The 40,412-nt window shown below is 61.4% G+C and carries 34 protein-coding genes (1 of these 34 cut by a window edge); 7 read left to right on the forward strand and 27 right to left on the reverse strand.

Annotated elements, in window-relative coordinates:
- Positions 1-36: the 5' portion of an IMP dehydrogenase gene (guaB, locus tag WM40_RS13200; protein ID WP_024903070.1), read on the reverse strand. It extends 1,425 nt beyond the left edge of the window; 36 of the gene's 1,461 nt are visible here — the first part of the coding sequence; it begins with the start codon at positions 34-36; the stop codon falls past the left edge of the window.
- Between the two features lie 152 nt (positions 37-188).
- Here guaB and WM40_RS13205 point away from each other — a divergent pair, with 152 nt between their 5' ends.
- Positions 189-1,250: a DMT family transporter gene (locus WM40_RS13205; protein WP_024903071.1), complete on the forward strand. Its 1,062-nt coding sequence runs from the start codon at positions 189-191 to the stop codon at positions 1,248-1,250.
- A 53-nt stretch (positions 1,251-1,303) separates the two neighbouring features.
- Here the strand turns inward: WM40_RS13205 and WM40_RS13210 are convergent, their stop codons facing one another.
- Both WM40_RS13210 and WM40_RS13215 read right to left on the reverse strand, forming a co-directional pair.
- Positions 1,304-1,666, reverse strand: a complete 363-nt coding sequence (locus WM40_RS13210; protein ID WP_046153055.1) for an RnfH family protein — start codon at positions 1,664-1,666, stop codon at positions 1,304-1,306.
- Positions 1,653-2,090: a type II toxin-antitoxin system RatA family toxin gene (locus WM40_RS13215; protein WP_024903073.1), complete on the reverse strand. Its 438-nt coding sequence runs from the start codon at positions 2,088-2,090 to the stop codon at positions 1,653-1,655. Before WM40_RS13215 ends, WM40_RS13210 begins: the two co-directional genes overlap by 14 nt.
- A gap of 107 nt (positions 2,091-2,197) precedes the next feature.
- Here WM40_RS13215 and smpB point away from each other — a divergent pair, with 107 nt between their 5' ends.
- Positions 2,198-2,644 (forward strand): SsrA-binding protein SmpB, encoded by a 447-nt coding sequence (smpB, locus tag WM40_RS13220; protein WP_024903074.1) that lies wholly within the window; start codon positions 2,198-2,200, stop codon positions 2,642-2,644.
- Between the two features lie 29 nt (positions 2,645-2,673).
- Here smpB and WM40_RS13225 read toward each other — a convergent pair whose 3' ends face one another.
- The 3 genes from WM40_RS13225 to ppsA form a co-directional block, all read right to left on the reverse strand.
- Positions 2,674-3,642 carry an SPFH domain-containing protein gene (locus WM40_RS13225; RefSeq protein ID WP_024903075.1) on the reverse strand — a complete coding sequence of 323 codons (969 nt, stop codon included), beginning with the start codon at positions 3,640-3,642 and terminating at the stop codon, positions 2,674-2,676.
- Between the two features lie 116 nt (positions 3,643-3,758).
- Positions 3,759-4,448 carry an NfeD family protein gene (locus tag WM40_RS13230; protein WP_176025969.1) on the reverse strand — a complete coding sequence of 230 codons (690 nt, stop codon included), beginning with the start codon at positions 4,446-4,448 and terminating at the stop codon, positions 3,759-3,761.
- Between the two features lie 308 nt (positions 4,449-4,756).
- A complete protein-coding gene (gene ppsA, locus WM40_RS13235) occupies positions 4,757-7,153 on the reverse strand; it encodes a phosphoenolpyruvate synthase (protein WP_024903077.1) in 2,397 nt (798 codons plus the stop codon).
- 392 nt (positions 7,154-7,545) lie between these two features.
- Here ppsA and ppsR point away from each other — a divergent pair, with 392 nt between their 5' ends.
- Entirely contained in the window at positions 7,546-8,367 is an 822-nt protein-coding gene (ppsR, locus tag WM40_RS13240) for a posphoenolpyruvate synthetase regulatory kinase/phosphorylase PpsR (RefSeq protein ID WP_036009366.1), read from the forward strand.
- Positions 8,368-8,467: 100 nt separating this feature from the next.
- On the opposite strand, the gene WM40_RS13245 is transcribed toward ppsR, so the two are convergent.
- The 17 genes from WM40_RS13245 to rpsB all read right to left on the reverse strand — a co-directional run bounded on the left by WM40_RS13245 (position 8,468) and on the right by rpsB (position 25,331).
- On the reverse strand, positions 8,468-9,367 hold the full coding sequence (locus WM40_RS13245; protein WP_046153085.1) for a TrmH family RNA methyltransferase: 900 nt from the start codon (positions 9,365-9,367) through the stop codon (positions 8,468-8,470).
- A gap of 71 nt (positions 9,368-9,438) precedes the next feature.
- Positions 9,439-10,098 carry a ribonuclease HII gene (gene rnhB, locus WM40_RS13250; protein WP_046153056.1) on the reverse strand — a complete coding sequence of 220 codons (660 nt, stop codon included), beginning with the start codon at positions 10,096-10,098 and terminating at the stop codon, positions 9,439-9,441.
- The gene (gene lpxB, locus WM40_RS13255) at positions 10,095-11,300 is read right to left on the reverse strand and encodes a lipid-A-disaccharide synthase (RefSeq protein WP_036009275.1); all 1,206 of its coding nucleotides are present in this window, start codon (positions 11,298-11,300) and stop codon (positions 10,095-10,097) included. Before lpxB ends, rnhB begins: the two co-directional genes overlap by 4 nt.
- Positions 11,300-12,085, reverse strand: a complete 786-nt coding sequence (gene lpxA / locus WM40_RS29555; protein ID WP_024903082.1) for an acyl-ACP--UDP-N-acetylglucosamine O-acyltransferase — start codon at positions 12,083-12,085, stop codon at positions 11,300-11,302. The genes lpxB and lpxA overlap by 1 nt, the downstream gene beginning before the upstream one ends.
- Before the next feature lie 18 nt (positions 12,086-12,103).
- Complete coding sequence (gene fabZ / locus WM40_RS29560; protein ID WP_046153057.1) at positions 12,104-12,628, reverse strand: 3-hydroxyacyl-ACP dehydratase FabZ; 525 nt, start codon at positions 12,626-12,628, stop codon at positions 12,104-12,106.
- 5 nt (positions 12,629-12,633) lie between these two features.
- The gene (lpxD, locus tag WM40_RS13270) at positions 12,634-13,722 is read right to left on the reverse strand and encodes a UDP-3-O-(3-hydroxymyristoyl)glucosamine N-acyltransferase (protein ID WP_046153058.1); all 1,089 of its coding nucleotides are present in this window, start codon (positions 13,720-13,722) and stop codon (positions 12,634-12,636) included.
- 8 nt (positions 13,723-13,730) lie between these two features.
- Entirely contained in the window at positions 13,731-14,366 is a 636-nt protein-coding gene (locus tag WM40_RS13275) for an OmpH/Skp family outer membrane protein (protein ID WP_082102681.1), read from the reverse strand.
- A 100-nt stretch (positions 14,367-14,466) separates the two neighbouring features.
- Positions 14,467-16,764, reverse strand: coding sequence for an outer membrane protein assembly factor BamA (gene bamA, locus WM40_RS13280; RefSeq protein WP_046153059.1), 2,298 nt, complete (start codon positions 16,762-16,764; stop codon positions 14,467-14,469).
- A 129-nt stretch (positions 16,765-16,893) separates the two neighbouring features.
- The gene (rseP, locus tag WM40_RS13285) at positions 16,894-18,429 is read right to left on the reverse strand and encodes an RIP metalloprotease RseP (RefSeq protein WP_046153060.1); all 1,536 of its coding nucleotides are present in this window, start codon (positions 18,427-18,429) and stop codon (positions 16,894-16,896) included.
- Between the two features lie 15 nt (positions 18,430-18,444).
- A complete protein-coding gene (ispC, locus tag WM40_RS13290) occupies positions 18,445-19,650 on the reverse strand; it encodes a 1-deoxy-D-xylulose-5-phosphate reductoisomerase (protein WP_024903088.1) in 1,206 nt (401 codons plus the stop codon).
- A 40-nt stretch (positions 19,651-19,690) separates the two neighbouring features.
- Complete coding sequence (locus tag WM40_RS13295) at positions 19,691-20,533, reverse strand: phosphatidate cytidylyltransferase (RefSeq protein WP_024903089.1); 843 nt, start codon at positions 20,531-20,533, stop codon at positions 19,691-19,693.
- Positions 20,527-21,342 carry a polyprenyl diphosphate synthase gene (uppS, locus tag WM40_RS13300; protein ID WP_024903090.1) on the reverse strand — a complete coding sequence of 272 codons (816 nt, stop codon included), beginning with the start codon at positions 21,340-21,342 and terminating at the stop codon, positions 20,527-20,529. The genes WM40_RS13295 and uppS overlap by 7 nt, the downstream gene beginning before the upstream one ends.
- 37 nt (positions 21,343-21,379) lie before the next feature.
- On the reverse strand, positions 21,380-21,514 hold the full coding sequence (locus tag WM40_RS32095; protein WP_269083092.1) for a hypothetical protein: 135 nt from the start codon (positions 21,512-21,514) through the stop codon (positions 21,380-21,382).
- A gap of 99 nt (positions 21,515-21,613) precedes the next feature.
- On the reverse strand, positions 21,614-22,174 hold the full coding sequence (frr, locus tag WM40_RS13305; protein ID WP_024903092.1) for a ribosome recycling factor: 561 nt from the start codon (positions 22,172-22,174) through the stop codon (positions 21,614-21,616).
- A gap of 173 nt (positions 22,175-22,347) precedes the next feature.
- On the reverse strand, positions 22,348-23,061 hold the full coding sequence (pyrH, locus tag WM40_RS13310) for a UMP kinase (protein ID WP_024903093.1): 714 nt from the start codon (positions 23,059-23,061) through the stop codon (positions 22,348-22,350).
- A 280-nt stretch (positions 23,062-23,341) separates the two neighbouring features.
- Positions 23,342-24,229 carry a translation elongation factor Ts gene (gene tsf / locus WM40_RS13315; RefSeq protein WP_024903094.1) on the reverse strand — a complete coding sequence of 296 codons (888 nt, stop codon included), beginning with the start codon at positions 24,227-24,229 and terminating at the stop codon, positions 23,342-23,344.
- 349 nt (positions 24,230-24,578) lie between these two features.
- The gene (gene rpsB / locus WM40_RS13320; RefSeq protein WP_036009279.1) at positions 24,579-25,331 is read right to left on the reverse strand and encodes a 30S ribosomal protein S2; all 753 of its coding nucleotides are present in this window, start codon (positions 25,329-25,331) and stop codon (positions 24,579-24,581) included.
- A 292-nt stretch (positions 25,332-25,623) separates the two neighbouring features.
- Between rpsB and map the strand changes: the two genes are divergently transcribed.
- The 3 genes from map to WM40_RS28760 all read left to right on the forward strand — a co-directional run bounded on the left by map (position 25,624) and on the right by WM40_RS28760 (position 31,529).
- Positions 25,624-26,427: a type I methionyl aminopeptidase gene (map, locus tag WM40_RS13325; RefSeq protein ID WP_024903096.1), complete on the forward strand. Its 804-nt coding sequence runs from the start codon at positions 25,624-25,626 to the stop codon at positions 26,425-26,427.
- Positions 26,428-26,762: 335 nt separating this feature from the next.
- On the forward strand, positions 26,763-29,324 hold the full coding sequence (locus tag WM40_RS13330; RefSeq protein WP_390174004.1) for a [protein-PII] uridylyltransferase: 2,562 nt from the start codon (positions 26,763-26,765) through the stop codon (positions 29,322-29,324).
- A 261-nt stretch (positions 29,325-29,585) separates the two neighbouring features.
- Positions 29,586-31,529 (forward strand): pseudouridine synthase, encoded by a 1,944-nt coding sequence (locus WM40_RS28760; protein WP_082102684.1) that lies wholly within the window; start codon positions 29,586-29,588, stop codon positions 31,527-31,529.
- Between the two features lie 125 nt (positions 31,530-31,654).
- Here WM40_RS28760 and def read toward each other — a convergent pair whose 3' ends face one another.
- The 4 genes from def to smc all read right to left on the reverse strand — a co-directional run bounded on the left by def (position 31,655) and on the right by smc (position 39,557).
- Positions 31,655-32,200 carry a peptide deformylase gene (gene def / locus WM40_RS13340; protein ID WP_046153061.1) on the reverse strand — a complete coding sequence of 182 codons (546 nt, stop codon included), beginning with the start codon at positions 32,198-32,200 and terminating at the stop codon, positions 31,655-31,657.
- Positions 32,201-32,254: 54 nt separating this feature from the next.
- Entirely contained in the window at positions 32,255-34,423 is a 2,169-nt protein-coding gene (ligA, locus tag WM40_RS13345; protein WP_024903100.1) for an NAD-dependent DNA ligase LigA, read from the reverse strand.
- 82 nt (positions 34,424-34,505) lie between these two features.
- The gene (locus WM40_RS13350) at positions 34,506-35,978 is read right to left on the reverse strand and encodes a cell division protein ZipA C-terminal FtsZ-binding domain-containing protein (RefSeq protein WP_024903101.1); all 1,473 of its coding nucleotides are present in this window, start codon (positions 35,976-35,978) and stop codon (positions 34,506-34,508) included.
- Positions 35,979-36,041: 63 nt separating this feature from the next.
- On the reverse strand, positions 36,042-39,557 hold the full coding sequence (gene smc / locus WM40_RS13355; protein ID WP_046153087.1) for a chromosome segregation protein SMC: 3,516 nt from the start codon (positions 39,555-39,557) through the stop codon (positions 36,042-36,044).
- A gap of 285 nt (positions 39,558-39,842) precedes the next feature.
- Here smc and WM40_RS13360 point away from each other — a divergent pair.
- Positions 39,843-40,412 (forward strand): aminotransferase class I/II-fold pyridoxal phosphate-dependent enzyme (locus WM40_RS13360; protein ID WP_046153088.1); only part of this gene is annotated, 570 nt, incomplete at its 3' end.

A 40,412-nucleotide genomic window follows, 5' to 3' on the forward strand; every position in this document is an offset into this window, starting at 1 on the left:
ATCATCGAACGTGAGTGCGGTTTGGATCAGACGCATGGCAAATCCTATAGGCGCAAAAGCAGATTATACGCGCTTCCGAGGCGTCGGGAAATGGGGGCGGGATCGGGAAGCCCGGGCGGCCATGCTATTCTCGCGGTATTTTGTAGCCGTTTGTTGACACGTTGGAGCAGTATCGGATGGAGAAGTCGATGCGAGGCGGTCTGGCCTGTGGCGTGGGTTCCGGGGCACTATGGGGCCTGGTTTTCCTCGCGCCTGCCATTGTCCCGGACTTCACGACCATCGAACTGAGCGCCGGACGGTACCTTTGCTATGGTGTCGTGTCGCTCCTGGCGATGCTGCTGTCCGGTCGTACATCGGCGCTGGCCCTGCTTCGCAAGACACGTCCCGAGCATTGGTGGCTGGCCACCCGTCTAGCCCTGATCGGCAACCTCGTCTACTACGTGCTCCTCAGTGCCGCCGTCCAGAACGTCGGCGTGGCAGCCGCGTCATTGATCATCGGCACCCTGCCGGTGACCATTACGCTGCTCGGCGCGCGCGGACGCGACATCGCCGCGCCCGGCGACAGCCATGGACTACAGGATGCGGGGCCGGGGCTCCACGGGCCGCGATTACGCGATCTAGCGCCGGCATTGTTGCTGATCCTGGTGGGCATCGCCTGCATCAACGCGGACGTTTTCTCGGGCCACGCCGCCGCGACATCCGAGGGCAGCAGTGGCGACTGGCACGAAGCGGTACTCGGCATCAGCGCGGCGGTCGGCGCGCTGGCCGCATGGACCTGGTATGCGGTGGGTAACGCGCGTGGCCTGGACGCCCATCCCACGTTCACGAACGCCGAATGGGCCGGCTTGCAAGGCCTGGTAAGCGGCGTGATGGCACTCATGATCTGGGCCGTCCTGGCAGTCTTGCTTTACCTACCATTGCCTTACGGCAATGTGTTGGGCATCCACCACGCGCCATTCGACCGGCAGATCGTCTTCTGGTCCGTCAATATCGCATTGGCCGTGGGCGCTTCATGGATGGGCAATACGCTATGGAATGCCGCGGCGCGCCGCCTACCGCTGACGCTGTCGGGACAGATGATCGTATTCGAGACGCTGTTCGCGCTGCTCTATGGCTTCATCCACGCGCAGCGATTGCCACGACTCCTGGAGATCGCGGCCATCGTATTACTGGTCATTGGCGTGATGTGGTCAGTACGGTTGCACGCGCCCGGCCAACGACAATCGCCCACGCCAACCCAGGCGGATTGACCCCGGGCACGCTTACCGCGAACCCGCGCGCCGGCGACCACCGGCGCGCAGTTTCAGCGATGTTCCTTCGTCACCCACTTACGGCCCTCGCGGCTACCGGCGCGACGTGTCTTGGCGACACGCCGCGCCCGCGCCACTTTCGGATCGACGGTCAACGGCCGATAAATCTCGATACGATCCCCCGCCTGGACGACCTCGTCCAATGCACGCACCTTGCCGTAAATGCCGACCTTCTGCGTACTGATGTCGATTTCCGGATGGGCATCCAGCACCCCACTTTGCGTCACCGCATCGCGTACAGTCGCGCATGCGGGCACCACGACCGGCAGTAAAACCTGCACGCCCGGCGCCAGATAGCAAATCTGCACGCGAAGATGTCCGTCCGCGACAACGTCGGTCGGCTCAGCGCTTACCATAACGGGTCTCGGCGCGTTTGACGAAGGAGTCGACAAACGTGTTTGCGATCATATTGAAGACTGGCCCGATAATCTTCTCCACGATGAAATTCGAAAATTCGTAGTGCAGTGCGAATTCGATCTTGCAGGCATCCTCTCGAAGCGGCGTGAAGCGCCAACTCCCAGTAAAATTCTTGAAAGGGCCCTCGCGAAACACCATATCGATCCGGGTGGGCCGCTGATGCTCGTTGTGCGTGGCAAACTGCTGCTTGACCCCTTTGAAGTTGATCAGGATGCGCGCATCCATCGACGTATCGTCGGAATGCAGCACTTCCGAGCCGCCACACCATGGGAGGAAGTTGGGATAGTCGGCGACGTCCGTGACGAGATCGAACATCTGGGCGGCGGAGTACCGGATAAGAAGCGTTTTCTGTACGTCGGCCATAGGAGGTGATACGAAAGATGCCGCGGCAATCGGGCGATGGCGCGCAAGCGTTTTGCTAGAATGTCATTTTATCCGACTTGGCCGGATCAAACGGTGACGCGCCCATAATGAGCATTGCAGAAAACAAACGCGCGCATTTCGATTACTTTATCGAAGAGCGCTATGAGGCCGGGATCGTACTGGAGGGCTGGGAAGTCAAAGCCATTCGCGCGGGCCGGGCGCAAATCAAGGAAGGCTACGTGGTGATTCGCGACGAGGAGCTGTGGCTACTCGGCGCGCACATCAGCCCGCTGGGCTCCGCGTCCACCCACGTCAATCCTGACCAGACGCGCTTACGCAAGCTATTGCTACACGGTACGGAGATCAGGAAGCTGATCGGCAAGGTCCAGCAGCGCGGCTACACGCTGGTGCCTCTGAACTTGCACTTCGCGCGCGGCCTGATCAAGTGCGATATCGGCCTGGCAAAAGGCAAAAAGCAGCATGACAAGCGGGAAACCGAGAAGAAGCGTGACTGGGAACGTGAAAAGGCCCGCATCGTGCGGACCTCTTCCTGATTCTGTCGCGGCGTCGCTTCGTAGGCAGCTTACCGCGGCGCGCTCCCACCGAAGCCGGTGGGCGTGAGGTTAGCGGCGCCCTTTCCCGGGCCGCTTTGCACGATCTGCAGCGCCGAAGCGATCATCGTGCCCATATCGGCCATATTGCCGGGCACGATCAAGGTGTTGCCGGTCTTGGCGAGATTCCCAAACGCCGCAACGTACTGTTCCGCCACTTTCATATTGACGGCCTCCAGTCCTCCCTCGGTCTGCATCGCTACCGCCACGGTCTGAATCGCCTCAGCATTCGCACGAGCAACGGCGAGAATCGCCTGCGCTTCGCCTTCGGCCCGGTTCATCGCCGCCTGACGTTCTCCCTCGGACTGCTGGATGGCGGCCTGACGTGAACCATCGGCAAGATTGATCTGCTCCTGACGCCGCCCTTCGGATGCGGCGATCAATGCACGCTTCTCCCGCTCCGCGGTGATCTGCGACTGCATCGCGCGCAGGATCTCTTGCGGCGGCGTCAAATCCTTGATCTCGTAGCGCAAGACCTTGACCCCCCAATTCGCCGCTGCTTCATCCAGCGAATCGACAACACCGCGATTAATCGACTCGCGTTCCTCGAACGTCTTGTCCAGCTCCAGCTTCCCGATCACGGAACGCAGCGTGGTCTGCGACAACTGGGTAATGGCCATGACGAAGTTGGCTGATCCGTACGACGCTTTCATCGCGTCCGTCACCTGGAAATACAGCACGCCATCTACCTGCAATTGCGTGTTGTCCCGGGTAATGCAGACCTGGGGCGGCACATCGAGTGCGATTTCCTTCAACACATGCTTATAGGCAACGCGGTCGATGAACGGGATCACGACCGTCAAACCCGGCGACAACGTGGCGTGATACTTGCCAAGCCGTTCGATGACCCATGCATGCTGCTGCGGCACGATCTTGACGGCGCGCGCCACAATGACAACGACCACGAACAATAAAATCAGTGCGACGAGATTTCCGGCCATGCTTCCCCCTGTTATTCGGCTGCCCTCGCATTATCGGGTCGGGTTCGACGCTTGCCGATTTTGCCTTCCCACGAGAACAGCCTGTTAGTTGCACATATAAGCTGAACGGTGCGCCATTACGGCGTATCCGTTTGCGTCGATGGTGTGGTTTGTGGCGATGACGCCGATGCAGCGGTTGCCGGCGATTGCCCGACAAACGACCCGGATGCGTTATTGGGAGCGAGCGCCGCGGCGGAAACGGCAGCGGGGACAGATTCCACCACAGCCCGTAATACAAGACGAATGCCGTCCATTCCCACGATCCGGTATCGACCGGGCATCAATGACAACGACGCTACTTCCGCCACGGCGTGCCATTCGGTACCGCGATACCGCACACGCGTCCTGTTGCCGGACTCCCACTGCAAGACATCGACTTCCGCGCCGATATCAAGCAATTGCGAGGCAGCACCAGATGAAACGCCATCAACTCCCGGCGATGCACACCCGTCCGCGTTCATCGACGTATCGCGGGACGCGGCGCTCCACATGGCACCAACAGCATCAGGTTCTTCAGCACTCGCACGCACCAACGCAGCGCGTGCATGCGACATCCGGCGACGATGCAAGACTACCAGCAACACCAAGGCCAGAAGCGCCGCAGTGCATATCTGGACGGCCGGCGACGTACCCAGGAGATGCGCGATGCCTGCCGCCGCGAGGCCGACGGCGATCATCAGCAAGTAAAACGTCCCGGTCAACATCTCGGCGACGACCAATACTGCTGCCGCAGCCCACCATACCCACGGTAATACGCTTTCCGTCATGCCCATACTCCATTACGTCAATCACGCACCTTATCGCCATTAGGCGCGCGATAGGACAATAACATCATTGCGTCTGCAATCTTTCATTCTCTTGCGCGAATGCTTGAACGACCGATAGGTGATGGCTCGCCCTACACCTCGGAGCCTTGAAGATCAATCGACTTCCGCGATATCGACGTCCGTCCTTGCCATGATCAGGACATAAAAAAACACCCCGGCACGCCGCAGACCAGCCGCGCAGTACCGGGGTGTGTTCGGGAGACCCGCCACGTGCAGACGTCGCGCTTACCGCGACGCAACCACGGACGTTACTTCGTCGCCAGTGCCTTCCAGGTGTCGATTACGGTATCCGGGTTGAGCGAGATGGAGGCAATACCTTCATCGGCGAGCCACTGCGCGAAATCCGGATGGTCGGACGGACCCTGACCGCAGATACCCACATACTTGCCCTGCTTCTTGCACGCATCAATCGCACGCTTCAACAAGAACTGCAGGGCCGGGTCACGTTCGTCGAAGTCCTTTGCCAACAACTCCAGACCCGAGTCGCGGTCCAGCCCCAACGTCAGCTGCGTCAGATCGTTCGAACCGATCGAGAACCCATCAAAATGCTCGAGGAACTGTTCCGCCAGAATCGCGTTCGACGGGACTTCGCACATCATGATCAGACGCAGACCGTTCTCGCCGCGCTTCAAACCGTACTTCGCCAACAGGTCCACCACCGCCTTGGCCTGACCCAGCGTCCGCACAAACGGCACCATGATCTCGACGTTGGTCAGGCCCATGTCCTCGCGGACCCGCTTCAACGCACGGCACTCCATCTCGAACGCTTCCGCGAAAGATTCCGAGACGTAACGCGACGCGCCACGGAAACCCAACATCGGGTTTTCCTCGTCCGGCTCATAGCGCGTTCCACCGATCAGCTTCTTGTACTCGTTCGACTTGAAGTCGGACAGTCGCACGATAACGGGCTTCGGGTAAAACGCCGCGCCAATCGTCGCGATGCCTTCCGTCAGCTTGTCGATGTAGAAAGCGCGCGGCGATGCATGACCGCGCGCCACGCTTTCCACCGCCTTCTTCAGGTCCGCATCGATGTTCGGATAATCGAGAATCGCCTTCGGATGAACGCCGATATTGTTGTTTATGATGAATTCGAGCCGCGCGAGACCTACGCCCTTGTTCGGCAATTGGCTGAAATCAAACGCCAGTTGCGGATTCCCGACGTTCATCATGACCTTGACCGGAATCTCGGGCAGCTCGCCACGCTCGACTTCCGTCACTTCGGCTTCAAGCATGCCGTCATAGATCTTGCCTTCGTCACCTTCAGCACAGGACACCGTCACCAGCGCGCCATCCTTCAGCACGTCGGTCGCATTGCCGCATCCCACCACGGCCGGCACGCCCAGTTCACGCGCGATGATCGCCGCGTGGCAGGTCCGGCCGCCCCGGTTCGTGACAATTGCAGCCGCGCGCTTCATCACCGGTTCCCAATTCGGGTCGGTCATATCCGCGACGAGCACATCGCCGGGCTGCACACGATCCATTTCCGCCGCATCACGAACAACACGCACGGTGCCCGCGCCAATCCGCTGACCAATCGCGCGCCCTGTCGCCAGCACGGGTGCCTGGCCCTTAAGCTTGAAGCGATGCTCGACCTTGCCCGCCGACTGGCTCTTTACCGTTTCCGGACGGGCCTGAAGGATGAAGATCTTGCCGTCGCGACCATCCTTGCCCCACTCGATGTCCATCGGACGGCCATAGTGCTTCTCGATGATCACCGCATACTTCGCAAGCTGAATCACGTCCTCGTCGGAGATCGAGAAGCGGTTACGTTGATCGCTCGACACGTCGACCGTCTTCACGCGACCTTCCTCACCGGCTTGCGTGAATTCCATCTTGATCAGCTTGGAACCGATCGAACGACGAATGATCGGATACTTGCCGTCCGCCAACGTCTTCTTGAACACATAGAATTCATCGGGATTCACCGCACCCTGCACGACGGTTTCGCCCAAGCCGTAGCTCGACGTAATGAACACGGCGTCGCGGAAACCGGACTCCGTATCCAGCGTGAACATCACGCCGGAAGCGCCGACGTCCGAACGCACCATCCGCTGCACGCCGGCCGACAAGGCCACCTCGGCATGTTCGAATCCTTTATGGACGCGGTAGGAAATCGCGCGGTCGTTATAGAGCGATGCAAACACCTGCTTGATCGCGACCAGAACATTGTCGATCCCCTCGACATTCAGATAGCTTTCCTGCTGACCGGCAAACGACGCATCCGGCAAGTCCTCGGCGGTAGCCGACGACCGCACCGCGAAAGACAGTTCGTTCGGCGAGCTACGCGTCAAGACGTCGTATTGCTCGCGGATCTCCTTTTCAAGTTCCGGCTGCAGCGGTGCATCGATGATCCATTGACGGATCTGCTTGCCGGACTCGGCCAGCGTCTTGACGTTGTCGACGTCGAGGCCAATCAGCTTGTCCGCAATACGCGCCGTCAGATTATTGAAGTGCAGGAAGTCACGGAAAGCCTGCGCCGTCGTCGCAAAACCCGTCGGCACGCTGACGCCCGCATCCGCGAGCTGGCTGATCATCTCGCCAAGGGACGAGTTCTTGCCGCCGACGGTGTCGACATCTTCTTTTCGTAGTTGTTCAAACGGGACAACCAGTGCGTCTAACGCTCCTTGTTGAGTGGTTTGCGTCATGTTACAGCCCCTAAAGTAAAAAAAATCTTCACTTGCCGATTCGGGACTGGCGAGACCGCGCCACGGACAAGACACCGGCGGCATCAACCGCACAATACTTGCCCAGGCTGCGAAAACTCGCGCATCGTCAAGCAGTTGGATAAACGGTCGCACACGGCCTTGTCCAGCACCATGCCCTTTGCAATCGCTTATCGAACGCACTCGACGCCGCCCGGTTTCGGGGGCGGAGAGACCATTGTACCGTGCTATTCTACCGTGGCCACTACCCAACTGCGTGCCGCCTGTATCGGGAAGATGCCCAGACCCGCAAGACGGCACTTTGGTGGGATTGTTCACCGGCGCGCGATGCGTTGCATCGCGACTTTTCCATTGTTCTTTCGGGTCAATCCGCCTTGACTACTCCGCCCACCGTCTATGTGGTGTCCGACGGCACCGGCATCACCGCCGAGACCTTCGCGCACTCGATCCTTTCGCAGTTCGACCTGAAATTCAGGCTCGTACGCATGCCCTTTGTCGACGACGCCGACAAAGCGACCGCGGCCGCACGGGCGATCAATAATGCAAGAGCGGCAGACGGCACCTCTCCCATTGTCTTTACGACACTGGTCGACAGTGTCTCAAATGCCATTCTCAAAGGGGCCAATGCGTTGGTGCTGGACATGTTCCAGACTTTCGTCGAACCGCTTGAAAATGAACTGGGCGTCAAGTCCAGTCATGAAATCGGGCGCGGCCATAAAAAGGCCGATTCCGATGAATACAAGAATCGCATCGAGGCAATCAACTTCTCGCTCGAACATGACGATGGCCAGTCGAATCGCAATCTCGCGGAAGCCGATGTCATCCTGGTGGGTGTGTCGCGCTGCGGCAAGACGCCGACCACGCTATACCTGGCCATGCAATACGGGGTCAAGGCGGCGAACTATCCGCTGATCCCCGAGGATTTCGAACGTCGCAAACTGCCATCCGGGTTGGCCGAATTCAAGTCGAAGTTGTTCGGCTTGTCGATCGAACCCGCCCGACTCTCCGAGATCCGCAACCAGCGCCGTCCGGGGAGCAAGTACGCTGCGCTAGAGAACTGCCGATACGAAATCAATGAAGCCGAGGACCTGATGCGCCGCGAAGGCATCCGGTGGCTCTCGTCGACACACAAGTCGATCGAGGAGATCGCAACGACCGTGCTCCAGGAAATCAAGATCGATCGCGCAGTGTATTGACCAACGCTCCGCATTGCAAAAAAAGCCTGGAATAGAAGCGATATCACTTCCATTCCAGGCTTTTTGATCATTTCCGTCCGCCAACGTCCGCGCCGCTGATTTATTGCGCGGCGCTCCGCTGTTGGCGTGTCTGTTCGAACAGGCATACCGCCGCGGCCGCGGCAACATTCAGTGATTCAATTCGACCAGACTGCGGAATCGTCACGCGCAGGTCGGCACGCTCGCGCCAGAAAGGGGAAACGCCCGCTCCCTCATTCCCCATCACCCACGCCAGCGGCCGGCGTAGATTGGTGTCATAAAGTGATGCCGCACCGTGCAAATCCGTGACGACAATCGGTATGCCCAGCAACGGGGCCAACCCTTCCGGCGGGACCTGCTCGACGATACGCATCACGAAGTGCGCCCCCATCGCCGCGCGCAATACCTTCGTCGACCAGACCGTCGCGGTGCCCGGCAGGCAAAATGCCAGCGTCACCCCCGCCGCTGCCGCACTGCGCAATATCGATCCGACATTGCCAGCATCCTGCACGCCATCCAGGATGACGCAATTTTCCGTAATCGTTGCCCCATCCGCCCCCCCCGCCAGCAAGGCATGGGTACTTCCCTCAACCGACCTAGCCTGTGGGGATGCGTCCCCGTACGACGCGGACAGAGTCGTGTGCGGTGCGGCAATCAGTAACAGGATGCCTACCCCACCATCAGTGACCGGGGAGACTTGCTCGAACAGCGCGTCATCGAAGATCGTCACCCGGTCAGACCATACCGTCTGAATTCGCGCCAGAATGCCCTGAATATCGTCACGGAAGGCGGCCGACTGCGATACCACGACCTGTTCCAGCGCCATCGCCTCACGCGCCGTGGCATGTCGCGACGCTTCATTGGTGGTGGTAACCGCCGGGGTGCCCGAGCGCAGTGCTTGCAAATACGCATCCGCCAGATGCACGCCTTCAAGAATTGCCACGCCTTCACGGCGCTGCTTTTGCGCCGCGCCGGCCAGCATCCGCAAGCGCTTGAACAGCGGGTTCGAACGCGATTGCACGACCGGCAATGCGGAACGAGATTCGGAAGTCGTCACAGCGCGGATCCGGCCTCGATGCGCGCCCACGCCTCGCGCACCGGCGCGAAGGACCGGCGATGATGCACACACGGCCCGTGCTTGGCCAGCGCGGCCAGATGCTGGGTCGTGCCATAGCCCATATGCGCATCGAAACCATAGTGCGGGTGCGCCACGTGCAACATCGCCAACTGCCGGTCACGGGTCACCTTGGCCAGAATCGATGCGGCCGAAATCGCCGGCACCAATGCATCGCCACCCACCACGGCCTCGGCGCGCACGGCAATGGCAGGGCAGCGATTACCATCGATATAGGCCAGGTCCGGCGTGACCGACAGCCCTTCCACCGCTCGGCGCATTGCCAGCATCGTCGCCTGCAGGATGTTCAGCGAATCGATCTCGGCAACACTCGCCTCCGCGATCGAATACGCCAGTGCGTCACGGACAATCTCGCCATAGAGTCGCTCACGGGTCTTAGCGGATAACTTTTTCGAATCGTCGAGACCGGGGATCGGTCGTGCGGGATCGAGAATAACGGCGGCGGCCACCACCGATCCGGCCAATGGCCCACGGCCGGCTTCATCAACACCGCAAGCCAACTGCCCCGGCACGTCGAAACACAGCGTGGCTTGCGGCGCGAATCGCACCGGGGACGTCATGCGCTTGGCCTGCTTCATCGCACTGCTCCCGGCGTGCGCGTAGCCACGTGCATCACGGCCTCCGCCGCCAACGTACCGGTATCGCGCTGCAACGATGCATGAATATCCGTGAAAATCGCCTGTAATTCTCGCCGATTCGTATCGTCGTGCAATTGCTTCAAGGTGGCGTCGGCAAGCGCTTGTGGCGTGGCGAAATGCTGCAGGATTTCCGGCACGACGAATCGGCCGGCCAGCACGTTCGGCAGACCGACATAGGGCAGATAACCCTGGCGACGCATGATCTGCCCGGTCAGCCAGGGTACCTTGTACGAGATCACCATCGGCTTCTTGAACAACGCCGCTTCCAGCGTCGAGGTCCCGCTTTTGATCAGCAACGCGTCAGACGCTTCCATGACGTCGTGCGATGCGCCGTCCGTTACTGTCAATGGCAACTCCGGGTAGGTCGCCAGCAACGGCGCCAGCAAGGCGCGCACCGCCGGCGATGCCGACGGCAGGACAAAATGCAAGTCGGGCTCGCGTTGGTGCATCAACGCCATTGCGGCGAAGAACGTCGGGCCGATCAGCTGGATCTCGGAACGCCGGCTGCCCGGCATGACGCCGATCAACGGGCAGTCCGCCGGCAGACCCAGCCGTGCACGCGCCGCGGCGGGGTCCGGCGTCATCGGGATCATCGTCCCGAGCGGATGACCCACGTACGATGCCGGGATACCGGCTTTGTCGTAGATCGCTTTCTCAAACGGGAACACGCAGAGCATATGATCGACGGCTTTTGCAACCGTCTTGATACGCCCGGCACGCCAGGCCCAGATCGACGGACTGACGAAATGCACGACCGGCACGCCGGCCTGCCGCAAGGTGCGCTCAACAGAAAAATTGAAATCGGGCGCGTCGATGCCCACGAACACCGACGGTGGATCGGCAAGCAACCGCTGGGTTAGCGCCCGTCGAATGCGCAAAATGCCGGGAATGCTCGACAACGCCTCCACATAGCCACGGACGGCCAGGCGATCGGACGCCCACCATGCGTCAAAACCTTCGGCCTGCATCCTCGGACCACCGACCCCGGTGATCGGCACGGCATACGGAAACGCATCCGTCGCAGGCACATATTCGCGAAGACCCCGCAACAACGCCGCGCCCAGCAGGTCACCGGAGGCCTCACCGGCGACCATCGATATCTGGCGTGTGACTGGACCCGCCGTCTGTGCCAAAGCGTCCATCAACGGATAATGCCACGCTTCGCCGTATCGATGAATGCGAGGAACGCGCTCAACTGTTGCTTGCCCTCGTCCAACGCGTCGATATCGGCGCTGATCTGCACCTTCGCTTCATCGAGCGACAGACCGCTCTTGTATAACGTCCGGTAGCCCGAGCGCAATGCGCTGATTTCTCCAGGCGCGAAACCACGGCGACGCAGCCCCTCGACATTGATGCCATGCGGCGTGGCCTTTTCGCCCGCGGCGATGACGAATGGCGGCAAATCCTGCACCAAGGCGGACGCGCCCCCCAGGAAAGCGTGCGCGCCGATGCGTACGAACTGGTGCACGCCGGACATCCCTCCCAGAATGGCCCAGTCACCCACCGTCACATGTCCGGCGATCTGCGCATTGCTCGAAAACACGACGTTGTTTCCCACATCACAGTCGTGTGCGATATGCACATACGCCATGATCCAGTTGTCGTTGCCGATTTTCGTCACGCCCTGATCCTGGGACGTGCCCGTATGGATCGTCGTGAACTCGCGGATCACGTTTCGGTCACCAATTTCCAAGCGCGTGGGCTCACCGGCGTACTTCATGTCCTGCGGCGCCCCGCCGACCGAGGCGAAATGCCCGATACGGTTCGCCTCGCCGATTGTCGTCTGTCCCTCGATTACGGTATGCGATCCCACCGTGGTGTGCGCACCGATGCGGACGTGCGCGCCGATTACGGCGTAGGGTCCGATCGTTACCGATGAATCAATTTGCGCGCCCGCCTCGATAATCGCTGTCGGATGAATAGTCATGGCTCTCTGCCCCGCGAATCAGCTGGCTTTGCCGGCGGTCACGAGCGGCAAGGCATCGGCTACCGTCGGCCTCTCGATATGCTGCACCGCGCATGTCAGATCGGCTTCCGCGGCCAACGCGCCGTCAACGGACGCCCTGGCCTTGAACTTGTAGATGTGGCGTACATTCCGCTCGAAGGTCACGTCCAGCACCAACTGGTCGCCTGGCTCCACCACCCTCTTGAAGCGAGCATTGTCTATGCCGGCAAAGTAGTACAGCGTCGTCGCCGGATCATACGTTGAAGTATCTTCCGCGAACGTCAGTAACGCGGCAGCCTGCGCCAATGCCTCAAGAATCAGCACACCCGGCATCACCGGGCGTGACGGAAAATGGCCTTGAAAGAACGGCTCGTTCATCGTCACATTCTTTAGCGCACGAATGGACTTGTGTTGCACCAATTCCGTGACCCGGTCCACCAATAGAAACGGATAACGATGCGGCAACAACGTCAAGATCTTGTGGATATCCAACGTGATCCCGGCGCTTGTATTTTCTTGTTCCATAATTTTCACTGCTTGTCTTTCAGCGCTTCAACAGTCGCTTCGAGTTGCTTGAGGCGAACGCGCATTGTATCGAGGTTGCGCATCACCGCCGCGTTCTTGTTCCAGTCCCGGTGTTCGATCGCCGGGAAGGCGCTCGTGTACAGACCGGGACGCGTCAACGACTTCGACACGCCGGACTTCGCCGTCACGATCACACGATCCGTCAGCGTGACATGTCCGGCAATGCCTACCGCGCCACCAATCATGCAGTGGCGGCCAATCACCGTGCTGCCCGCGATACCCGCACAAGCCGCAATGACGGTATACGCGCCGATGCGACAGTTATGGGCGATCTGCACCAGGTTATCGATTTTCACCGAATGCTCGATCACGGTGTCGGCCATCGCGCCCCGATCGATCGTCGTGTTCGCACCGATTTCAACATCTTCGCCAATCGTCACCGCGCCCACCTGCGGGATCTTGACCCATTCGCCTTCGATATCGGCCCCGTCCCCTTCCGGGAAATCCGGCGCGAAACCAAAGCCGTCGGCACCGATAACCGCGCCCGCATGCACGATCACGCGCGCACCCAACCGGCAACCATGGTAGATCGTGACGTTCGGATACAGACGCACGTCGTCGCCGAGCTTGACGCCACGACCCACGACGACATTCGCGCCGATACGCACGCGCTCGCCGACAACCACACCGGCTTCGATACTGACATTCGGACCGATCGACGCAGACGCCGCCACCTGTGCACTGGGGTCGACACGCGCGCTAGGATGCACGCCAGACTGCGAGGCCGGCTCTCCGGCAGCCACATACAACTGCGCCACGCGCGCGAAATACGCATAAGGGTTCGGTACGATGACCCAGGTCACCGGCACGGCCGCGCGCGCTTCCTTTGGAAATTTGTCGAGGTCACGCGCGGAAATCAGTATCGCGCCGGCTTGGCTTTCAGCCACCTGGGGAAAATACTTCGGGTTCGCGAGGAACGACAACTGGTCGCGATGCGCGCGATCAAGCGGCGCAAGTCCGCGAATGGTCAAGCCCGCATCCCCTTCGATGCTGCCACCGAAGCGCTCCACCAGTTGTTGAATCGAATAGCCCATCCACACTCCTACTTACTACTGCGCTTGCAGATATCCGGCAGCGGCGGCACCGGCTGGGACGCTAGCGCGGCGAGCACCTTGTCGGTGATATCGATCCGCGGATTGAAATACACCCCTTCTTCAACGATCAGGTCGTAATTTCCTTGCTTCGCCACTTGTTCGATTGCTTTGTTCGCGATGGCGAGCACCGCCTGATAGGCCTGATTCTGGCACTGCGTCAGATCATCGGCGAAATATTGTCGATCACGCTGCAACGCCATATTGACCGTTTGCAACCGTGCCTGGCGTGCGGCACGCTCGTCCGCACTCAACGACGCCGACGTCTTGTCGAAGTTGGACGCATCGCTTTGGAATTTGTTCACGCGAGATTGTAAATCCGCGCCACGCTTGCGGAACATCTCATCGATCTGAGAAGACAAGGCCTTGGCCGGCACCGATTCCTTCAGGATCTGATCCGATTTGACAACGGCGATATGCTCATCCGCACGCGCCGCGGGTGCACACCAGGCCAATAACACTGATCCGGCGACCAAGCCGGACAGGATCCGCGTGGCCGCGATGAACCACGGCGCGCGCCGCATTGTCGGCGCGGGTGGCGTTACAGGCATTCCGGCCGCGCCAGAACAGGTGTTTGTCGAGGTCACTCAGCCCATCCTCATCAAATGCAACGGTACCAGGGACGTTGCAACATACGTGCAATGTCCCCGGTACCGCCGACAACAAATACTACGCCGGAACCGGACGTTAGAACGCGGTACCTATCTGGAACTGGAATTTCTGGTACTGATCGCCCGCATGCTTGACCAGCGGGAAACCCAAGCTTAACTTCAGCGGTCCGATCGGCGAGATCCAGGCAAGACCCAGACCATATCCATACCGCAGATCGCTGAAATTGATGCTCTGAGAATCCCCCCAAACATTGCCCGCATCGAAGAAGGTGAATACCCGAAGCGTACGATCGTAACCGGTTCCCGGCAACGGGAACGTCAACTCGACGTTGGCCACCGCCATCTTGGCGCCACCGATCGGATCGTTGGTCGTCTTGTCACGCGGTCCCAGGGAACTCGGCTCATAACCCCGAACCGAGCCGATACCGCCGGCGTAGTAGTTCTTGAAGATCGGATAGGTGCCGCCAATGCCCTTGCCGTAACCCAGTTGCCCATTCAGACCAAGTACGAAGCCGCGCGCGAACGAATAATAATACTGCTGCTGCAAGTCCACCTTCCAATACTTCGTGCCACCCGCGGGCGTACCTACTTCGGCGTTCGCGCGGGTAAAGTAGCCGCGACTTGGCACCAAGGCGCTGTCGCGCGCATCGCGCGACCAGCCCATCGTCACCGGCACGACGTTCGACACTCGGCCATATTCGTTGACGTAGTCTTTATACGCCTGCGGAGTGGCCGAGTCGACGTCCATGCGGTACTGCTGGAAGCCCACCCCGAAGAAAACCGTGTCATATTCGGAAAACGGCACACCGAACTTCAAGTCAGCACCGGCCGTGATGATCCGGAAGCTGCTGTCCGTCGAATAGTACAACGGCGTGGACGTCTGGTAGTAAGCACTAGTGATCCGGCTGATGCCGTCCACCGTGAAGTAGGGGTCCGTCTGCGTGACCGTCAATGTCCGATAATAGCTCGACGTATTGACGTTCACGGCCAGGCTGGTTCCCGAGCCGAATACGTTGTCCTGCGATATGCCGGCTGACAGCACCACCTTGTCCGAGGACGAGAAGCCCGCGCCCAGCGTGATCGCACCGGTCGGCTTTTCCTTGACGGCGACATCCACGTCCACCTGATCCGGTGTTCCGGGGACCGGCTGCGTGGTGACATTCACATCAGTAAAATAGCCCAGGCGGTTGATCCGATCCTGCGACAACTTCAGTCGATTACTATCGAACCACGATGATTCGAACTGGCGCATCTCACGGCGCACCACTTCATCGCGCGTCCTCGTATTACCGGTGATGTTCACATGGCGTACGTAGACACGACGGCCGGTTTCCACCTTCAGATTCAGCGCAACCGTATGGCTCGTCTGATCGATCTGCGGTTCGGCATTAACGGTAGCAAAAGCGTAACCGTACTCACCCAGCTTGTTGACGATCGCCTTCGTGGAATCCTGCAACTTTGCCGCAGAGAAACGATCGCCGGCCTTCAGCTTCAACAGCTTTTCCAGCTCCGCCTTCTTGTCCAGCAGCTCGCCCGACAACTCGATCGACGATACTTTGTACGGCTCGCCTTCATGGAGACTGAGCGTCAGGTACATGCTCTTCTTGTCCGGCGTGATCGACACCTGCGTCGATTCAATGCTGAACTCGAGATACCCCCGATCCAGGTAATAACTGCGGACGTGCTCCAGGTCGGTGGTCAGCTTGTCCTTCGAATACAGGTCGTTCTTCGTGTACCACGAGAACCAGTTCGGCGTGGAAAGCTGCATTTCATCGCGCAGCGTGCTACTGGAGAACGCCTTATTGCCGATGAAATTCACCTGGCGGATCTTCGCGCTCGGCCCTTCGATCACCGAAAACAGGATGGCAACGCGGCTACGATCGACCGGCGTCACCGTCGTCGTCACTTCCGCAGCGTAAAAGCCGCGCGTCAGGTACTGCCGCTTCAACTCCTGCTCGGCCTTGTCGGCCAGCGATTTGTCGAAGTAGCGCCCCGGGGCCATGCCGCTGGAACGCAGCGCCTTCGACAGCGTGTCCTTGTCGAACTCCTTCGTGCCGGCGAAGTCGATGGTCGCAATGGACGGCCGCTCCGCAACCTGCACGATGACGGTGCCACCTTCCACATTGATCCGGACATCGTTGAAGAAACCGGTCGCGTAAAGCGCACGGATCGCCGACGAGGCCTTGTCATCTGTGAAGGTGTCGCCCTTTTTGATAGGCAGGTACGAGAAAACGGTGCCCGGCTCGACACGCTGCAGTCCCTCGATCCGAATGTCTTGAACCACGAACGGCGCTGCCGCATGTGCGATGAGGGTGTGCGCCGCAATGGCGGCAGCGGCAACCGACTTCGGCACGAGGTGATGAGATTTCAACAACTTGCTCCCGATTCAATGGAAGTTTTTGGCGAAGAATGGGTCCGGGCCCAGGGCCTGTGCAATTCGAGATGCCGCTCCCGCGATATCCCGCATCGACCACGGCACCGCATCGACTGGCGCGGCACTTGCTCAGGAATGGGCGAGCCGCGTCAGATCGTTGAACAGTGCGACAACCGACAGCGCTACGATACAGACCAACCCCGCCCGCTGTAGGATGGCCTGCCACCGGTCGGATACTGCCCGACCGGTCAGCGCTTCGACCGCATAATATAACAGATGCCCCCCATCCAAAACGGGAATCGGCAGTAGATTCAATACGCCCAGGCTGATACTGACCAATGCGAGAAAGGAGATGAAAGCCGATACGCCCATTCGCGCACTGCGTCCGGCGTAGTCGGCGATGGTCACAGGCCCGCTTAAATTCTTCAACGAAGCCTGTCCAGTCAGCATCCGACCGAACATCTCGACCGAGAACGATGCCACGTCCCAGGTCCGCCCAACGGCCATCCGCACGGATTCCACCGGTCCATAATGCACATCGACCAACGGCAGACGCATACCCAGCGCCGCGCCGATACGACCATATGGCAGTCCGCCTCCGGCTTCCTTTACCGCCTCCGGTACGACATGAACGGTAACATTCTGGTTTCCCCGCTGAATATCAAGCACGGTGTCACGACCAGGGCGTTCACGCATCATCTGCACGAGCGCGTTGGCGTCGTCGACTGTTTCGCCTTGCACGCGAAGTACCGTATCCCCTTCCTGCAAACCCGCCTTGGCTGCCGGCGTGCCCGGTTGCACGCTGGCGATCAACGGCGCGGCGCCGCCAGGCACCAAACCCAGGCGCGTGGCGATATCGGCCTGCCCCCCACCCGCCCCGACCATGTCGGCGCGGCGCTTCCCGGGCGTGTCTCCCTGCAATGCGGCGAGGGATAGCGTGTGCGTTGCGACGCCATCCGGACGCTGGGTGCGCAATATGACCGTGCTGGCATCAGCGTCGACGTGGCGCGCCAGCCAGTGCCGCAATTCCGGCCAGGATCGGACGGACCGATATGCCACATCGCCATCGTCGCTGCCATCGCGCTGCGTGACCCGCACCGCCACGACGCGTTCGCCACTGGCGATGCCGGCGCGCTGCGCCATGCTGTCTTGCGTCGGTGTACCGAGGATGGCCTCCGGCTCCGGTTGGCCGTACCAAGAGAGACCGGCGAACAGCAGGATGGCAAGCAGGAAATTGGCGATCGGTCCAGCGGCGACAATGGCAAAGCGCTTGCCGACGGACTGTCGATTGAACGCGTGGGGCAGGTCGGCGGGGGCGATTCGATAGGTGACGGCATCCGCCGTGTCGGCCGCCGCTGTTCCTGAACCCGACACTGCGGTGACGCGGACCGTTCCATCAGCGTCCTCCACCGCATCCGATCGCACCTGGGTGGGATCACGCTCATCCAGCATGCGTACATAGCCACCCAGCGGTAGCCAGCCAATGGTCCACAGGGTACCGTCACGTCCTTGCCGTTGCAGCAATGGCTTACCGAAACCGATCGAGAAACGCAGCACCTTGACGCCACACCAGCGTGCAACGCTGTAATGACCCAACTCGTGGAATACCACCAGGATGCCGATGGCGACAAAAAATCCGATCACCGATGTCACGAAGTCGAACATAGGAGAGACCACCTCTTAATGATGCCAGCGGTGACCTTCGAGGCGCGCGCGCGCCTCCGATCGCGCGGCCTCGTCGGCCGCGAATACATCTTCCAGCCGCGTGGCGGCCCCATGCGTCATCGCGTTCATGACGGCTTCCACCACCGTCGCGATGTCGGTGAAGCGAAGCTGACCGGCCAGAAATGCGTCCACGGCGATCTCGTTTGCCGCATTCATCGCCGCGCTGGCGGTACCACCCTGGCGTAATGAGGCGAACGCCAGACGCAAACAGGGGAACCGGCCCAGATCAGGTTTCTCGAACTGCAATTGCCCGATGGCCGCGAGATCCAGCGGCGCAACGCCGGAGCCAATGCGATCCGGATAGGCCAACGCATGCGCGATCGGCGTGCGCATGTCCGGATTTCCTAACTCCGCCAACACCGACCCGTCAGCATAGGACACCATTGAATGGATCACACTCTGCGGATGGATCAGTACATCGATCCGTGACGGCGGCAGGCCAAACAGCCAGTGGGCCTCTATCACTTCCAGCCCCTTATTCATCATCGTGGCCGAGTCGACCGAAATCTTGCGCCCCATGACCCAGTTCGGATGCGCGCACGCCTGATCCGGCGTCACATTGGCGAGGGTCAGCGGATCACGCGTGCGGAACGGGCCGCCCGACGCGGTAAGGATGATCTTCTCGATGCCTCCCCGCGGGTCCAGCATCGGCGCCGTACCGGCCTGCTGCGCGGATGGCAGGCATTGGAAAATCGCGTTGTGCTCGCTGTCCAGGGGCAGCAACGTGGCGCCGCTCTCTTTCACGGCGGCCATGAACAACGCGCCGGACATGACCAATGCTTCCTTATTGGCAAGCAGAATCCGCTTGCCGGTCCGTGCCGCCGCCAAGGCGCTCGGCAGCCCTGCAGCGCCGACAATGGCGGCCACGACCGTATCGCATTCCGCCGCGGAGGCGATATCGCATAATGCATCAGGGCCGTGCGCTACCTCGGTAGTGAGTCCGTGCCGCCGTAACGCGTCGCGCAACGGGGCGGCGGCATCGGCGCTGCCAATGACCGCGACCGCGGGACGGAAAACCGCGCATTGCGCCGCAAGCGCTTCCCAGTTGCGTTGCGCCGACAGCGCATGCACGCTATACCGGTCAGGGTGGCGAGCTACCACATCCAGCGTGCTTTTGCCGATAGACCCGGTCGACCCGAGCAGCGTAATCCGTTGTGTCATATCACACTCAAAAAACCTTCCGGCGCGCAGATCGCCGGCATTACACCAGATTGCCCGAGCCCAGCAGGAGCATCGCCAACGGCAGCACCGGCAACAACGCATCAACGCGATCCAGCACACCACCGTGCCCCGGCAACAGCTGGCTTGAATCCTTGACGCCGGCCTGCCGCTTCATCAATGATTCGAAGAGGTCGCCAATCACACTGAATACCACGAGCAGCAGCACCGCGGCCAAAGCGCGGCCAATTCCGAACCGTGCCGCATATTCTGTGAAAATCGTTGGCGCAAAGACATGGGTTGCAATGGCAAGCCCGGCAACAATCAATACGACAACCGCGCCACCAATCGCCCCTTCCCAGCTTTTTCCGGGGCTGATGGTCAACGCCAGCTTACGCTTGCCAAACCGCCGCCCGACAAAATAAGCACCGATATCGGCCAGCCAGACCACGATCATCATCGACAACACCAACGCCACCCCCCAATCGCGGCGCGCCGACACCAGCGCGTGCCAGCAACCGAGGAAGACGATGATGCCCGCGAGCAACATGAAAGTGCGCCACGCTCCCGCGGCGAGTATCGGTCGACGGATGAACACGTACGGTACGAGTAACACCCAGAACACCGCACAGGCCTTGTACAAACCAAGCGGTGCGCCGGCATCGGTCGCCGCGCCACGCATGCTGGCCAGCAACGCCAGGGCCGCGACCGCGGCGTAGACGTAAGGCCTGATGCCCGTCAATTTCAGCAGGCGAGCCCACTCCCACGCGGCACAGACCAGCACGATGCCTATCATCGTGCCGAAGCCGGAGATCGGCGCCCATAAGGTAACAGGCACCAGAATCAACAGCAGGACGATGGCGGTAATCACACGGGTCTTCAACATGGCAACGAACCCATTCCCTGCTCGCTGCCCTGCTTCGCCGCATCAAGCGCCGCGCCACCAGGCGTTACCTGCGCGCTGGTACGCCCAAAACGTCGCTCCCGTTTCCGGAACGACGCGAGGGCTTCGCTGAAAATCTTCTCGTCGAAATCGGGCCAGAACGTAGGCGTGAAAAACAATTCGGTGTAAGCCAATTGCCACAGCAGAAAATTACTGACCCGCTGTTCCCCACCGGTCCGGATAAAAAGATCCGGCTCCGGCGCGTACGACATGGCCAGATAATGCTCGAGACGTTGCTCGTCGACGATGCCGACCTGCCCGTCCGCCACCGCCTGCTCGGCAATTTTGCGCGTCGCTTGCAGGATGTCCCAGCGACCACCGTAGTTTGCCGCGATGGTCAGCGTCATACGGGTATTGCGTGCTGTTTTGCTCTCCGCGCGCGCGGCCAGCTCGACAATGCGCTTGTCGAAGCGCGACAGGTCGCCAACGATGCGCAAGCGGATGCCATTAGCATGCATCTTGGCCACCTCGCGTTCAAGCACGGCAACGAACAAGCGCATCAGGAAAGACACCTCGTCTTCCGGTCGGCGCCAATTCTCGGAACTGAAGGCGAACAGGGTCAGATACTGAACCCCGCTATCGAGGCACAGCGAGACGGTTCGGTGAATGGCTTCCACGCCTTTTGTATGCCCCGCGACACGCGGTAGATGGCGTTTTTGCGCCCAACGGCCATTTCCGTCCAGAATGATCGCGATATGACGCGGAATCGAGGACGGATCAGGAACACTCAAGGTTGAGCTGGTATGAGTCATAGGCGCCGAGGCCGTTTCCGGTTCGGATCGTGAATGGTCAACACCAGGAGCCTGGCGACAGCGCCAACCAGCCCTTGGCCAGACAGGTTGCAAAGCGGCCCAACTTGCAGCCGGCCGGCGTAAACCGCGTGCCGCACCGCGTCATGCCACGTCGCATCGCGGTGGACGGCATCACATACCCTCTGCTCCCACGTCATGCCGTATGAGCAACGCTCGCCACGGTGCCGCGCACCACGGTGATTACGCAGGGTTGTTGCGGTCATTCCGTCAATCAGACGGTCATGATTTCCGCTTCCTTCGCCGTCACGAGCTTATCGACTTCCGCAACGAATTTATCGGTAGCCTTCTGAACATCGTCTTGCGCACGACGGTCGTCGTCTTCAGAGATTTCCTTGTCCTTGACCAGTTTCTTCGACTGCTCGTTCGCGTCGCGGCGCAGGTTGCGCAGCGCGATCTTCGCCGACTCAGCCTCGCTCTTCACCACCTTGACCAGCTCACGACGACGTTCCTCGGTCAACATCGGCATCGGCACGCGGATGAGTTCGCCCATCGTCGACGGATTCAGACCCAGGTCCGACTCGCGAATCGCCTTCTCGACCTTCCCGACCATGTTCTTTTCCCACGGCTGCACGCCAATGGTACGCGCATCGACCAGCGTCACGTTCGCCACCTGCCCGATGGGGACCGGCGACCCGTAGTACTCGACCTGAATATGATCCAACAACCCCGTATGCGCACGACCGGTACGGATTTTTGCCAGATCGGCCTTGAACGACTCGATCGTGCGCTGCATCTTTTGATCGAGCTGTTTCTTGAGTTCAGCGACTGTCATCTTGTTCTCCCAACCTATATTGCAGTGTGCGGCGACGATCCTATCGACCCCTCGGCGCCGCGCGGGATGCCACGCCCGGAAAGGCGCACCCAGCATGCGCGGAACGAACAAACGTCTGTCAGGTTCGAAACCGTCACCACACAGGCGACGCTCGCTGCCGAGCGCCTCCTTTATCAAACGTGAACGAGCGTGCCCTCTTCCTCACCGAGGATGACCCGGCGCAACGCACCCGGCTTAACAATCGAGAACACGCGAATCGGCAGTTTCTGGTCGCGGCACAGCGCGAACGCCGTGGCATCCATCACCTGCAAATTCTTGCTGATCGCTTCATCGAACGTAATGTTCGCATACCGTATCGCGGACGGGTCTTTTTTCGGGTCAGCAGAGTATACGCCATCCACCTTGGTCGCCTTCAAGACCACTTCCGCGCCAATTTCCGCACCACGCAACGCCGCGGCCGTATCCGTCGTAAAAAACGGATTCCCGGTTCCGGCGGCAAAAATGACTACTTTTCCTTCCTCGAGCTGACGAATGGCGCGAGGGCGGATATATGGCTCGACGACTTGATCCATGCGCAATGCCGATTGGACACGCGCCACGATACCAGCATGCCGCATGGCATCCTGCAGCGCCAAGGCATTCATCATCGTTGCCAGCATACCCATGTAGTCGGCGGTAGCGCGGTCCATTCCGGCAGCACCTCCCGCGACACCGCGGAAGATGTTGCCGCCACCTATCACGACCGCTACCTGGGTGCCCAGACGGACAATCTCGGCAACGTCTCCCACCATCCGTTCGATGGTCGCGCGATTGATGCCAAACGCATCATCGCCCATCAGTGCTTCGCCGGAAAGTTTCAACAAGACGCGCTTATAGGAAGTTGGCATAGGGGATTCCTGATAACGCCGGCGACGGCAACGGTAGAACTTTAGAGAGGAAACGGCATGCAGGCAACCGTGTTTCCCGCACGCCCGGTCGCCGATGGGGGCCGGTCAGAACGCCATCATGACCGGCCACCCACATTGGCGACCCCTGAATACCGATGACGGAGGCACTGCCTCCGTCATCATGACACAACTCGACCGCGAACAAATCCCATGGCCTGGCGGACGGCGCCGGTTCGTGGCGCCGTCCGGTGGTTACCATGGATGAGAGCGGCCCGATCGATCAGTTTTGCGCTTGCTTTGCCGCGGCAACCTGGGCCGCCACTTCCGCCGCGAAGTCGTCCTGGCGCTTTTCAATACCTTCGCCAACCACATACAGCTTGAACTGGCTGACCGTCGCGTTGGCGGCCTTCAGCATCTGTTCAATCGATTGCTTGTCGTTCTTCACAAACGGCTGGTTCAGCAGCGACACTTCCTTCAGGAACTTCTGCACCGAACCCTCGACCATCTTTTCCACGATCTCGGCCGGCTTGCCCGATTCCGCAGCCTTCTCGGCGGCAATCTTGCGCTCCTTCTCGACCAACTCGGCCGAGACATCGCTGGCTTGCAATGCCGCCGGCTTCATCGCCGCGATATGCATGGCCACATCCTTGCCAACTTGTTCGTCACCGCCGTCGAACTCGACCAACACACCAATACGGGTGCCATGCAGATAGGAAGCCAGCTTCTTCGCGCTTTCGATACGCTCGAAACGACGGATCGACAGGTTTTCACCGATCTTGCCAACCAGCGCCAGCCGCACGGCGTCGACCGTCGAGCTTTCCAGCGGCAATGCCGACAACGCCGCCACGTCAGCCGGATGTTGCGTCGCGACCAGCTCCGCCACCGCCTTGCCGAACGTCAGGAAGTCAACGTTTTGCGCCACGAAGTCCGTTTCGCAGTTCAACTCGACCAGCACGCCAACGCCATTGCCCACATGGGCGACGATGATGCCTTCCGCCGTCACGCGCGATGCGGCCTTGCTGGCCTTGTTACCGAGCTTGACGCGCAGGATCTCTTCCGCGCGCACGATATCGCCATCCGCCTCAGTCAGTGCCTTCTTGCATTCCATCATCGGCGCATCAGTCTTCGCGCGCAGTTCGCCCACCATGCTTGCAGTAATCGCTGCCATGTCTATTTGCTCCTGGATTCAGTCTTATCGATGTTCACTGCATGCCGATGCATTCGGGCCACCCAACGCACGCCCCGCAAGGGAAAACAAAAGGGTGGCACATCAGCATGTCAAAACATCGACATGGAAAAACGCCAATCTGTAGTTCAAAAAAAAGGGGCTTATGGAGAGCCCCTTTTTCGCCGTCAATCCCGCCGCCATCGCGACCCTGTCGTGTCACGAACCCGTGCCGGCCGTCATCCGCAGCCGGTAACCCGGTAAGAAACCGCGCCATGGGATGCCGACGCGAGACTCGGCGGGCCGGGCGGCATGACATGCACACAACGCCGACCCAGCCCGGCCTGAAGCCTTACGCCTCGTTAGCCACTTCGACGAATTCGTCGCCTTGCTCGCCACGAACCGCTTCAACCGTTTCCTTCACCGCCGTCGCACGACCTTCCAACACGGCGTCAGCCACCGCTTGCGCGTACAGCGCAACCGCCTTGCTCGAGTCGTCATTACCCGGAATCACATAATCCAGGCCTTCCGGCGAGTGGTTCGTGTCAACCACGGCGATGACCGGCACGCCCAGCGCCTTTGCTTCGGCGACGGCAATCTTGTGGTAACCAACGTCGACCACGAAGATCGCGTCCGGAATCCCCGGCATGTTCTTCACGCCACCAATGGAGCGCTCCAGCTTCGCCATTTCGCGCTCGAACAGCAGGCCTTCCTTCTTGGTCATCTTTTCCAGGTCACCCGCTTCGACCTGTGCTTCCATTTCCTTCAGCTTCTTGATCGACGCCTTCAACGTCTTGAAGTTCGTCATCATGCCGCCCAGCCAACGGCTGTTCACATATGGCATACCCGAACGCGTCGCCTCGGCGGCGATCGTTTCGCGCGATTGACGCTTCGTGCCCACGAACAGCACCGTGCCGCGATTTGCCGACAACGTGCGCACGTACTTCAGCGCGTCGTTGAACAGCGGCAAGGTCTTGTCCAGGTTGATGATGTGCACCTTGTTACGCGAACCGTAGATGTATTGGGACATCTTCGGGTTCCAGAAGCGCGTTTGGTGACCGAAGTGGACACCGGCTTCCAGCATTTCTCGCATCGAGACTGCCATGATTTTTCTACTCCATGAGGGTTCGGACTAAAACCGGCTGCGACATCACTGTCCGGCACGCACAAAATAATTGCCGGGACAGCGACACCCTGGGTGCACCGATTCGCGATTTGAACTTCCGCCCCGAAAACAGGGCCGTTACCCGCCACACAAGCCGGGCGCAAGAAATCCAGCCCGCGATTATAGCACCAGTACGGCCATGGACTCAACAGCGAGGTTTGGCCGTCCATCGTCCAGCGGATCAATCGTCTGTGAGATAATGCGGCCTTGATTGCGCTTACCGATTGGAATCATGGCCGTTACGCTGAAATCCGAACACGACATCGCCCAGATGCGCGTCGCTTGCCGACTGGCGAGCGAGGTGCTGGACTACATCACGCCCTTCGTCAAGGCAGGGGTGACCACTGGCGAACTGGACCGGCTCTGCCATGAATACATGGTAAAGGAACAAGGCACGGTGCCGGCCCCGCTGAATTACCAGCCTCCCGGCTACCCGCCTTATCCGGCCGCCACCTGCATTTCGGTGAATGATGTCATCTGCCATGGCATTCCAGGCACCAAGGTCTTGAAGAACGGCGATGCGCTGAATATCGACATCACCGTCATCAAGGCAGGCTACTTCGGCGACACGAGCCGGATGTTTATCGTGGGAGAAGGATCGATCCTGTGCAAGCGACTCGTGCAAACGACATTCGAATGCATGTGGCTGGGCATCGAGCAGGTGCGTCCTGGTGCGACGTTGGGCGATATCGGTCATGCGATCCAGCGGCATGCCGAGGGCGCGGGCTTCAGCGTGGTGCGCGAATATTGCGGTCATGGCATTGGCACGGTATTCCACGAGGAACCGCAGGTCGTTCATTACGGCCGTCCGGGCACCGGAATGACGCTGGAAGCCGGGATGATTTTCACGATCGAGCCGATGATCAACGCCGGCAAGCGCGATATCCGCACGATGCCTGACCATTGGACCGTCAAGACGCGTGACCGCAGCCTGTCCGCCCAATGGGAGCATACCGTGCTGGTGACGCCGGATGGCTTCGACGTCCTGACCGTCTCGGCATTGACACAGCCACGGCCAGTGCTGGCGGAAGTCTGACGCATGGGCTCGCCTGGACCATCGGCGTCTGGCGGGATGCTTGCCTGACAAACTGCATGCCGACAGCGTTGCACTCGGCTCGGGCGCGCGCGTGAAGCAAGGCGGCGCGTACGCGACGTCATATGCCGGGACGGTCTAAAAACCGGCACCTTTTGAATATTGTCTAATATTGTTTAAGCGATGATCGAGACTTGGCGTCATCGATCGACGGACGGAGCCTTTCCCGGCCGTCTGAAATTTTTGCGCTTCGGCCGTCCGGCCAACGGAACACCATGACAGCGTCCGCCTCCCCATCGCCTTCCCAATCGGGTCTTCCACATCCGAACGGCACTCCGATGAACAGTGCCGAACTGCGGCAATACTATCGTGGCGAGAAAACCGCCCAAATCGACAAATACCGTGGCAACGGCAAGATCGACTTGCTGATGCGCAATCTGGCGCGCAATGCCGACAGGGTGTTGACCGACATCTGGCATGACTGCAAGTTGCCCGGCATGCTGACGCTGGTTGCCGTCGGGGGATATGGACGAGGCGAACTCGCGCCGCATTCCGACATCGACATCGTTGTTTTGCTTCCGGCCGAACCCGATGAATTGCTTGCCGGACGGCTCGAACGTTTCATCGGCGCCGCATGGGATGCGGGGCTCGATGTCGGCAGTAGCGTACGAACGATCGAGGATTGCATCGAGGCCGCACACGGTGACATCACGATCCAGACCGCCTTGCTCGAAGCACGTCGCATCGTCGGCAATACGCAGTTGTTCGAACGTTTCACGAGGGCTTTTCAAGACAGTCTCGACCCGCGCGCTTTTTTCCAGGGCAAGCTGCTCGAAATGCGGCAGCGCCACGCGAAATATCAGGACACGCCGTATAGCCTTGAGCCGAATTGCAAGGAAAGCCCCGGCGGGCTACGTGATCTTCAAGTCATTATCTGGATGGCGCGTGCAGCGGGCTTTGGTTCAACGTGGCAGGAACTCGAACATTCCGGGCTGATCACGGCGCACGAGGCGCACGAGCTGCGGCGTAACGAGTTCTTTCTGAAAACGCTGCGGGCGCGCTTGCATATCCTGGCCAATCGCCGCCAGGACATGCTCGTCTTCGATCTGCAGACCGCGCTTGCCGAAGCATTCGGGTATCGCGCCAGCGCCAGCCGACGAGCCAGCGAGCCGTTGATGCGACGGTACTACTGGGCCGCGAAGGCAGTGACGCAGTTGAGCACGATCCTCGTGCAAAACATCGATGCGCGCCTGAATCCGGACCAAAGCGGCATCACGCGCGTGCTGTCGCAGAATTTCGTCGAAAAACAAGGCATGATCGAAATCGTTTCCGACGATCTTTTCGAGCGCGAGCCGACTGCCATCCTCGAAGCCTTCCTGTTGTACGAGAAGGTGCAAGGTGTTAAAGGCCTGTCGGCGCGCACGCTTCGGGCGCTCTATCACTCACGCCGCAGCATGACGCTGAGTTGGCGCCGTAATCCGGAGAATCGCCGCCTGTTCCTCGAGATCCTGAAGCAGCCGTCGGGGATCACCCATGCGCTGCGGCTGATGAACCAGACCAGCGTCCTGGGCAGTTATCTGACCAACTTCGGCCGCATCGTCGGGCAAATGCAGCACGACCTGTATCACGTCTACACGGTCGACCAGCATATTCTGACCGTGCTGCGGAACATTCGGCGTTTCGGTAGTGCCGAGCATGCGCATGAATATCCTTTTTGCAGCGAATTATTCGCGAACTTCGAACGACCCTGGGTGTTGTATATCGCCGCGCTGTTCCATGACATCGCGAAAGGCCGGGGCGGCGACCACTCGACGCTCGGCATGGTGGATGCACGCCGATTCTGCCGGGAACACGGCGTGGAGGAGAACGACACCGCGCTCGTAGTCTGGCTCGTCGAGCATCACCTGACAATGAGCCAGGTGGCGCAGAAGCAGGATACGAGCGACCCCGACGTGATAAAGAGCTTTGCCGACACCGTGGCGAGTGAACGTCGGCTGACGGCACTGTATCTGCTGACCGTCGCCGACATTCGCGGCACCAGCCCGAAGGTCTGGAATGCCTGGAAAGGGAAATTGCTGGAAAACCTGTACCGCCTGACCTACCAGGTCCTCGGCGGCGCCGCGCCGGATGCCGATACCGACTTGATCCGGCGCCGGGACGCGGCTCGCGCGGCGTTGCGGCATCGATTGGTCTCCCCGGACGCCGAAAAGCCACTATGGGAACAACTGGACGTCAGCTACTTCCTGCGGCACGACCCGGACGAGATCGCCTGGCAAACACAGAAGTTATTGCCGCACCTGACGACCGAACGCGTCATCGTCCGCGCACGCCCCTCCCCGATCGGTGAAGGGTTGCAGGTGTTGGTGTATTCGAAGGACAGGCCGGACCTGTTCGCGAGCATCTGCGGCTATTTCAGCCGCCAGGGGTTGTCCGTGCAACAGGCGGTCATCCATACGACGCACCACGGCTATGCACTGGATGATTTTCTGGTGCTGGACCCGGATCGGGAAGCCGGGAATCTTGATAATCACCGCCACATCGCCAACCTCGTCGAACAGCAATTGGCGCAGCAATTGGAGGCGCATGCCGGCCTGCCAGATCCGGTAAAAGGTCGCTTGTCCCGTCTATCGCGCGTGTTCCCGATTTCGCCGCGCATCGACCTGCGTCCCGATGAACGTGGTCAGTTTTTTATCCTGTCCGTCTCGGCGAACGACCGCGCGGGCCTGCTGTACACCATCGCGCGCATATTGGCAGAACATCGGATCGAAGTGCGGAGCGCGCGCATCCACACCCTGGGCGACCGCGTCGAAGACGTGTTCCTGATCCAAAGCGACCGGCTTGTGGATAGCCGACTGCAACTGAAACTCGAAACGGAACTGCTCGATACGCTGGCGATCTGACCCTGCTTTATCGATTCTCCCTGACCGGACGCTCGAAAAGGTCCGGGCCGCCGGCCGAGCCGGTACAACGCGTCGTCGCCGGGATCGATATCGCCGTCCGTTTCACCGTCGTGCCCTGACACGCCACGGTGCACCTCACGCGGCGCCGGCATACTTCCGGACGCAGATCTCACCTTTTGTCTTGACCGCGGCGACACCGCGGCCGAACATGCGGGTCAGCCAGCCAACGCCTCCACGGCGGCGCGGCCCCCAGGAAACATTATGCGAACCAAACTCTCCGTCTCTCGCCCCGCTTCCGGCGAGGATTCATCCACCTCCGCGCAGCCGGCGGCCAAGCGCAGTTCCGCGCGGGCTCCCGTTCGCGCCGCGTCACCGTTGGCGCGGCGGGTAAAACCTGTCCGCGACGACAGCACCGGCGACAAGCGCAAAGCGCCGCCAGGCCGAGGTACCACTGATCGCAAATCCGTCGATGGCGGGACACGCGGGAGTGGGCCGCGCACGGCGCCGCGACCCGCCGGTCCACGTGCGGCGGCAGGCACATCAAAGAACGGGCGTTTCCGCACTGGCGCCGCAACCGGCCCACGCGGCGACGCGACGGCAGCACCGCGATCACCGCGCACGCCCCGTTCCGATAGTGATGGCACCGGGCTACGGAATGAACGCGTCGCCGGCGCGCAGCGCGGGCAACGCAGCGCTGCCGCACCGCACGCGCGTCAGGGAGACGGCAAATATTCGGCGGCGCGACCGGCTGGCGCTTCAGGCGGCCGCCCCGGCACGCCAGGCGGTCCGCGGTCCGGCAGTGGGATCGCCGGACGGGGCGAAGGCCAAGGTCAGCGTGGCGGCAGGAGTGAAGGTTCACGTTCGAGCCCAGACAGACAGGAAAGCCAGGATCACCCACGTGGTCAAGGTCGCCGGGAGGATCGCGGCACGGCGGGGGATCGTCGTCCCGTCGGCACGGGCCGTACCGACGCGCGCCCTGCCGGTTTTGCACAGGGGCGCGGGGGGGATCGCCGTGGTAGCCCGGCGGGCGCCCGCGAGGAGGCGCGACCGGATCAGCGCAACGCCCCACGAGGCGAGCCCCGCGTCGACTCGCGCGGTGCCCCGCGCGGCGACACCCGTGATAATGCGCGTAAAGACAGCCGTGGTACCGCCACTGGCCGCCCTGGCGGCCGCCCCGGCAACCATGCTGCCGCGGAAGGTCGCGCTGGTGACGCCCGAAACCGCACGGATTCACGCTACACCGGGCCAGCGCGTACATCGGAGCCGAATCGGCACGGCCGCGCGCCGTTGCCGCCGGCCGTGCCCACCCGTGCCCGTCCCTCCCGCACGGACCGCCGCGATGATGGCGCACTGCCGCGCGCGAACGCGGCGCGCTCGTCGAGCGGCGACATCGGCGCACCGCGCACGAAGAGCGTCCGGGAGTACCTCGACGAAGCGGCCGCAACGGATGAAGGCGTGCGCTTGTCCAAACGCATGTCGGAACTCGGCATGTGCTCGCGACGCGAAGCGGATGAATGGATCGAAAAAGGCTGGGTGAAAGTGGATGGCCAGGTCGCGGATACGCTGGGCGTGCGCGTGAAACCAGACCAGAAAATCGATATCGCGCCGCAGGCGATGGCCGCGCAACAAAAGCTGGTGACCATCCTGCTGCATAAGCCGGTCGGGCACGTCTCCGGACAGCCGGAAGACGGCCATCCGCCGGCGGTGGCACTCGTGACGCCCTCAAATCATTGGGACATGGACGGCACGATGCTGCGCTTCACCGCGCTGCATCTACGCGCATTGGCGCCGGCGGGTCGTCTCGACATCGACTCCACCGGGCTCTTGGTCTTCACGCAGGACGGTCGCGTCGCCAAGCAACTCATCGGGGAACAATCGGAGGTCGACAAGGAATACCTGGTCCGCGTGCGCTATGGCCGCCATACCGAAAACCTGGCGTCGTATTTTCCTGAAGACCAACTGGCACTGCTGCGTCATGGTCTGTCGCTCGATGACGTCGAACTGCAACCAGCGCAGGTGGATTGGCAAAACGGCGAGCAGTTGCGCTTCGTGCTGCGCGAGGGGCGCAAACGCCAGATCCGACGCATGTGCGAAGCAGTTGGGCTGGAAGTGCTGGGTTTGAAGCGAGTACGGATCGGCGGCGTCATGCTCGGTGCCCTGCCACCAGGTCAATGGCGTTACCTCGCGGAAGGCGAAACGTTCTGACCGCCCGCGCATGCCGCCGAAGGTCCCGGCATCGCAATCGCATATGGGTCTTGCGGTCGCGCCGGTGAACATGGCAAAGGCTGCGACCAGACAACGTGCCGATTGACCGGCTCCGGCGCATTGTGTCAATCGTCGCCAGGTGCGGAACTGGCGTCCGGGAACAGCACATCGACAAAGCCGAGCTTTGACAAATCGTCCATCCGCATAGGATACAGTTTACCGATCAGATGATCGCACTCATGCTGGACGACGCGAGCGTGGAACCCGTCGGCAACCCGATCGATGGCATTGCCGAACTGATCGTAGCCCTCATAGCGGATCATCGAGAAACGCTTCACCAGCCCGCGCATGCCGGGCACCGACAAGCATCCTTCCCACCCCTCTTCCATATCATGCGACTTCGGCGCGATCACCGGGTTGATCAAAACCGTTTCGGGCACCGGTGGCGCGTCGGGATAGCGTTGTGCATCCGGTGAGAAACCAAAGATCACCACTTGCTTGTCCACGCCAATCTGCGGCGCGGCCAGTCCCGCGCCATTGGCCGCACGCATCGTGTCGAACATATCCGCGATCAACGCCAGCAATTCCGGGGAGTTGAACTCGGATTCGTCGACCGTCTTGGCAATCCGCAGCAAGCGGGGATCGCCCATTCTCAGAATTTCACGAATCATCCGCCTCTCCTCAGCGCCGCCCCGCAGCGCGTCTTCCCATCGATCGAACCGGCGCTACACACCGTCTTGCGCAAGCCGCGTCAACATCGTTGCTTCATCGATCACCTCGACCCCCAATGCTTCCGCCTTCACGAGCTTGCTGCCCGCATCGGCGCCCGCCACGACGAACGACGTCTTCGAGGACACCGAGCCCGCCACCTTCGCACCAGCCGCCTCAAGCATCGCTTTTGCATCATCGCGGCTCAACGTTGGCAGCGTACCCGTCAACACCACGGTCTTGCCGGACAACGGCACTGCGGCCTGCGACCGGGCCAAGCCTTCGCCTTCCGCCCACTCTACACCGGACGCACGCAATTGCTCAATCACCTCGACATTGTGTGGTTGCGCAAAAAACGTAAGAATCGCCTCTGCCACGACGGGGCCGATATCACGAACCGCAAGCAACGCTTCCCGATCGGCTTCGATCAATGCGTCCATCGTGCCAAAATGCTGCGCCAACGCTTTCGCCGTGCTTTCCCCCACCTGCCGAATGCCCAACGCAAAGATGAAACGTGGCAACGTCGTATGCCGCGCCTTCTCAAGCGAATCCAGCAAGTTCTGGGCCGACTTGTCGCCAAATCGGTCGAGCGCGGCAAGCGTGGCGAAACCAAGCCGGAACAAGTCTGCCGGCGTACGCACCAGATTCTGCTCGACCAATTGATCGACGATCTTGTCACCTAGTCCATCAATGTCAAGCGCGCGACGCTGCGCGAAATGCCAGAGCGCCTGCTTGCGCTGCGCCGGGCAGAACAGACCGCCGGTACACCGCGCCACGGCCTCGTCCGCTAGCCGTTCGATGGCCGAGCCGCAAACCGGACACGCCGTAGGCATGACAAACGCACGAGCATCGGCGGGACGCCGCGCCTGCACCGCGCCGACCACCTCGGGAATCACATCACCCGCCCGCCGAACGATTACCGTATCGCCGATCAGAATGTCCTTACGAGTGATTTCGTCCTCGTTATGTAACGTGGCGTTCGTTACCGTCACACCGCTGACCGACACCGGCTCCAATCGCGCCACGGGCGTGATGGCGCCGGTACGCCCCACCTGCACATCGATATCCAGCAACCGGGTCATGGCCTCCAATGCAGGGAACTTGTGCGCCAGCGCGAATCGCGGCGCGCGAGAGACAAAACCCAGCGCCGCGCGTTGCTCAGTCTCGTTCACCTTATAGACGACACCATCGATGTCATACGGCAACGCCTCGCGGCGCGCACCGATCCCGCGGAAAAAGGCGAGCATGCCGGCTGCACCGTGCACCACCGCACGCTCCTTGCAGACCGGCAGTCCGAGCGCGTCATACCAGTTCATCAACGCATCATGTGTCGCAGGCATCGGCACCCCTTCGAGCGCGCCGATGCCATAAGCGAAGAACGACAACGGGCGCTTGGCGGTGATCTTTGAATCGAGCTGTCGCAGGCTGCCGGCGGCGGCATTGCGCGGATTGGCAAAGGTCTTTTCACCTGCCGCACGCTGACGTTCGTTCAAGCGCTCGAAATCGCGCTTGTACATCAGCACCTCGCCACGCACTTCGAGCACATCCGGCATCGGCACGCCCTTGACGGCCTTCAATTGCAACGGAATGGTTCGCACGGTGCGGATGTTGTCAGTGACGTCCTCCCCGGTGGCGCCATCGCCGCGCGTCGCGCCGCGCACAAAGCGGCCGTGCTCATAGCGCAAAGATATGGCGAGGCCATCGAATTTCAACTCACACGCGTAAGCGAGAGCATCACGCCCCTGGGCCGGTGCGATCGCCTCCAGATCCTTCGGGGTAACCGCTGCATCGACCGTGGCACCGGCGGCCAGCTTGGCCAGACCTTCCGCGCAACGTCGGTCGAACGCTTCCACTTCCTCATCGTCGAACGCGTTATTCAGCGACAACATCGGTACCGCGTGCGTGACACTGGCAAAAGCCGTCAATGCCTCGCCGCCTACCCGCTGCGTGGGAGAATCCGGCGTGATCAGATCCGGATTCGCGTGTTCCACCGCCTGCAATTCCGCAAACAACCGGTCGTATTCGGTATCCGGGACCTCGGGGTCATCCTCGACATAATAGGCATGATTCAGCCGCGCCAGTTCGGTCCGTAATGCGGCCGCGCGGACTACCGGATCAGCATTTTCGCGTTCAGCGGGCGTGGGATGGGCGGCACGGGGCGCCGCCTTGGAGGCAGGATGGCTCATCGGATTTCAAGATACACCATGACGCATGGCAAGCGGCTGAACGCGTCCGCGCACCCGGCATGCCATCGTGCGGATTACGCGGTCAGGAAGAAAATAAACGCCGGGCCGCGGTCGACCCGGCGGGCAGCCCCGCCTGTTCGAGCCGCGCGTACAACGTCATCAGGCGGTCGTCGATCGCCTGCATCGAGGCATCCGGCAACACGCGGCGCTGATCATCGACCACCCGGGCGCCGATGCGTTGCGCCAGTGAACGGGCGTAATCGCACATCAGGCGCCATGGCAGGATGTCTTCGTCCGCCACCGGCACATCAAGCAGCAGCGTGATCATCTGGCCACCCTTGTAAGTCAAGTCGTCGCGCAGGAAATTCATGTTCTCGAACGTCATCGTGAACACCGGGTTCTGCTGCGCATCGAGCTTGACGAAACGCGTGCCATCGCGAGAAAGCAGCATGCCATCCTGCGACGCCACCGCCTGCACATAGCTGCCCGACCAGGGGGCGCCATCGGTCAGGACGTTCACCGACAACTGTGCATCGCATTGCGCGGCAAAACCGTCCAGTTCACGCGCCATCTGCACAACGGCGCCCATGTCCGGGAAATCCGCCGACGCGTCGAGCGCATCCGCCAGCTGGTGGACGCTACCGACAAACTCGCTGAACTCCAGTTCATTCAACGCACCCGAACGGTTTGCAAGCTGCACGGCGACCCGCAGACTCTCGTAGCGGGCACCCGGACGCAGCGCTCCCCACTGGCCCTGGGTGTCACATCCCTCGACGAACACCGGCTTGCTGCCGGCGCGTCGCAATCGAACCGCGAACGGAATCACCCGGTCGCCGGTCACCGCTTCGCCGAGTGTCAACGGCACGATGCAGTCCAGTCGTGAATCGACCACGACGGGCGGAAGGTTCGATATGGTCGCTCTCGCCCCGAGGTCACGGCCCTGGACGAGCGGCTGGCCCGACTGCGCATCATCGGCATGCGCGGCGGAGTCACCACCGTGCACCGCCCCTGCAGACGCACCCTCTGCGCCATCGACACTGGCCAGCACGGCATCGCTTTCCACGCTCGCACCGTCACCCATCGCCGCCGCGGAAACCCCTTCGACCACCGGTATGAAGTCGTCGGCTTTTGACGCCTCGGATTGCGTTTGCGTCAATGTGCCGAAGGTTGGCTCGCGACGTTCGCGCGCCGCAACCTCGCGGGCTTCCTGCCTGGCTGCATCGCCATCAACCGCGGACCTGGTAACCGTGGTAACGGCGCCAGGCGCGGCGGCGGGTTTTGTGCCGCGTGCGTCCGACCACACAGGCGCGCCACCGGCGGCATCCGACGTGCCCGGTGCACCCGGCCGCGGCTCGCGACGACTCACCCGGTCCGGCGCGATGAATGGCGCCTCCTCGTTCTCCGGCATGCCCGCGGCGACGCCCTCGCCGGGCGCGTCGTCCATGGTACGCGGGAGACGCCGGCGGACCCGTTTTCCTTGTACGCCGTTATAAACGACAACCGCGACGACGATGATGACGCCCGCGACAATCAATCCGAGTTGCAACTCGTTCATGCATGCTCCATCCCATGCCCAATGGCCGGCCGCGCCGGCCACGTTTCTGGTGTTCTGGTCTTACTATCTATTCTCGACGAAACCTGCCGCCGATTCCATATCGACGGCCACGATCCGCGATACGCCCTGTTCCTGCATTGTCACGCCGATCAGTTGCTGCGCCATCTCCATCGCAATCTTATTGTGGGAGATAAAGAGGAACTGCGTCTTGTCCGACATGGCACGCACCAGGTTTGCATAGCGCTCGGTGTTCGCATCGTCGAGCGGCGCATCCACTTCGTCCAACAGGCAGAACGGTGCCGGATTCAGTTGGAACATGGCGAACACCAACGCAGTGGCCGTCAGCGCTTTTTCCCCCCCGGACAACAGGTGAATCGTCGAATTCTTCTTGCCCGGCGGCTGCGCCATGACCTGAACGCCGGAGTCGAGGATCTCGTCGCCTGTCATCTGCAGCTTCGCCTGGCCTCCGCCGAACAGGCGTGGGAACATCTCGCTGAAATGCCGATTGACCTCGTCGAACGTGGATTGCAGCAACTGACGCGTTTCCTGATCGATCTTGCGGATCGCATCCTCCAATGTCTCGATCGCCGAGGTCAGGTCGGCAGACTGGGAGTCAAGGAAGGTCTTGCGTTCGCGGGCGGCACGCAGCTCCTCCAACGCCGCCATGTTCACGGCCCCCAACGCCTGAATCGCATTGTTGATCCGTGTGACCTCGCCCTGTAGCCAAGAGGCTTTCAGATCAGGCGTCAACCGCGCCCGCAACGCATCGAGATCGATTTGCACAGCCTGCAATTGCTCGCCGAACTGCTCGGCGCTCAACCGCGCCGCCTGTTCCTTCAACTGGCATTCCGTGATGCGTTCACGTAGCGGTTGCAGCGAGCGCTCGGTGGTCAGGCGTTGTTCGTCGGCGCCTCGCAGACGTCCAGTCAGGTCATCCAGCTCGGTACGTGCCGAGGCCAGTGCCTGCTCCCGCGCCGTACGCACTTCCAGCGCTTCCTGCAAGCCCGTATCCTGCGTCTTGTCCTCTATCCCGGCCAGCTCGATGCGGGCCTCTTCCAGTTCGGCATCGATACGTTCCAATTGCTCGCCGCAGACATCGATGGAGCGGCGCAATTCCTCGATACGCGCGCGCAGATTGCGCTCCTCGAAACCGGCGTCCTGTGCAGCACGCTCCAACTCGCGTAACGCGCGCCGCGCATCGTCGAGTTCGCGTTGCAGTCGCTCGAAGGCGACCTGCTGGTCCTCGAACGCCGCCTGGCTCTCGGCCAACGCCTGGTCGTGCTGCTCGAACGCGGCCTCGGCCGTCTCGCAAATCGCGCGTTGCTCGTCTACCTGGGCGGCAATCTCGTCCAGCTCCTCGCTGATCTGCGTATGCCGCGACGTGAAACGCTCGTGCGCCTGGTTCAACTTCAATGCCGTCAGTTGCAGCGCATGCGCGTCGCGCGTCGCAGCATCGGCTTGCTGGCGCAGCGCAGCCTCGCGCGTCACTGCCTCGGTGTGCGCCGCCTCGGCGCGACCCGCGTGCAATTTCGCATCATCGGCCAGCAACGCCTGCGCGCGAACCTCGCGTGTCAGGTTTTCGATTTCCTGCGCCCGCGCCAACATGCCGGCATTTTCCGAATCGGCGGCATACAGTGCGATACCCACGCGGCTGACTTGATGGCCGGCGGGCACCACCAGACAGGCGCCGTCCGGCAGCGTATCGCGACTGGCAAGCGCGGCCGCGAGGTCATCGGCCGCATAAGCATGCGCCAGCCAGTCCGTCAGTACCGCGCGCAGGCCCGGCTCGTCGATGCGAATGAGCGACGCCAAGGGTCGCAACCCTTCGGCGACGGGGGCGGCGCGCCCTGCCGTCGGTGGCGAGTAGAACGCCAGCTTGGCGGGTGGCGCATCCGAGGCAAACGCCTTGACCCAGTCGAGATTCGAGATCTCGAGCGCCGCCAATCGTTCCCGAAGCACCGACTCGACGGCCGTTTCCCAGCCACGCTCGACGTTCAGCCGCTTCCATAGACGCGGCAGGTCCTGCAACTCGTGCTTTTGCAGCCAGGGTTGTACCTGCCCCTCGGTCTGCACGCTTTGCTGCAATGCCTTCAACGCACCCAGACGCGCATCAAGTTGCCCGATCTTCGTTGTCTCGTCGCGCAAGCGTTGGTCGGCCTCGCGCCGGGCCGCATCGAGCGCCGGCACCGTCTGACGCGCCTCCGCCAGCGCCGCCAATGCGTCGTCGCGGATGGCTTCCTGCTCGGCAAGCGCTACCCGCGCCGCCTCCAGGGCCGCGTCATCCGGGACATCGAGACCATTCGCCTCGTTACGCAACCGTTCCCGGCGCATGTCGAGCTGTTGCAATTGCTGTTCGGCATTGCGCCGCTGCGCTGCTTCCAGCTTCAGCGCTTGTTCGGATGCGGCGATCGTTGCACGCGCCTGGGTCAAATGGGTCTGTGCGTCGCGCCAGCGCTGCTCGAGGTCCGGCAAGGCATCGGCCGCGGTAACCGCAGCGGCCGCTGCTTCCTCGTTGCGCGCGCCCGCGTCCGCCAGCGCGGCATCCGCCGCATCGGCATCGGCACGGGCGTTCTGTGCCTGCGTCTGCCACTGCTGGCGTTGTGACTCGAGCGTATTGACTTGCGCACTGACCCGATTCCGGGCGTCGATGATGAAGCGGATCTCGGCCTCGATCTTCGAGACGTCGGCATTCGCCTCATACAACCGCCCCTGCGCGGCTTGCACGGCGTCACTGGCCGAATAGTGCGCCACCCGCAGCGTTTCCAGATCGCGCTCGACTTCGCGCAGCTTCGCCGTCTGCGCTTCCACTTCGTTCTGCGCCGCTTCCATTTGCCGTTGATGCCGCAGACGCTCGGCCTCGGCCTCGGTCTGCCGCAGCAACCACAGCAATTGTTGCTTTTCTTCGCCTTCCTGCTGTAAGTCGCGGAAATTCGCGGCAACAGCCGCCTGGGCCTCCAGCTTTTCCAGGTTCGCATCCAGTTCGCGGACGATGTCCTCGACCCGCGTCAGGTTCTCTCTGGTGTCCTGCAGGCGGTTTTCGGTCTCGCGACGGCGTTCCTTGTATTTCGATACACCGGCTGCTTCTTCCAGGAACACGCGCAGCTCCTCGGGCTTGGCCTCGATGAGGCGCGCGATCATGCCCTGGCCGATGATCGCGTACGCACGCGGTCCAAGGCCGGTACCGAGAAAAATGTCCTGGATATCGCGCCGGCGCGCCGGCAGGTTGTTGATGTAGTAGCTCGATGTGCCGTCGCGCGTCAGTACACGCTTGACGGAGATCTCGGCATACTGTCCCCACTGCCCGCCGGCACGGTGACCACTGTTGTCGAAGACCAGTTCGACGCTGGCCCGACTCCCGGGTTTGCGGTTGGTCGAACCGTTGAAGATGACGTCCTGCATCGACTCGCCACGCAATTCGGAAGCGCGCGATTCGCCCAGCACCCACCGGACGGCGTCGATGATGTTCGATTTGCCGCAGCCGTTCGGCCCCACGACACCCACGAGTTGCCCGGGCACCTGAAAGTGCGTCGGATCGACGAAGGATTTGAAGCCGGCTAGTTTGATCGAGGTAAGACGCACGGGATCGTAACGGGTTTGCCAAAAAAGTCGTAAACGGATCGCCGGCGCCAAGGCCGACAAGAATGCAACGGATGATACCATCGCGACCGGCCCCGTTCCGCACCCGACACACCCCGAACGGGCATACGGCGCAGAACAACGCGACGATTTCATGACATTCGACGAAAATGGAGCCGGCGGCATGTCGCTCACGCGTGTACGGCGTGGACAAGCAGGCGGAACATTGCCACACATGGCGCGGCGCGCCGGACCGCGCGAGGTATAATCGATGCCCTCTGCCTGACAATGGCATCTATCTCCCTCGCCTGTCCGCTATCCGACCCGATTGCCGTGAATCCGCTCCTCCAGAAGCTTCAGCCCTATCCTTTTGAAAAGTTGCGCCTGCTGTTTCGCGACGTTGTGCCACCCGCGACGCTGAAACCGATCAGCTTCGGCATCGGCGAGCCGAAACATCCGACGCCCCCTTTCATCCTGGAGGGTTACCAGAACGCCCTGGGCGGCCTGGCAGTCTATCCGGCCACCGCCGGCAGCGACGCGTTGCGGCAGGCCGCGGCCGATTGGCTGAAGAAGCGCTATCCGGCGATCGCGGCCAAGCCGGTGGACGCGGCAACGCAGATCCTGCCAGTCGCGGGTACGCGCGAAGCGCTTTTCTCGATCGCGCAGACGGTGATCGATCCGTCCGCCGGCGACGCCATCGTGGTCTGCCCGAACCCCTTCTACCAGATCTACGAAGGCGCGGCCCTCCTCGCCGGCGCGACACCGTACTACGTGAACGCGGTGCCGGCACGCAATTTCGCGCCGGATTACGACAGCATTCCAGACACCGTCTGGGCCAAGACGCAGCTTGTCTATGTC

It is taken from the genome of Robbsia andropogonis, from assembly GCF_000970345.1.
In the GTDB taxonomy this organism is placed as follows: domain Bacteria; phylum Pseudomonadota; class Gammaproteobacteria; order Burkholderiales; family Burkholderiaceae; genus Robbsia; species Robbsia andropogonis.

Coding starts and splice junctions, on each gene's coding strand:
- map (WP_024903096.1), top strand. CDS start 25,624: ATGGCCGTTACGCTGAAATCCGAACACGACATCGCCCAGATGCGCGTC.
- ligA (WP_024903100.1), bottom strand. CDS start 34,423: ATGAGCCATCCTGCCTCCAAGGCGGCGCCCCGTGCCGCCCATCCCACG.
- lpxA (WP_024903082.1), bottom strand. CDS start 12,085: ATGACTATTCATCCGACAGCGATTATCGAGGCGGGCGCGCAAATTGAT.
- WM40_RS13225 (WP_024903075.1), bottom strand. CDS start 3,642: ATGGCCGGAAATCTCGTCGCACTGATTTTATTGTTCGTGGTCGTTGTC.
- WM40_RS28760 (WP_082102684.1), top strand. CDS start 29,586: ATGCGAACCAAACTCTCCGTCTCTCGCCCCGCTTCCGGCGAGGATTCA.
- lpxB (WP_036009275.1), bottom strand. CDS start 11,300: ATGGACGCTTTGGCACAGACGGCGGGTCCAGTCACACGCCAGATATCG.
- WM40_RS13215 (WP_024903073.1), bottom strand. CDS start 2,090: ATGGCCGACGTACAGAAAACGCTTCTTATCCGGTACTCCGCCGCCCAG.
- WM40_RS32095 (WP_269083092.1), bottom strand. CDS start 21,514: ATGCCGTCCACCGCGATGCGACGTGGCATGACGCGGTGCGGCACGCGG.
- tsf (WP_024903094.1), bottom strand. CDS start 24,229: ATGGCAGCGATTACTGCAAGCATGGTGGGCGAACTGCGCGCGAAGACT.
- ppsA (WP_024903077.1), bottom strand. CDS start 7,153: ATGACGCAAACCACTCAACAAGGAGCGTTAGACGCACTGGTTGTCCCG.
- WM40_RS13230 (WP_176025969.1), bottom strand. CDS start 4,448: ATGACGGAAAGCGTATTACCGTGGGTATGGTGGGCTGCGGCAGCAGTA.
- rseP (WP_046153060.1), bottom strand. CDS start 18,429: ATGTTCGACTTCGTGACATCGGTGATCGGATTTTTTGTCGCCATCGGC.
- ispC (WP_024903088.1), bottom strand. CDS start 19,650: ATGACACAACGGATTACGCTGCTCGGGTCGACCGGGTCTATCGGCAAA.
- WM40_RS13330 (WP_390174004.1), top strand. CDS start 26,763: ATGAACAGTGCCGAACTGCGGCAATACTATCGTGGCGAGAAAACCGCC.
- frr (WP_024903092.1), bottom strand. CDS start 22,174: ATGACAGTCGCTGAACTCAAGAAACAGCTCGATCAAAAGATGCAGCGC.
- WM40_RS13350 (WP_024903101.1), bottom strand. CDS start 35,978: ATGAACGAGTTGCAACTCGGATTGATTGTCGCGGGCGTCATCATCGTC.
- rpsB (WP_036009279.1), bottom strand. CDS start 25,331: ATGGCAGTCTCGATGCGAGAAATGCTGGAAGCCGGTGTCCACTTCGGT.
- WM40_RS13245 (WP_046153085.1), bottom strand. CDS start 9,367: ATGCTGGCCGGCGCGGCGCAAAAGCAGCGCCGTGAAGGCGTGGCAATT.
- WM40_RS13295 (WP_024903089.1), bottom strand. CDS start 20,533: ATGTTGAAGACCCGTGTGATTACCGCCATCGTCCTGCTGTTGATTCTG.
- pyrH (WP_024903093.1), bottom strand. CDS start 23,061: ATGCCAACTTCCTATAAGCGCGTCTTGTTGAAACTTTCCGGCGAAGCA.
- def (WP_046153061.1), bottom strand. CDS start 32,200: ATGATTCGTGAAATTCTGAGAATGGGCGATCCCCGCTTGCTGCGGATT.
- WM40_RS13205 (WP_024903071.1), top strand. CDS start 189: ATGCGAGGCGGTCTGGCCTGTGGCGTGGGTTCCGGGGCACTATGGGGC.
- uppS (WP_024903090.1), bottom strand. CDS start 21,342: ATGACTCATACCAGCTCAACCTTGAGTGTTCCTGATCCGTCCTCGATT.
- lpxD (WP_046153058.1), bottom strand. CDS start 13,722: ATGGGCTATTCGATTCAACAACTGGTGGAGCGCTTCGGTGGCAGCATC.
- rnhB (WP_046153056.1), bottom strand. CDS start 10,098: ATGAAGCAGGCCAAGCGCATGACGTCCCCGGTGCGATTCGCGCCGCAA.
- WM40_RS13210 (WP_046153055.1), bottom strand. CDS start 1,666: ATGGTAAGCGCTGAGCCGACCGACGTTGTCGCGGACGGACATCTTCGC.
- smpB (WP_024903074.1), top strand. CDS start 2,198: ATGAGCATTGCAGAAAACAAACGCGCGCATTTCGATTACTTTATCGAA.
- fabZ (WP_046153057.1), bottom strand. CDS start 12,628: ATGGAACAAGAAAATACAAGCGCCGGGATCACGTTGGATATCCACAAG.